The sequence below is a fragment of the Streptomyces sp. NBC_00704 genome (assembly GCF_036226605.1).
Taxonomy (GTDB): Bacteria; Actinomycetota; Actinomycetes; order Streptomycetales; family Streptomycetaceae; genus Streptomyces.
In genome coordinates this window covers 5524619-5581359 of the sequence record NZ_CP109000.1, presented here as the reverse complement: position 1 = coordinate 5581359, position 56741 = coordinate 5524619, and the positions used below count along the sequence as shown (strand labels likewise).

56 protein-coding genes, 1 tRNA gene and 4 pseudogenes (2 of these 61 running past the window's edge) are annotated in these 56741 nt (G+C 69.1%); 13 read left to right on the top strand and 48 right to left on the bottom strand.

Annotation, left to right across the window (positions count from 1 at the left end; translation table 11 throughout):
• A protein-coding gene (locus OG802_RS24465; RefSeq protein WP_329413656.1) for an ATP-binding protein crosses the window boundary here: on the bottom strand, positions 1-951 show its 5' end (the start). The gene continues 1593 nt to the left of window position 1, outside the view; 951 of the gene's 2544 nt are visible here — the first part of the coding sequence; the start codon lies at positions 949-951; its stop codon lies off the left edge, out of view.
• Positions 952-1185: 234 nt separating this feature from the next.
• Positions 1186-1509 carry an STAS domain-containing protein gene (locus OG802_RS24460; RefSeq protein WP_020131168.1) on the bottom strand — a complete coding sequence of 108 codons (324 nt, stop codon included), beginning with the start codon at positions 1507-1509 and terminating at the stop codon, positions 1186-1188.
• A 499-nt stretch (positions 1510-2008) separates the two neighbouring features.
• Between OG802_RS24460 and OG802_RS24455 the strand changes: the two genes are divergently transcribed.
• Positions 2009-2581 (top strand): cob(I)yrinic acid a,c-diamide adenosyltransferase, encoded by a 573-nt coding sequence (locus OG802_RS24455; RefSeq protein WP_329413655.1) that lies wholly within the window; start codon positions 2009-2011, stop codon positions 2579-2581.
• Between the two features lie 12 nt (positions 2582-2593).
• Here OG802_RS24455 and OG802_RS24450 read toward each other — a convergent pair whose 3' ends face one another.
• A complete protein-coding gene (locus OG802_RS24450) occupies positions 2594-3193 on the bottom strand; it encodes a hypothetical protein (protein WP_329413653.1) in 600 nt (199 codons plus the stop codon).
• Positions 3194-3346: 153 nt separating this feature from the next.
• Here OG802_RS24450 and OG802_RS24445 point away from each other — a divergent pair, with 153 nt between their 5' ends.
• From OG802_RS24445 to OG802_RS24435, 3 genes are all read left to right on the top strand, one after another.
• The gene (locus OG802_RS24445; RefSeq protein WP_329413651.1) at positions 3347-4522 is read left to right on the top strand and encodes a sensor histidine kinase; all 1176 of its coding nucleotides are present in this window, start codon (positions 3347-3349) and stop codon (positions 4520-4522) included.
• Positions 4519-5184 carry a response regulator transcription factor gene (locus OG802_RS24440; protein ID WP_329413649.1) on the top strand — a complete coding sequence of 222 codons (666 nt, stop codon included), beginning with the start codon at positions 4519-4521 and terminating at the stop codon, positions 5182-5184. The genes OG802_RS24445 and OG802_RS24440 overlap by 4 nt, the downstream gene beginning before the upstream one ends.
• Before the next feature lie 172 nt (positions 5185-5356).
• Positions 5357-7189, top strand: a complete 1833-nt coding sequence (locus OG802_RS24435) for a glycoside hydrolase family 18 chitinase (protein ID WP_329413648.1) — start codon at positions 5357-5359, stop codon at positions 7187-7189.
• Positions 7190-7262: 73 nt separating this feature from the next.
• Here the strand turns inward: OG802_RS24435 and OG802_RS24430 are convergent, their stop codons facing one another.
• The 26 genes and pseudogenes from OG802_RS24430 to OG802_RS35970 form a co-directional block, all read right to left on the bottom strand.
• Entirely contained in the window at positions 7263-7709 is a 447-nt protein-coding gene (locus OG802_RS24430; RefSeq protein ID WP_329413646.1) for a DUF2550 domain-containing protein, read from the bottom strand.
• A 141-nt stretch (positions 7710-7850) separates the two neighbouring features.
• Entirely contained in the window at positions 7851-8225 is a 375-nt protein-coding gene (locus tag OG802_RS24425) for a F0F1 ATP synthase subunit epsilon (RefSeq protein WP_062642034.1), read from the bottom strand.
• A gap of 133 nt (positions 8226-8358) precedes the next feature.
• A complete protein-coding gene (atpD, locus tag OG802_RS24420; protein WP_329413645.1) occupies positions 8359-9795 on the bottom strand; it encodes a F0F1 ATP synthase subunit beta in 1437 nt (478 codons plus the stop codon).
• Entirely contained in the window at positions 9795-10712 is a 918-nt protein-coding gene (locus OG802_RS24415) for a F0F1 ATP synthase subunit gamma (protein WP_329413644.1), read from the bottom strand. Before OG802_RS24415 ends, atpD begins: the two co-directional genes overlap by 1 nt.
• A 21-nt stretch (positions 10713-10733) precedes the next feature.
• Entirely contained in the window at positions 10734-12323 is a 1590-nt protein-coding gene (gene atpA / locus OG802_RS24410) for a F0F1 ATP synthase subunit alpha (RefSeq protein ID WP_329413643.1), read from the bottom strand.
• 134 nt (positions 12324-12457) lie between these two features.
• Complete coding sequence (locus OG802_RS24405; RefSeq protein ID WP_329413642.1) at positions 12458-13279, bottom strand: F0F1 ATP synthase subunit delta; 822 nt, start codon at positions 13277-13279, stop codon at positions 12458-12460.
• Entirely contained in the window at positions 13276-13821 is a 546-nt protein-coding gene (locus OG802_RS24400; RefSeq protein ID WP_329413641.1) for a F0F1 ATP synthase subunit B, read from the bottom strand. The genes OG802_RS24405 and OG802_RS24400 overlap by 4 nt, the downstream gene beginning before the upstream one ends.
• Positions 13822-13862: 41 nt before the next feature.
• Positions 13863-14093, bottom strand: a complete 231-nt coding sequence (gene atpE / locus OG802_RS24395; protein WP_009321656.1) for an ATP synthase F0 subunit C — start codon at positions 14091-14093, stop codon at positions 13863-13865.
• A gap of 67 nt (positions 14094-14160) precedes the next feature.
• Complete coding sequence (atpB, locus tag OG802_RS24390; protein WP_329413640.1) at positions 14161-14982, bottom strand: F0F1 ATP synthase subunit A; 822 nt, start codon at positions 14980-14982, stop codon at positions 14161-14163.
• Between the two features lie 225 nt (positions 14983-15207).
• Positions 15208-15663, bottom strand: a complete 456-nt coding sequence (locus OG802_RS24385) for a hypothetical protein (protein ID WP_329413639.1) — start codon at positions 15661-15663, stop codon at positions 15208-15210.
• A gap of 502 nt (positions 15664-16165) precedes the next feature.
• Positions 16166-17539 (bottom strand): MraY family glycosyltransferase, encoded by a 1374-nt coding sequence (locus OG802_RS24380; protein ID WP_329413637.1) that lies wholly within the window; start codon positions 17537-17539, stop codon positions 16166-16168.
• Positions 17540-17713: 174 nt separating this feature from the next.
• Positions 17714-18952 carry a serine hydroxymethyltransferase gene (glyA, locus tag OG802_RS24375; protein ID WP_329413635.1) on the bottom strand — a complete coding sequence of 413 codons (1239 nt, stop codon included), beginning with the start codon at positions 18950-18952 and terminating at the stop codon, positions 17714-17716.
• A gap of 161 nt (positions 18953-19113) precedes the next feature.
• A complete protein-coding gene (locus OG802_RS24370; RefSeq protein ID WP_329413633.1) occupies positions 19114-19791 on the bottom strand; it encodes an arsenate reductase/protein-tyrosine-phosphatase family protein in 678 nt (225 codons plus the stop codon).
• Positions 19788-20435, bottom strand: a complete 648-nt coding sequence (locus OG802_RS24365; protein WP_329413632.1) for an L-threonylcarbamoyladenylate synthase — start codon at positions 20433-20435, stop codon at positions 19788-19790. Before OG802_RS24365 ends, OG802_RS24370 begins: the two co-directional genes overlap by 4 nt.
• Before the next feature lie 83 nt (positions 20436-20518).
• Positions 20519-21358 (bottom strand): peptide chain release factor N(5)-glutamine methyltransferase, encoded by an 840-nt coding sequence (gene prmC, locus OG802_RS24360; protein ID WP_329417360.1) that lies wholly within the window; start codon positions 21356-21358, stop codon positions 20519-20521.
• Positions 21359-21443: 85 nt separating this feature from the next.
• Positions 21444-22520 carry a peptide chain release factor 1 gene (prfA, locus tag OG802_RS24355; RefSeq protein WP_329413630.1) on the bottom strand — a complete coding sequence of 359 codons (1077 nt, stop codon included), beginning with the start codon at positions 22518-22520 and terminating at the stop codon, positions 21444-21446.
• A 109-nt stretch (positions 22521-22629) separates the two neighbouring features.
• Positions 22630-22854, bottom strand: a complete 225-nt coding sequence (rpmE, locus tag OG802_RS24350; RefSeq protein WP_329413629.1) for a 50S ribosomal protein L31 — start codon at positions 22852-22854, stop codon at positions 22630-22632.
• Between the two features lie 191 nt (positions 22855-23045).
• Positions 23046-24185: an LCP family protein gene (locus tag OG802_RS24345; protein ID WP_329413627.1), complete on the bottom strand. Its 1140-nt coding sequence runs from the start codon at positions 24183-24185 to the stop codon at positions 23046-23048.
• Between the two features lie 159 nt (positions 24186-24344).
• Positions 24345-26135 (bottom strand): trypsin-like serine protease, encoded by a 1791-nt coding sequence (locus OG802_RS24340; protein WP_329413626.1) that lies wholly within the window; start codon positions 26133-26135, stop codon positions 24345-24347.
• A 165-nt stretch (positions 26136-26300) separates the two neighbouring features.
• Positions 26301-28361 (bottom strand): transcription termination factor Rho, encoded by a 2061-nt coding sequence (gene rho / locus OG802_RS24335; RefSeq protein WP_329413624.1) that lies wholly within the window; start codon positions 28359-28361, stop codon positions 26301-26303.
• A 402-nt stretch (positions 28362-28763) separates the two neighbouring features.
• A complete protein-coding gene (thrB, locus tag OG802_RS24330) occupies positions 28764-29696 on the bottom strand; it encodes a homoserine kinase (RefSeq protein ID WP_329413621.1) in 933 nt (310 codons plus the stop codon).
• 605 nt (positions 29697-30301) lie between these two features.
• Entirely contained in the window at positions 30302-31360 is a 1059-nt protein-coding gene (gene thrC / locus OG802_RS24325) for a threonine synthase (protein ID WP_329413619.1), read from the bottom strand.
• A 6-nt stretch (positions 31361-31366) separates the two neighbouring features.
• Entirely contained in the window at positions 31367-32665 is a 1299-nt protein-coding gene (locus OG802_RS24320) for a homoserine dehydrogenase (protein ID WP_329417357.1), read from the bottom strand.
• Between the two features lie 283 nt (positions 32666-32948).
• Entirely contained in the window at positions 32949-34340 is a 1392-nt protein-coding gene (gene lysA / locus OG802_RS24315) for a diaminopimelate decarboxylase (RefSeq protein WP_329413617.1), read from the bottom strand.
• Between the two features lie 14 nt (positions 34341-34354).
• Complete coding sequence (nrtL, locus tag OG802_RS24310) at positions 34355-35524, bottom strand: ArgS-related anticodon-binding protein NrtL (RefSeq protein ID WP_329413614.1); 1170 nt, start codon at positions 35522-35524, stop codon at positions 34355-34357.
• Positions 35525-35999: 475 nt separating this feature from the next.
• Positions 36000-36374, bottom strand: a pseudogene (locus tag OG802_RS35970) (response regulator); the annotation flags it as partial.
• 165 nt (positions 36375-36539) lie between these two features.
• On the opposite strand from OG802_RS35970, the gene OG802_RS24300 reads away from it, so the two are divergent.
• A tRNA-Arg gene (locus OG802_RS24300) sits at positions 36540-36611 on the top strand.
• Between the two features lie 352 nt (positions 36612-36963).
• Complete coding sequence (locus tag OG802_RS24295) at positions 36964-37347, top strand: hypothetical protein (RefSeq protein WP_329413611.1); 384 nt, start codon at positions 36964-36966, stop codon at positions 37345-37347.
• Positions 37348-37444: 97 nt separating this feature from the next.
• On the opposite strand, the pseudogene OG802_RS24290 reads toward OG802_RS24295, so the two are convergent.
• The 17 genes and pseudogenes from OG802_RS24290 to OG802_RS24210 form a co-directional block, all read right to left on the bottom strand.
• Positions 37445-38826, bottom strand: a pseudogene (locus OG802_RS24290) (tyrosine-type recombinase/integrase).
• Positions 38823-38993 carry a helix-turn-helix transcriptional regulator gene (locus OG802_RS24285; protein ID WP_041669189.1) on the bottom strand — a complete coding sequence of 57 codons (171 nt, stop codon included), beginning with the start codon at positions 38991-38993 and terminating at the stop codon, positions 38823-38825. Before OG802_RS24285 ends, OG802_RS24290 begins: the two are co-directional and overlap by 4 nt.
• Positions 38993-40360, bottom strand: a complete 1368-nt coding sequence (locus OG802_RS24280) for a replication initiator (protein ID WP_329413610.1) — start codon at positions 40358-40360, stop codon at positions 38993-38995. Before OG802_RS24280 ends, OG802_RS24285 begins: the two co-directional genes overlap by 1 nt.
• Positions 40361-40461: 101 nt before the next feature.
• Positions 40462-40776, bottom strand: coding sequence for a SpdD protein (locus OG802_RS24275; RefSeq protein WP_329413608.1), 315 nt, complete (start codon positions 40774-40776; stop codon positions 40462-40464).
• A gap of 19 nt (positions 40777-40795) precedes the next feature.
• Positions 40796-40951 carry a hypothetical protein gene (locus OG802_RS24270; RefSeq protein WP_167467581.1) on the bottom strand — a complete coding sequence of 52 codons (156 nt, stop codon included), beginning with the start codon at positions 40949-40951 and terminating at the stop codon, positions 40796-40798.
• A 15-nt stretch (positions 40952-40966) separates the two neighbouring features.
• Entirely contained in the window at positions 40967-41149 is a 183-nt protein-coding gene (locus OG802_RS24265) for a mobile element transfer protein (RefSeq protein WP_329413606.1), read from the bottom strand.
• The gene (locus OG802_RS24260; protein ID WP_329413604.1) at positions 41146-41331 is read right to left on the bottom strand and encodes a hypothetical protein; all 186 of its coding nucleotides are present in this window, start codon (positions 41329-41331) and stop codon (positions 41146-41148) included. The genes OG802_RS24265 and OG802_RS24260 overlap by 4 nt, the downstream gene beginning before the upstream one ends.
• Before the next feature lie 16 nt (positions 41332-41347).
• On the bottom strand, positions 41348-42061 hold the full coding sequence (locus tag OG802_RS24255) for a DUF2637 domain-containing protein (RefSeq protein ID WP_329413602.1): 714 nt from the start codon (positions 42059-42061) through the stop codon (positions 41348-41350).
• Positions 42062-42148: 87 nt separating this feature from the next.
• Positions 42149-43513, bottom strand: a complete 1365-nt coding sequence (locus OG802_RS24250) for an FtsK/SpoIIIE domain-containing protein (protein ID WP_329413599.1) — start codon at positions 43511-43513, stop codon at positions 42149-42151.
• A gap of 5 nt (positions 43514-43518) precedes the next feature.
• Complete coding sequence (locus OG802_RS24245) at positions 43519-43866, bottom strand: SCO3933 family regulatory protein (protein ID WP_329413597.1); 348 nt, start codon at positions 43864-43866, stop codon at positions 43519-43521.
• Positions 43867-44768: 902 nt separating this feature from the next.
• Complete coding sequence (locus tag OG802_RS24240) at positions 44769-45590, bottom strand: integrase (RefSeq protein ID WP_329413596.1); 822 nt, start codon at positions 45588-45590, stop codon at positions 44769-44771.
• Positions 45587-46438, bottom strand: a complete 852-nt coding sequence (locus OG802_RS24235; RefSeq protein ID WP_329413595.1) for a sigma factor-like helix-turn-helix DNA-binding protein — start codon at positions 46436-46438, stop codon at positions 45587-45589. Before OG802_RS24235 ends, OG802_RS24240 begins: the two co-directional genes overlap by 4 nt.
• Before the next feature lie 175 nt (positions 46439-46613).
• The gene (locus OG802_RS24230; protein ID WP_329413594.1) at positions 46614-47015 is read right to left on the bottom strand and encodes an ATP-binding protein; all 402 of its coding nucleotides are present in this window, start codon (positions 47013-47015) and stop codon (positions 46614-46616) included.
• Between the two features lie 97 nt (positions 47016-47112).
• On the bottom strand, positions 47113-47961 hold the full coding sequence (locus tag OG802_RS24225) for a helix-turn-helix domain-containing protein (protein WP_329413592.1): 849 nt from the start codon (positions 47959-47961) through the stop codon (positions 47113-47115).
• A 264-nt stretch (positions 47962-48225) separates the two neighbouring features.
• Positions 48226-48663 carry a hypothetical protein gene (locus OG802_RS24220; RefSeq protein WP_329413590.1) on the bottom strand — a complete coding sequence of 146 codons (438 nt, stop codon included), beginning with the start codon at positions 48661-48663 and terminating at the stop codon, positions 48226-48228.
• A gap of 56 nt (positions 48664-48719) precedes the next feature.
• Complete coding sequence (locus tag OG802_RS24215; protein ID WP_329413589.1) at positions 48720-49208, bottom strand: hypothetical protein; 489 nt, start codon at positions 49206-49208, stop codon at positions 48720-48722.
• Positions 49205-49477 carry a BrnT family toxin gene (locus tag OG802_RS24210; protein ID WP_329413587.1) on the bottom strand — a complete coding sequence of 91 codons (273 nt, stop codon included), beginning with the start codon at positions 49475-49477 and terminating at the stop codon, positions 49205-49207. The genes OG802_RS24215 and OG802_RS24210 overlap by 4 nt, the downstream gene beginning before the upstream one ends.
• Positions 49478-50139: 662 nt before the next feature.
• On the opposite strand from OG802_RS24210, the pseudogene OG802_RS24205 reads away from it, so the two are divergent.
• The 3 genes and pseudogenes from OG802_RS24205 to OG802_RS24195 form a co-directional block, all read left to right on the top strand.
• Positions 50140-50820, top strand: a pseudogene (locus OG802_RS24205) (transposase); the annotation flags it as partial.
• Positions 50821-50946: 126 nt separating this feature from the next.
• A complete protein-coding gene (locus tag OG802_RS24200) occupies positions 50947-51696 on the top strand; it encodes a transposase family protein (protein WP_329407288.1) in 750 nt (249 codons plus the stop codon).
• 6 nt (positions 51697-51702) lie between these two features.
• A pseudogene (locus OG802_RS24195) lies at positions 51703-52404 on the top strand (transposase); the annotation flags it as partial.
• A gap of 161 nt (positions 52405-52565) precedes the next feature.
• Here the strand turns inward: OG802_RS24195 and OG802_RS24190 are convergent.
• Together OG802_RS24190 and OG802_RS24185 are read right to left on the bottom strand one after the other, a co-directional pair.
• Positions 52566-53195, bottom strand: coding sequence for a DUF4231 domain-containing protein (locus tag OG802_RS24190; protein WP_329413584.1), 630 nt, complete (start codon positions 53193-53195; stop codon positions 52566-52568).
• A 35-nt stretch (positions 53196-53230) separates the two neighbouring features.
• Entirely contained in the window at positions 53231-53434 is a 204-nt protein-coding gene (locus OG802_RS24185) for a hypothetical protein (protein WP_329413582.1), read from the bottom strand.
• A gap of 425 nt (positions 53435-53859) precedes the next feature.
• Here OG802_RS24185 and OG802_RS24180 point away from each other — a divergent pair, with 425 nt between their 5' ends.
• The 4 genes from OG802_RS24180 to OG802_RS24165 all read left to right on the top strand — a co-directional run.
• Entirely contained in the window at positions 53860-54318 is a 459-nt protein-coding gene (locus OG802_RS24180; protein ID WP_329413580.1) for a hypothetical protein, read from the top strand.
• 502 nt (positions 54319-54820) lie between these two features.
• Positions 54821-55081 (top strand): helix-turn-helix domain-containing protein, encoded by a 261-nt coding sequence (locus OG802_RS24175; protein ID WP_329413579.1) that lies wholly within the window; start codon positions 54821-54823, stop codon positions 55079-55081.
• Between the two features lie 52 nt (positions 55082-55133).
• Complete coding sequence (locus OG802_RS24170; RefSeq protein WP_329413577.1) at positions 55134-56378, top strand: HEPN-associated N-terminal domain-containing protein; 1245 nt, start codon at positions 55134-55136, stop codon at positions 56376-56378.
• Positions 56379-56390: 12 nt separating this feature from the next.
• Positions 56391-56741 carry the 5' portion of a hypothetical protein gene (locus OG802_RS24165; RefSeq protein ID WP_329413576.1) on the top strand. The gene runs 195 nt beyond the window's last position, so the window shows 351 of its 546 coding nt (coding positions 1-351); it begins with the start codon at positions 56391-56393; the stop codon falls past the right edge of the window.

The following is a 56741-nucleotide window of genomic DNA, read 5'->3' as shown; positions in this document are numbered from 1 at the left end:
GGCGTCCTCGAAGACGCCGAAGGCGTCGACCGCGTCGGCGTCGGCGCGCAGCCGGTCGCGCTGCCGGAGCAGGGCGCCGGCCTGGACGAACCGCAGCGGCAGGCCCTCGGACTCGAACCAGAGGTCTCCGGCCCAGTTGGCCTCCTCCTCGGTGAGGACCCGGCCGACGGCCTGCTCGATGACCTCGACGCCGCCGGCGCGGTCGAGTCCGGTGAGGGCGACCTCCTCGACGGCGGACTCCGCGGAGGGGGCGGGGGCGTCCGGGGCGGCGCCGAGGAGGAAGGCGCATTCGGGCGTCGCGTCGAGCAGTTCGTCGAGGGCGGCGCCGCCGAGGTCGGTGTCGTCGACGACGACGACCGCGCCGATCCCGCGGACGAGGTCGCGCAGCTCGTCGTCTCCGGGGCGGTGCCGGGGGGCGTCGTGGACGGCGTGGAAGAGCTCGCGCAGCAGGTCGGAGGCGGTGCGGCCGAAGCCGCTGAGGCGGACGACGCCGTCGGGGGCGAGGTCCTCGCAGTCCTCGGCGACGAGGTCGAGGAGACTGGTGCGGCCGGATCCGGGGGCGCCGGTGACACGGACGGAGCGGCCGCGGGCGAGCAGGCGGACCAGTTGTTCGCGTTCGTCCTGGCGGCCCTGGAGCGGCCACGGGGTGCGGGCCGGGCCGGCGGGGGCGGGCGGCCGGGCGGCGCGTTCGGTCTCGGCGCGCTGCTCGGGCGTGCGCTTGCCGGGCGGTCCGCCGTCCTGCTCGCCGGGCGGACGCCGTTCCATCTCGCTGCCGTCCACCGGGTTGACGGTGAGCAGGTGTTCGCCGACGACGATGCGCACGGTACGGGCCCGGGCCGGCTGGTGCTGGCCGAAGTCGGGTGTGAGGGGGTCCCGGGAAGGGCGTGGGCGCGGCGCTGTCCCGTCGCCGTCCTGCCCGTACTCCTCGGGTCCCCGCGGGTTCGGGTCCATAGGTTCGAGCCCCCCAAAAGCGTCGTGTGGCGGTAGCCCCTCCCGGCCTTGCTGCACACTGCGCTGTCGCTTCTGGTCCGGTGCCCGCTCGAGGCTGAGAGCGGCGGGCAGACGAACCGTAAACCTTCGCACAGTATCCACGACAGCCCGGGGTGCCGCCCCGCCCGAAGCGTCACGGTCTTGTGAGGATTGCGCCCGTCACACGATTCCCGTGCAGGCCAAGGCCCCCGTGGGTCACACCCGGGGCAGCGACTCCACGCCGATGCCGCCCTCGATGGCGAGGATGCGGTGCAACCGGGTGGCCACCAGGAGGCGTTGCATCTGCGGGGGTACGCCGCGCAGCACCAGCCGCCGGCCGCAGCGACCCGCCCGTCGGTGGACGCCCATGATGACGCCGAGTCCGGTGGCGTCCCAGGAATCCAGTTCGGACAGGTCGAGCACCAGGTCGCCGACTCCGTCGTCGACGGCCGTGTGCAGGGCCGTACGGGCGTCCGCCGCGCTGCGGACGTCGAGACGGCCCCCGACGACCAGCTCGACGTGGTCGCCCCTGATGTGCATAGCGCTCCCCTAAGCGTGCGTCTCGTGCTCCGCGGTGTGATGTCCGGTGGTGCGTTGCATCCTCTGACTGCGTGAAGCGGCCGGAGGTTGCCGTCTGTGAGCGAACCGATACCGAATTCACCCGCAGGGGTGAGGCCCGTGGGGCCTGTGCGGTGTGCGCCTGTAGAAGCCCTGCCCGCTCACGCGTCCGATGTCACCGGCGTTCAACCATCCGGCGCAGCCGTTCCGGCCGCCCGTCCGGTCGAGTCCCGGCCGAGGGCCCGGCCGACCGTCCGGTTGCCCGTCCCTGTACCTGTCCGTGTGCCTCTGGGCCGGAGATTAGCGGTCGGGGGGCGCTGTGTGACCGGTTAGTAACGCGTTTCACGTCTCAGGGCGTGAGACGCCGGTCACGTCGTCAAATCCTGCCCGATTCCCACCGATTGGCCCTGAAGTGACCCCGTGGCCGGCGCAGTGACGAACGGAACGGAACGCGTCCGCGGGGACGGTCTAGATTGACGGCATGGTCAATTTGACGCGCATCTACACCAGGACCGGCGACCAGGGCACCACGGCCCTCGGCGACATGAGCAGGGTCGCCAAGACCGATCTGCGGATCTCCGCGTACGCGGACGCCAACGAGGCGAACGCGGTGATCGGCACGGCGCTCGCGCTGGGCGGGCTCGACGAGGAACTCGTCGCCGTCCTCACCCGCGTCCAGAACGACCTGTTCGACGTGGGCGCGGACCTGTCGACGCCGGTGACGGAGAACCCCGGGTTCCCGCCGCTGCGCGTGGAGCAGTTCTACGTCGACCGGCTGGAAGCGGACTGCGACCGCTTCAACGAGCGGCTGGAGAAGCTGCGCTCGTTCATCCTTCCCGGCGGCTCGCCGGGCGCGGCCCTGCTGCACCAGGCCTGCACGGTCGTCCGGCGCGCCGAACGCTCCACCTGGGCGGCGCTGGAGGTGCACGGCGAGGCGATGAACCCGCTGACCGCGACCTACCTCAACCGCCTCTCGGACCTCCTGTTCATCCTGGCCCGCACCGCCAACAAGGCCACCGGCGACGTCCTGTGGGTGCCGGGCGGCGAACGCTGACGCCCGCGCCCGTCACGGCCGCGGCGGGCGCGCCGCCGGCCCTCGTCCCAGGTTGGCCGGTTCCCGCTCGGGCTCGCCCCGCGGCCGCTTCTTCGGGAAGAGGGTGTAGCTCGCGGCGATGACGGCATTGACGCCGACGACGAACAGCATCCGCTGCTGCCACGCCCGCAGCGAGCCGGTCCCGCCCTCGCCGCCGACGTACCAGACGGCCGCCTGGAGCAGGGCGGCGGCGGTCAGCGCGGCGACGGTCCAGCGCCCGGCGACCTTCCACTCGTGGACCGCGCGGGCGGTGCCGTACCGGGGCGGGCGCACGGGCGGCGGACCGCCGGCGAAGCGGTGGGCCACCCGGGCGTCGACCCACCGGATCGTGGAGTGGCCGAGGCCCACGGTGAAGCCGATGTAGACGGCGGCGAGGCCGTGCCGCCAGTCCGGCTCGGCCCCGTTCCTGAGGTCGACCACGGTCACGGCGAACAGCACGACCTCCAGCAGCGGCTCGCACAGCAGCAGCGCCAGCCCCAGCCTCGGCATGCGCAACACGTACCGGCAGGCCAGTCCGGCGGCCAGCAGCACCCAGAAGGCCGCCTCGCAGGCGACGATCAGCGCGACGATCACGGTCGGCTCCTCTCCTTCACCCTCCCAGGCTGCCGCCGCCGCGGCCCGCGTTCGTCGTCGCCGATGACGAACCGGCGGTACATCGAAAGATGCAGTCCCGGACCGTCCCCGGGGTGCACGCGCCCGGCGCGGAGGGCGTGTTGGATGGAGGGCATGCCCGCCCGACGCCTCCCCCGTCCGCACCGGTTCGACGTGCTCCTCGCGGCCGGCGGACTGCTCGGCGGGCTGCTCCTGGTGGCCGCCGGACTGGGCACGCGCAGGTCCGACGACCCGATCACCCTCTTCGACGGCCCCTGGCCGGTGCTGGTGCCGCTCACCGTGATGGCCGGCTGCGAACTGCTGCGCCGGACGGCCCCGCGCACGGCTCTGGCCGTCGCCGGCGTCACGATCACCGCGGACCTCGTGACCCAGGGCAACGTGTCCACGATCCTGATGTTCACCGACGTCGTGTACGCGGCCGTCCTGTACGGCCCGCTCGCCTCCGCCCGCCGCATCCAGTGGATCACCGGGCTGCTCACGGTGGCGGGGACCGTGGTGCCGTTCGCGGTGTGGCGGGTGCCGGAGGCGCTGCTGATCGGCGTGATCGTGGGCGTCGTCGCCTACGGGCCGGCCGCCACCGGCTGGATCGTGCGCGATCACCGTGACGCCGCCGAGGCCGCCCGGCTGCGCGCCGAACAGACCGCGCTGCTCGCCGAGGCGGACCGCGCCCAGGCGGTCACGGCCGAGCGGGCGCGGATGGCGCGGGAGTTGCACGACATGGTCGCCAACCACCTCTCCGCGATCGCCATCCACTCCACGGCCGCCCTCTCCCTCGACGATCCGGCGACCTCCCGCCGGTCCCTGGCCGTCATCCGGGAGAACAGCGTCGAGGGGCTGGCGGAGATGCGGCGGCTGATCGGGATCCTGCGCGACGGCAGCGGCGACCGCGAGCCGGCCGCCGCCCCCACCCTCGACGGACTGCGCGCGCTGGTCGACGGCGCCCGCGCCAACGGGCTCGACGTCAGCCTCGACGCCGACCACGGCACGCTCCCCACGCCCGTCGAGTTCGCCGCCTACCGCATCGTCCAGGAGTCGCTCACCAACGCCCTCAAACACGCGCGCCCCGGCCGGGTCACCGTCCGCCTGGTCCAGCGCGACGGCGCGCTCGACCTGCGGGTCCTGAGCCCCTGCGGTCACCGGGACGGGCCCCGCGCCCCCGGATCGGGCGCCGGGCTCGTCGGGATGCGGGAGCGGACGGCGCTGCTGGGCGGCACGTTCGCCGCCGGACCGGAGGGCTCGCGCTGGAGCGTGCACGCCGTTCTTCCCCTCGCCGAAGGAGAGTCCGCATGAGCGCCGCCATCCGGGTCCTGGTCGCCGAGGACCAGTCCGCGGTCCGCGCGGGACTGGTCCTCATCCTGCGCAGCGCACCCGACATCGAGGTGGTCGGCGAGGCCGCGGACGGCGAGCAGGCGGTGCGGCTGGCCCGGGAGCTGCGGCCCGACCTGGTGCTGATGGACGTTCAGATGCCGCGCCTGGACGGGGTGTCCGCGACCCGGACCGTGGTCGGGGAGGGCCTCGCCGACGTGCTGGTGCTGACCACCTTCGACCTCGACGAGTACGTCTTCGGCGCGCTGCGGGCGGGAGCGTCCGGGTTCCTGCTGAAGGACACCGAGGCGAGGGATCTGCTCACCGCGGTCCGCACGGTGGCGGCCGGGGACGGCCTGATCGCCCCGGCCGTGACCCGCCGTCTGATCGCCGAGTTCGCCGCGCGGCCGGCCCGCGCGCCCGCGGCCGATCCCGCCGTGCTCGACGCGCTGACCCGGCGCGAACGCGAGGTCCTGGCCTGTCTGGGCCGGGGGCTGTCCAACGCGGGGATCGCCGCGCGCCTGGACATGGCGGAGGCGACGGTGAAGACCCATGTGAGCCGGCTGCTGGGCAAGCTGGGGCTGCGCAGCCGGGTCCAGGCGGCGGTGCTGGCCCAGGAGCTGGGCGTCGAGCCCGGTCCCGACTGACGTCCGGGGTCCGCGGCCGGGGGGTTTCGGGAGGCGTTTCGGTGGCGGTCCGAGGTTTATCCCGTGCAGTGGTCCAGACCTATTGACCCATGGTCCAGACCTTTCTATTCTCGCGGCACCGTGGGTGTGAAGGCTCAGTCACGCCCCCCGACTCCCCCCGAGGAGGCGCAGGATGCGCTTCAGACACAGAGCCGCGGCAGGGTTCGCGACGCTGTTGCTCCCGCTGGCAGGCCTGGTCGGTCTCACCGGCCCCGCCCAGGCGGCGGCAGACTCATCGGCGGCCTCCGCCACCTACGCCAAGGCCTCCGACTGGGGCACCGGCTTCGAGGGCAGGTGGACGGTGAAGAACACCGGCACCACCGCCATCAGCTCCTGGACGATCGAGTGGGACTTCCCCTCCGGCACGTCCGTCACCTCCGCCTGGGACGCCGACGTCACGTCCTCCGGCCTCCACTGGACCGCCAGGAACAAGTCCTGGAACGGCTCCCTCGCCCCCGGCGCCTCGGTCAGCTTCGGCTTCAACGGCGCGGGCGCCGGCTCCCCGTCCAACTGCAAGCTCAACGGCGGCAGCTGCGACGGCACGAGCGTCCCGGGCGACGCCCCGCCGTCCGCCCCCGGCACCCCGACCGCGTCCTCCGTCACCGACACCACGGTGAAGCTGGCCTGGTCGGCCGCCACCGACGACAAGGGCGTCAAGAACTACGACGTCCTGCGCGACGGCGCCAAGGTCGCCACCGTGACGACGACCTCGTACACCGACACCGGCCTCACCGCCGGCACCGACTACTCCTACACCGTCCGGGCCCGCGACACCGCCGACCAGACCGGCCCGGCCGGCGGCGCGGTCGCCGTCCACACCACCGGCGGCGGCACCACTCCCCCGACCACCGGCGACAAGGTCAAGCTCGGCTACTTCACCGAGTGGGGCATCTACGGCCGCAACTACAACGTCAAGAACCTGGTGACGTCCGGCTCGGCCGCCAAGATCACGCACATCAACTACGCCTTCGGCAACGTCACCAACGGCCAGTGCGCGATCGGCGACTCCTTCGCCGACTACGACAAGGCCTTCACCGCCGACCAGTCCGTCAGCGGCGTCGCCGACACCTGGGACCAGCCGCTGCGCGGCAACTTCAACCAGCTGCGCCAGCTCAAGGCCAAGTACCCGCACATCAAGGTGCTGTGGTCCTTCGGCGGCTGGACCTGGTCCGGCGGCTTCGCCCAGGCCGCGGCCAACCCCGCCGCGTTCGCGCAGTCCTGTTACAACCTGGTCGAGGACCCGCGCTGGGCCGACGTCTTCGACGGCATCGACATCGACTGGGAGTACCCCAACTCCTGCGGCCTGTCCTGCGACACCAGCGGCCCCGCGGCCTACAAGAACCTGATGCAGGCCCTGCGCGCCAAGTTCGGCACGGGCAACCTGGTCACCGCCGCGACCACCGCCGACGGCTCCACCGGAGGCAAGATCGACGCCGCCGACTACGCGGGCGCCGCGCAGTACGTCAACTGGTACAACGTGATGACGTACGACTTCTTCGGCGCCTGGGCCGCCCAGGGCCCGACCGCCCCGCACTCGCCGCTCACCTCGTACAGCGGCATCCCGACCGCCGGGTTCACCACGGCCGACGCGATGGCCAAGTTCAAGGCGAAGGGCGTGCCCGCGAGCAAGCTGCTCATCGGCATCGGCTTCTACGGACGGGGCTGGACCGGCGTCACCCAGGACGCCCCCGGCGGCACGGCCACGGGCCCGGCGGCCGGCACCTACGAGCAGGGCATCGAAGACTACAAGGTCCTCAAGACGTCCTGCCCCGCCACCGGAACCGTCGCCGGCACGGCATACGCCAAGTGCGGCGGCAACTGGTGGTCCTACGACACCCCGGCCACCATCGCCACGAAGATGACCTGGGCCAAGAACCAGGGCCTGGGCGGCGCGTTCTTCTGGGAGTTCAGCGGCGACACCGGCAACGGCGAACTGGTGAACGCCATCAGCAACGGACTGAACTGACCGAGTGCGTATGACCGCATGACCGAACGACTTCGCCCTCTCCCGGACCTGTTCCGGGGGAGGGCGAACGCGGTCAGGCCACGTTCACCCGCTGACCGGGCGGCGCCGCCTCCAGCCAGGCCAGGAAACCGGTCAACGCGTCCTCGCTCATGGCGAGTTCGAGACGGATCCCGCGGTGCACACAGACGAGGACGACGGCGTCGGACAGCAGCGCCAGCTCCTCCTCGCCGTCGGGGAGCCGGCGGCCGGCCACCTCGATCGAGCCGCGCTCCAGGACCCGGCGCGGACGGTAGGCGTAGGAGAAGACCCGGTACCACTCGATGCGGTCGCCGTTGTAGCGGGCGACGCCGTAGCTCCAGCCCTTGCCGCTCGTGTCCGCCTCCTCGGAGACGTCCCAGCGCAGCGAACAGTCGAAGGTGCCGCCGGAGCGCTGGATGAGTCTGCGGCGCAGACCGAAGACGAACAACCCCAGCACCACCAGGGCCACGACGATTCCGCACACAGTCAGAGCGAGGACCATCGACACCGACCTCCTCGTCTCCTAGGTACCGAAACAGGTAACGGAACGGAAAAAACATCCAGATCTGCCTCAGCCGCGGTCGGCGCCGGATTGCTCCGGAACCGACCGCGGCTGAGTGACGTCATGCGGCTGTGCCCTGGGTCAGCGCGAGGCCGCCGCACGCAGTCGTACGTCCGCGCGACGCTCGGCGGCGGCGTCGCCCTCCGCCTTCGCGCGCTCCAGCTCCCGCTCCACGCGCTGGACGTCGATCTCGTCCGACAGCTCGGCGATCTCGGCCAGCAGCGACAGCTTGTCGTCCGCGAACGAGATGAAACCGCCGTGCACCGCGGCGACGACCGTTCCACCATCACTCGTACGGATGGTCACCGGGCCCGACTCCAGCACACCGAGCAGCGGCTGGTGACCGGGCATGACGCCGATGTCGCCGGACGTGGTGCGCGCGACGACCAGGGTGGCCTCGCCGGACCAGACCTCTCGGTCGGCCGCGACCAGCGCGACGTGCAGCTCAGCAGCCAAGGTGGCTCCTCGGGTCACCACCCGGCGGATTCTGCCGGGTGTTGGTTACAAGTCTAAGGGGCGTGCGTGAGGGGGCGGGACGCGCCCGCCCCCTCAGGCGTGAGCCGTGGGGCTCACTGCGAACTCAGGGAGTTCAGGAGACGCCCAGCTCCTTGGCGTTGGCCTTCAGGTCCTCGATGCCACCGCACAGGAAGAACGCCTGCTCCGGGAAGTGGTCGTACTCGCCGTCGATGATCGCGTTGAACGCGGTGATCGACTCGTCCAGCGGGACGTCCGACCCGTCGACGCCGGTGAACTGCTTGGCGACGTGGGTGTTCTGGGACAGGAAGCGCTCGACGCGACGGGCGCGGTGGACGGTGAGCTTGTCCTCCTCGCCCAGCTCGTCGATGCCGAGGATCGCGATGATGTCCTGAAGGTCCTTGTACTTCTGCAGGACCGTCTTGACGCGCATCGCGGTGTTGTAGTGGTCCGCCGCGATGTAGCGGGGGTCCAGGATCCGGGACGTGGAGTCCAGCGGGTCCACGGCCGGGTAGATGCCCTTCTCCGAGATCGGACGGGACAGCACCGTCGTCGCGTCGAGGTGGGCGAAGGTGGTGGCCGGGGCCGGGTCGGTCAGGTCGTCCGCGGGGACGTAGATCGCCTGCATCGAGGTGATCGAGTGACCGCGGGTCGAGGTGATGCGCTCCTGGAGGAGACCCATCTCGTCGGCCAGGTTCGGCTGGTAGCCCACCGCGGAGGGCATACGGCCGAGCAGGGTCGACACCTCGGAACCGGCCTGCGTGAAGCGGAAGATGTTGTCGATGAAGAACAGCACGTCCTGCTTCTGCACATCGCGGAAGTACTCCGCCATGGTCAGACCGGCCAGGGCCACGCGCAGACGGGTGCCCGGGGGCTCGTCCATCTGGCCGAAGACCAGGGCGGTCTTGTCGATGACGCCCGAGTCGGCCATCTCCTCGATGAGGTCGTTGCCCTCACGGGTGCGCTCACCGACGCCGGCGAACACGGAGACACCGTCGTGGTTGTTGGCGACGCGGTAGATCATCTCCTGGATGAGCACCGTCTTGCCGACGCCGGCGCCGCCGAACAGACCGATCTTTCCACCCTTGACGTACGGGGTGAGAAGGTCGATGACCTTGACGCCGGTCTCGAACATCTCGGTCTTCGACTCGAGCTCGTCGAAGTTGGGGGCCTTGCGGTGGATGGACCAGCGCTCGCCCTCGTAGGTCTCGTCGACGTTCAGCACCTCGCCGAGGGTGTTGAACACCTTGCCCTTGGTGAAGTCGCCGACCGGAACGGTGATGCCGTTGCCGGTGTCGGTGACCGGGGCCTGGCGGACCAGACCGTCGGTGGGCTGCATCGAGATCGTGCGGACCAGGCCGTCACCCAGGTGCTGGGCGACCTCCAGGGTCAGCGTCTTCTTCTCGCCGGCGAGGGCCGGGTCGGCCACCTCGACGTGAAGGGCGTTGTAGATCTCCGGCATGGCGTCGACGGGGAATTCCACGTCGACGACCGGGCCGATGACCCGGGCGACGCGGCCCGTGGCAACGGCCGTCTCAACTGTCGTCGTCATTACCTGTCACTCCCCGCGGTCGCGTCGGCCAGGGCTGCGGAGCCACCGACGATCTCGCTGATTTCCTGGGTGATTTCGGCCTGGCGGGCCGCGTTGGCAAGGCGGGAGAGCGTCTCGATGAGCTCTCCTGCGTTGTCGGTGGCCGACTTCATCGCGCGCCGCGTGGCGGCGTGCTTCGAGGCTGCCGACTGGAGAAGCGCGTTGTACACGCGGCTCTCCACATAGCGCGGCAGCAGGGCGTCGAGGACGTCCTCCGCCGAGGGCTCGAAGTCGTACAGCGGAAGGATCTCGCCCTTGGGGGCTGCTTCCTCCGCCACCTCGTCGAGGCTGAGCGGCAGCAGACGGTCGTCGAGCGCCGTCTGCGTCATCATCGAGACGAACTCGGTGAAGACGATGTGGAGTTCGTCCACGCCGCCGTCAGCCGTGTCCTTCTCGATGGCCTCGATCAGCGGACCCGCGACCTTCTTCGCGTCCGCGTAGGTGGGCTCGTCGGTGAAACCCGACCACGACTCCGCGACCTTGCGCTCGCGGAAGTTGTAGTGGGCCAGACCGCGGCGGCCGACGATGTACGTGTCGACCTCCTTGCCCTCCGCCTCGAGGCGCGCCGTCAGCTGCTCGGCGGCCTTGATCGCGTTGGAGTTGAAGGCGCCGGCCAGTCCGCGGTCGCTCGTGAGGAGCAGCACCGCGGCACGGGTCGCCGTCTCCGCCTCCGTGGTCAGCGGGTGCTTGGTGTTCGAACCGGTGCCGACCGCCGAGACCGCGCGGGTGAGCTCGGTCGCGTACGGCGCGGAGGCCGCCACCTTGCGCTGCGCCTTGACGACACGCGAGGCGGCGATCATCTCCATCGCCTTGGTGATCTTCTTGGTCGCGGTGACGGATCGGATGCGACGCTTGTAGACCCGGAGCTGGGCTCCCATGAGTCAGGTCCCTTCCTTACGTCACTTGGCCGCGGCCGGGGCGTCCTCGCCGAGAAGCTTGCCGTCCGAGGTCTCGAACTGCTTCTTGAACTCGGCGATGGCGTCGGCAACAGCGGTGAGGGTGTCGTCCGACATCTTCGCGCCCTCCTTGATGGAGGTCATGAGGCCCTGCTCCTTGCGGTGCAGGTACTCCAGCAGCTCCTTCTCGAAGCGGCGCACGTCGGAGACCGGAACGTCGTCCATCTTGCCGGTGGTGCCGGCCCAGACGGAGACGACCTGGTCCTCGGTCGGCATGGGCTGGTACTGCGGCTGCTTGAGCAGCTCGACCAGGCGCTGTCCACGCTCCAGCTGCGACTTCGACGCGGCGTCCAGGTCGGAACCGAAGGCGGCGAACGCCTCCAGCTCGCGGTACTGGGCGAGGTCGAGGCGGAGCCGGCCGGACACCTGGCGCATGGCCTTGTGCTGGGCGGAGCCACCGACGCGGGAGACCGAGATACCGACGTTCAGGGCCGGGCGCTGACCGGCGTTGAACAGGTCGGACTCCAGGAAGCACTGGCCGTCGGTGATGGAGATGACGTTGGTCGGGATGAACGCCGAGACGTCGTTGGCCTTCGTCTCGACGATCGGCAGACCGGTCATCGAGCCGGCGCCCAGCTCGTCCGAGAGCTTCGCGCAGCGCTCCAGCAGACGGGAGTGCAGGTAGAAGACGTCACCCGGGTAGGCCTCGCGGCCCGGCGGGCGGCGCAGCAGCAGGGACACGGCGCGGTAGGCGTCGGCCTGCTTCGAGAGGTCGTCGAAGATGATGAGGACGTGCTTGCCCTCGTACATCCACTGCTGACCGATGGCCGAACCGGTGTACGGCGCCAGGTACTTGAAGCCGGCCGGGTCGGACGCCGGGGCGGCGACGATGGTCGTGTACTCCAGCGCGCCGGCCTCTTCGAGGGCGCCACGCACGGAGGCGATGGTCGAACCCTTCTGACCGATGGCGACGTAGACGCAGCGGACCTGCTTCTTCGGGTCGCCGGTGCGCCAGTTGTCGCGCTGGTTGATGATCGTGTCGACGGCCAGGGCGGTCTTGCCCGTCTGGCGGTCGCCGATGATCAGCTGACGCTGACCGCGGCCGATCGGGGTCATCGCGTCGACGGCCTTGTAGCCGGTCTCCATCGGCTCGTGCACCGACTTACGGGCCATGACACCGGGAGCCTGAAGCTCCAGGGCACGGCGGCCGGACGTCTCGATCTCGCCGAGGCCGTCGATCGGGTTGCCGAGCGGGTCGACGACACGGCCGAGGTAGCCCTCGCCGACGGCGACGGACAGGACCTCGCCGGTACGGGTGACCGGCTGGCCCTCCTCGACGCCGCTGAACTCGCCGAGGATGACGGTACCGATCTCGCGCTCTTCGAGGTTGAGCGCGAGACCGAGGGTGCCGTCCTCGAACTTCAGCAGTTCGTTGGCCATGGCCGAGGGGAGGCCCTCGACCTTCGCGATGCCGTCGCCGGCAAGGGTGACCGTACCGACCTCCTCGCGCGAGGCCGCGTCCGGCTTGTACGACTGGACAAAGTTCTCCAGCGCGTCCCGGATCTCCTCCGGCCGGATCGTGAGCTCCGCCATCTGGGTTCCCTGCTCTCCTTGTTGGGCCCGAAGTTTCACTTTGGGGGGATGGGGACTCCCCCCTGAAAGAGGTGAATCCTCTGCACGGCCCAACCAGGGCCGCCATCAGTTCGACTTGCGGTCTTGAGTTGCTGCTAGCTCGCCATGCGGCGGGCGGCGTCCTCGAGGCGGTCCGCGAGGGAGCCGTTGATCACCTCGTCGCCGACCTGCACCCGGATCCCGCCGAGGACCGCGGGGTCCACGTCGAGGTTGAGGTGCATCCTGCGGCCGTAGAGCTTCCCGAGGGCCGCGCCGAGGCGCTGCTTCTGCGGGTCGCTCAGCGGCACCGCCGAGGTCACGACGGCGACCATGCGGTCGCGGCGCTCCGCGGCGAGCTTGGACAGGGACTCGAGGCCCGCTTCCAGGCTACGTCCACGCGGCGCGGTCACGAGGCGCGTCACCAGTCGCTCGGTGGCCGCGTCGGCCCGGCCGCCGAGCAGACTGCGCAGCAGCTCGCTCTTGGCCGGGACGGTGGCCTTCCGGTCGGTCAGTGCGGCGCGCAGCTCCGTGTTGGAGGAGACGATCCGCCCGAAGCGGAACAGCTCGTCCTCGACGTCGTCGAGCGTGCCGGCCTTCTGCGCGGCGGTGAGGTCGGCGATGTTCGCCAGCTCCTCCAGCGTGTCCACCAGGTCGCGCGACTGCGACCAGCGCGAACGCACCGTACCGGCCACCAGGTCGGCGGTCGGGCCGCTGATCTGGCTGCCGAGCAGGCGCTGTACCAGCTCGGCCTTGCGGTCGGCGGCCTGCGCCGGGTCGGTGAGGACCCGACGCAGCGAGATCTCGCCGTGGAGCAGCGCCGTGACGGACGCCAGCTCCTCTGCGAGCCGCGCCGCGTCCACGGACGTGGAGTCCGTCAGCGCGTCGAGACGCTCACGGGCTGCTGCGAATGCCTCGCGGCTCGCTCCGTGTGCGGTCATCGAGACGCCTCGGCCTTCTCCTCGAGCTCGTCGAGGAAGCGGTCGATGACGCGGCTCTGCCGGGCGTGGTCCTCGAGGGACTCGCCGACGAGCTTGCCGGCCAGCTCGGTCGCGAGCTTGCCGACGTCCTGACGCAGCGCGGACGCGGCGGCCTTGCGGTCGGCCTCGATCTGGCTGTGTCCGGCCGCGACGATCTCCTCGCGCTGACGCTGGCCTTCCGCGCGCATCTCGGTGATGAGCGTGGCGCCCTGCTCCTGCGCCTCCTGGCGCAGGCGCGCGGCCTCGTGGCGGGCCTCGGCGAGCTGGGCCTTGTACTGCTCCAGGACGCTCTGGGCCTCGGTCTGTGCGGCCTCGGCCTTCTCGATACCGCCCTCGATGGCCTCACGCCGCTGCTCCAGAACCTTGTTGATGTTCGGGAGGAGCTTCTTGGCGAGGAAGCCGAAGACGATGACGAAGGCGAGCAGGCCGATGACGAGCTCAGGGATCGGCGGGACGAGGGGATTTTCCATCTCCTCGGCCGCCACGATGAGCATCTGGCTCATGTGTATGCCTTTCGTCTGGTCGGCTGGTCCGAAATCGGCGATCAGTAGCCGTAGACGAACGGCATGACCAGACCGATCAGGGCCAGCGCCTCACAGAACGCGAAGCCCAGGATCTGGTTGGCGCGGATCAGGCCGGCCGCTTCGGGCTGACGCGCGAGGGCCTGGGTGCCGTTACCGAAGATGATGCCGACGCCGACGCCGGGGCCGATCGCGGCGAGGCCGTAACCGATGGAGCCGAGGGAGCCTTCGACAGCAGCAAGGGTCTGGGACATGCCAGTTCTTCCTTTTCTTTACGGACCGGTGGGGGTTGGCCACCGGACGACTCGGGGAGCGGGGTGCTCAGTGGTGCTCGGCGAGCGCGCCCTGGATGTAGGTGCAGGTCAGCAGGACGAACACGTAAGCCTGCAAGGCCTGGATGAACAGCTCGAAGGCGGTCATCACGACGGTCATCACGAACGAGACACCCGCGTAGGCGATCCCGATGCCGTTCAGCAGGTACCAGCTGGCGATCGTGAAGAGCAGCAGCAGCGTGTGCCCGGCGAACATGTTGGCGAAGAGTCGCACGGCGTGCGTGAACGGCCGGATCAGGATGTTCGAGAAGAACTCGATCAGCATGGCCAGCGGGAGCACCGGGCCGAGCGACTTGTCGTAGCCCGTCACGTTCTTGAAGAAGCCGACGAAGCCGTGCCTCTTGAAGGTCAGCGAGACCCACAGGACATAGACGATCAGGGCCAGTACCAGGGGGTACGAGATGATCGACGTGACCGGGAACTGGGCGATCGGAACGATCGACCAGAGGTTCATCATCCAGACGAAGAAGAAGAGCGAGACGACGAGCGGTACGTACTTCTCGCCTTCCTTCTTGCCGATGGTCTCGTAGACGACTCCGCGCCGGATGAAGTCGTAGCCGGCTTCGGCGACCATCTGCAGCTTGCCCGGGACGACCTGCGGCTTACGGAACGCGGCCCAGAAAAAGCCGACGATGATGATCGAGCCGAGCAGCGCCAGCAGCATCGTCTTGTTGAAGTACACGTTGCTGTCCCCGTCGCCCCAGATGGGCTCGAACAGGAACGAGTGCAGGCCGGGAGAGGGGAAGCCACAGCCGTCGAAGATGTGGCAATCGGTCTCGAAGGCGAGCACCTGCGTCGGGTCAGCACTCACCGCGGGCTCCTTCAGCGTGGCGCATAGGTACGGCAACCTCGTTGTGTCGGCGCGGCGCAGGGCCGCGGTTCGGCACGGGACTGGTGGTTCGGATGTGAGGGCGGCTTGGGGGCATCGTGCCTCGCGATTGAGCAGGCGTCAGCTCGGATGCCCGCGCCCGCGATGCCGCAGTTGGCACCGGACGATAGCAGGATCTCCCGGACGCCTTTATCCCGGCCCTACCCCTCACGACGAGTGACCCGACGTCGCGGGCTTCTGGCCCTTCGAGGTCGTCGTCGAGGAGGACGGTTCGGGTTCGACGTAGAGGATCTTGGACTTCATGTGGGCACGGGTCTGTGCGCCGATCCAGACCAGCGTTCCCGCGAGCAGGGTGGCCGCGAAGGCCCGGGGGTGGAACAGCGTCGTGTGCTTGAACGCGGCCAGGAAGACGAACAGCAACAGGATCTGCGTCGTGTAGAGCAGGAGACCCATGCCCTGGAACAAGTGCGGAAGCGACTTGGCAGTGCGTTGCAGAACGAAGAGACCGAGTCCCATGAAAGCGATGACCACAACCGTCGCGACGACCGCCCCGATGACCCCCTTGCCGCCCGCGACCACACCGCTGACGACCGCGGCGACAGCGCCGACGGCAACGGTGGGCACGGCGGCCTGGACCAGGATCCGGACGTCATTGGAGGGCATGGCGGCAACTCCGCTTTCAAGGGGGGCAGGGTGTCGTCATGGACGAGCGTAGTCCCGGTTCGAGGGGCGGAATGACCTCCGCCGGCCTCGCCCCCGAGGACCGTCGCGCTGAGGTTCTCTGGTGGGGTTCCGGGTTCTCGTGAACCGTATCACAAACTATTTGATGAGGTCTTTACCTACTGGGTGTGCCTGCTGTCACACATGAGAGTGATGGCGCGCGTCTGGGCGGGAACGAGGGGGTCTTGTCTGGTATTGGCATCCTTTGCCCACCCTGGATTGCCCCACGACTTGGCAATGCTCTAGTCAGATTCTTACCTTGTCGGGGTCGCCCTCGGAGCCTCCTCGGCGGGACGAGGGAGGAGGAGGAAGGGAGCCCGGGCGAGGGCCGGACGAGGCTCTTCCGGGGCACAGGGACAGCCCCAGGAGGCCGGTGACGAGGCCGCTGGAGCCGCCCTGGCGGGCGCGCTCCGCCGCCCGCCTCCCGCCCTCTGCCCCGCCCGTCCTACGCGCGCTCGCGCTCCTGGGTCCGCACGCGGCCCGTCCGCTCCGACAGGGCGGTGCTGCCGTTCATCTTGCGGTGGGGGCCCGGCTCGCGGGCCGGGACCCGCTGCGGCGTGCGCTCGGCCGGGGCCGCTCCCCCGGCGACCGGACCGTCGGCGACCGGACCGTCGGCGGCCGGCGCCATCGCCCCGCTGCGCGCCTCCGCCCGCCGCCGCCGGTAACGGGGCGGGAGGAACGCCTCGGCCCAGCGCGGTGCGCGGGGGGTGAAGCGCGGCAGCAGGAGCAGCCCCAGGCCGACCGCGCTGAGCGCCACGACGCCGAGGACGATCCACATGGAGGCCGAGTTGACCGAGTAGGCCAGCGCGCCGAACGCGATCAGCGCCGACCAGAAGTACATGATCAGCACCGCGCGGCTGTGCGAGTGGCCGATCTCCAGCAGCCGGTGGTGCAGGTGGCCGCGGTCCGCCGCGAACGGCGACTGGCCGCGCCAGGTGCGGCGCACGATCGCCAGGACGAGGTCGGCGGCCGGGATCGCGATGATCGTCAGCGGCATCACCAGCGGGATGTAGACCGGCACCATCTGGTGGACGGCGTTGCGCTCGGACCCGGAGAACAGCTTCATGACGTCGGGGTCGACCTGGCCCGTGATGGAGATCGCGCCCGCCGCCAGCACCAGCCCGATCAGCATCGAGCCCGAGTCGCCCATGAAGATCCGCGCGGGATGCATGTTGTGCGGCAGGAAGCCCAGGCACATGCCCATCAGGATCGCCGCGAACAGCGTCGCCGGGGCCGCGGCCTCGATGCCGTACGAGTACCAGATGCGGTAGGCGTACATGAAGAACGCGGCCGCCGCGATGCACACCATGCCGGCGGCGAGCCCGTCGAGGCCGTCCACGAAGTTCACCGCGTTGATGGTGATGACGACCAGTGCCACCGTCAGCAGCGTGCCCTGCCACTGGGTCAGCGCGACCGTGCCGACGAGCGGGATGGGCAGCCACAGGATCGTCAGACCCTGCATGACCATGACGCCGGCGGCGATCATCTGGCCGCCCAGCTTGATCAGCGCGTCGATCTCGAACTTGTCGTCCAGGACGCCGATCAGCCAGATCAGCGCCGCGCCGGAGAGCAGGGCGCGCGGCTCGTTCGACTTCTCGAAGACCTCGTTCAGGTTGGTCAGGTGGTCGGCGACCAGCAGGCCGGCGCACAGACCGAAGAACATGGCGATACCGCCGAGCCGCGGAGTGGGTTCCCGGTGCACGTCACGGGCCCTGATCTCCGGCATCGCTCCGGCCACGATCGCGAACTTCCGTACCGGCCCGGTCAGCAGATACGTCACCGCGGCCGTGATGCAGAGCGTCAGCAGGTATTCACGCACGGGCTTCCCCACAGGTCTCGCCGGCCATCTCAGTCCCACACCCTAGCGATCGTCCGCCGCACGGCGCATATGTGTGAGGACTGCCGGGTAGTGACGATGGTTTCACGTGAGGCTGTGCACGGGGGCGCACGGGGTGTTCGCGACAGGGCGCGCACACGCCACGCCCACTCCGGTTCAGCCCGGGTACGGCGGAAACGCCAGGGCCAGCCCGCGCACCTCCTCGCGGGCCTTCCTGCTCTCGGTCTCCCTCCTCAGCACCGCCCCCAGCAGCGCTCCGATCCCCGCCATCTCCCGTTCCCCCATGCCCTGGGTGGTCAGCGCGGCGGTGCCCAGGCGCAGTCCGCGGTCGTGCGCGTGCGGCAGGGCGCAGCAGTCCAGGACCATCCCGGCGGCGGCGAGCAGCCCGCGCGCCGTGCGGCCGTCCACGCCGAGGGGGGCCGGGTCGGCGGTGATGAGGTGGGTGTCGGTCCCGCCGGTCGTGACGGCCAGCCCTTCACTCTCCAGAGCGGCGGCGAGAACCCGCGCGTTGGCGACCACCTGATGGGCGTACACGCCGAACGCCGGTGTCGCCGCCTCGCCGAACGCGACCGCCTTCGCGGCGACGGTGTGCATCTGCGCACCGCCCTGCGTGAACGGGAACACCGCCCGGTCGACCCGCTCGGCCAGGTCGCCGCCGCACAGGATCATCCCGCCGCGGGGACCGCGCAGCACCTTGTGCGTCGTGGCGCACACGACGTCGGCGTACGGCACCGGGCTGGGCGCCGCTCCCCCGGCGACCAGGCCGATGGGGTGCGCGGCGTCGGCGATGAGGTGGGCGCCGACCTCGTCGGCCACCTCGCGGAAGAAGGCGTAGTCGATGTGGCGGGGGTAGGCGATGGACCCGCACACGATCGCCTTGGGCCGGTGTCCCCGGGCCAGCGCCCGGACCTGCTCGTGGTCGATGAGGCCGGTCTCGGCGTCCACCCCGTAGGGGACGAAGTCGAACCAGCGGCCGGAGAAGTTGACGGGCGAGCCGTGGGTGAGGTGTCCGCCGTGGGGCAGCCCGAGCGCGAGGACGGTGTCGCCGGGCCGCAGCAGCGCCGCGTAGGCGGCCAGCACGGCCGAGGAGCCGGAGTGGGCCTGGACGTTGGCGTGCTCGGCCCCGAAGAGGGCCTTGGCGCGGTCGACGGCGATGCGTTCGGCGACGTCGACGATCTCGCAGCCGCCGTGGTGACGGGCGCCCGGATAGCCCTCCGCGTACTTGTTGGCGAGCTGCGAGCCGAGTGCGGCCAGCACGGCGGGGGAGGTGAAGTTCTCGGCGGCGACCAGCTGGAGCGTCGACGCCTGCCGCTCGCGCTCCCCGAGCAGGACGTCGGCCATCTCGGGGTCCTGCCGGCGTACGACGTCGACCTCGGGGACATGGGTGACCGACATGGTGCGCTCCGGGGCGTCGACGGTGACGTACGTCCAATGTAGGCCCGGCGCGGAGACCGCGCGCGCTCTTCGCCGCCACCCGGGCGCCGGCCGCTCGCCGGCCCGCCGGACCCGTGCGGACGGTCGCGTCGCGGGTGTCGCCGGGGGCGGGCGCCGTCGGGTCAGGTGCGGGCGGGGACGCCTGTCAGAGCGGTGACGACCGGGTCCAGCGCCTGGTGTATCTCGTCGCCGATCGAGCGGAAGAACGGCAGGGGCGCCCCGTAGGGGTCGTAGACCTCGTCGGCCTCCAGGGTCGGGGCGAGGAGCCACCCGCGTAGAGCCGCCGCCGCGCGGACCAGGGCCCGTGCGCGCATCACCACGCCCTCGTCCAGGGACGGCAGGGTGGCCGGGTCGATCGCGTTCACCAGCCGGGTGAACTCCTTCAGCGTGAAGGTGCGCAGGCCCGCCGAGTGCCCCATGGAGATGACCTGGGCGCGGTGGTCACGGGTCGCCGTCAGGACCAGGTCGGCCATGATGACGTGCTCGTCGAGCAGCTCGCGCCCGGTGAAGCCGGAGGCGTCCGCGCCGAAGTCGGCCAGCACGGTCTCCGCGTTGGCCTCCATCGGCGCGCCCTCGTGGCCCCAGGTGCCCGCGCTCTCCACGATCAGCCCGCCGCCCAGCACCCCGAGCCGCTGCGACACGAAATGCCGGGTCAGCCGCTCGGTGATGGGCGAGCGGCAGACGTTGCCGGTGCTGACGTGGAGGATGCGGAAGGTGTCGCGCGGAAACCCGAACGTCGTCGTCTGTTCCGCGGCACGTTCCCCGATGCCTATGCCACGCCCCGCGTCAGGGGCTGTCAATTCGCCACCTCGAGGTCGGGTACGACCTTGCGCAGCTCGTCCGCGGAGATCGCGCCCGCCCGCAGCAGCAGCGGCACCTCCCGGCTGACGTCGACGATCGAGGAGGGCACGTTGCCGGGGGTCGGGCCGCCGTCGAGGTAGACGGAGACGGAGTCGCCGAGCATGTCCTGGGCGTGGTCGCAGTTCTCCGGGGCCGGGTGGCCCGTCAGGTTGGCCGAGGAGACCGCCATCGGGCCGACCTCGGTGAGCAGCTCGATGGCGACCGGGTGCAGCGGCATGCGGACGGCGACGGTGCCGCGGGTGTCGCCCAGGTCCCACTGAAGGGACGGCTGGTGCCTGGCCACGAGCGTCAGCGCGCCCGGCCAGAACGCGTCGACCAGTTCCCAGGCCAGCTCGGAGAAGTCGGTGACCAGGCCGTGCAGCGTGTTCGGGGAGCCGATGAGGACGGGGGTGGGCATGTCGCGGCCCCGGCCCTTGGCCGTCAGCAGGTCGGTGACGGCCTCCGAGGAGAACGCGTCGGCGCCGATGCCGTACACCGTGTCCGTCGGGAGGACCACGAGTTCGCCACGGCGGACGGCGGACGCGGCCTCGCGCAGACCGGTCACACGGTCGGTGGCGTCGTTGGTGTCGTATCGCCGTGCCATCTAGCGGGCCTCCTCGTACACGAAGTACCTCTGCGCGTATGGGTGCGCGTCCTGCTGCGGGTCGAAAGTACCGGGGACGACGCTCACGGCGTCGCCCTGCGGGCCGTGGCGAAGCGCGGCCGGTTGTTGAGGTCGGGGTGGTCGGCGGCGTCGGCCCAGCCCCGCTCCTCGGTGAAGATCCACGGCACCTGGCCGCCCTGGGTGTCGGCGTGCTCGATGACGACGACGCCGCCGGGGCGCAGCAGCCGGTGCGCGGTGCGCTCGATGCCGCGGATCAGGTCGAGGCCGTCCTCGCCGGAGAACAGGGCGAGTTCGGGGTCGTAGTCGCGGGCCTCGGGGGCGACGTACTCCCACTCGGTGAGCGGGATGTACGGCGGGTTGGAGACGACCAGGTCGACCTGGCCGTCGAGGTCGCGGAAGGCGTCCAGGGCGTCCCCCTGGCGCAGGTCGACCCTGGACCCCTCCATGTTCTTGCGCGTCCACCGCAGGGCGTCCTCGGACAGCTCCACGGCGTGCACGCGCGAGCGCGGCACCTCCTGGGCGAGGGCGAGCGCGATGGCGCCGCTGCCGGTGCACAGGTCGACGATGCGGGGCTCCACGACGTCCATGGCGCGCACGGCGTCTATGGCCCAGCCGACGACCGACTCGGTCTCGGGACGCGGCACGAACACCCCGGGGCCCACCTGGAGCTCCAGGTACCGGAAGAAGGCCCGGCCGGTGATGTGCTGGAGCGGCTCGCGCTGCTCGCGCCGGGCGATGACCTCCCAGTAGCGGGCGTCGAAGTCGGAGTCGGGCACGGAGTGGAGCTGACCGCGCTTCACCCCGTGCACGAAGGCGGCGAGCTCCTCCGCGTCGTTGCGCGGCGAGGGCACGCCGGCGTCGGCCAGCCGCTGGGTGGCCTGAGCTACCTCAGCGAGCAGCAGACTGCGAGGGCTTGGGGGGCGTCCCCCAAATGATTGCTGCACGCGTCCTCCGTGTCGTACTCGTCGTGGTGACGTCCTGCATCGCCTACGCGGCGGCGAGCTTGGCGGCCGAGTCCGCGTCGACGCACGCCTGGATGACCGCGTCGAGGTCGCCGTCCAGGACCTGGTCCAGGTTGTACGACTTGAAGCCGACCCGGTGGTCCGAGATGCGGTTCTCCGGGTAGTTGTACGTGCGGATCTTCTCGGAGCGGTCGACGGTGCGGACCTGGCTGCGGCGGGCGTCGGCGGCCTCCCGCTCGGCTTCCTCCTGCGCCGCGGCGAGCAGCCTGGAGCGCAGGATACGCATCGCCTGCTCCTTGTTCTGCAGCTGGCTCTTCTCGTTCTGGCAGGAGGCGACGACCCCGGTGGGAAGGTGCGTGATGCGCACGGCGGAGTCGGTGGTGTTGACGGACTGACCGCCGGGGCCGGAGGAGCGGTAGACGTCGATGCGCAGGTCGCCCGCGTTGATCTCGACGTCGACCTCCTCGGCCTCGGGCGTCACGAGGACGCCGGCGGCGGAGGTGTGGATCCGGCCCTGGGACTCGGTCGCGGGCACGCGCTGCACCCGGTGCACGCCGCCCTCGTACTTCAGGCGCGCCCACACGCCCTGGCCGGGCTCGGTGGCGCCCTGGCCGCCCTTGGTCTTCACGGCGACCTGGACGTCCTTGTAGCCGCCCAGCTCGGACTCGGTGGCGTCGATGATCTCGGTCTTCCAGCCGACGCGCTCGGCGTAGCGCAGGTACATGCGCAGCAGGTCGCCGGCGAACAGGGCCGACTCGTCGCCGCCCGCGCCGGCCTTGATCTCCAGGATGACGTCCTTGTCGTCGGACGGGTCCCGGGGCACGAGCAGCAGGCGCAGCTTCTCGGTCAGCTCCTCGCGCTGCTTCTCCAGCTCCTTGACCTCGGCCGCGAAGTCGGGGTCGTCGGCGCCGAGTTCGCGCGCGGTCTCGACGTCCTCGCCGGTCTGCTTCCACGAGCGGTACGTGCCGACGATGGGGGTGAGCTCGGCGTAGCGCTTGTTCAGCTTGCGCGCGTTGGCCTGGTCGGAGTGGACCGACGGGTCGGCGAGCTTCTTCTCCAGGTCGGCGTGCTCTCCGAGCAACTCCTCGACGGCCTCGAACATGGTGGGCTCCTGAATGACGAACGTGGGGGAAGGGCGGGCGACCAAAAACGCCGGTCCCGGCGTGCCCCCTGGCGGGGGACACTGCCGTGGACCGGCGAAGAGGGGCTCGCTACTTCGTGGAGCCGGCGGCGGCCTTGCCGAAGCGGGCCTCGAAGCGGGCCACACGGCCACCGGTGTCGAGGATCTTCTGCTTGCCCGTGTAGAACGGGTGGCACTCGGAGCAGACGTCGGCGCGGATGTTGCCGCTCTCGATCGTGCTGCGGGTGGTGAACGACGCGCCACAGGTGCAGCTGACCTGCGTCTCGACGTACTCGGGGTGAATGTCGCGCTTCAAGGTGTCTCCTAGTTTCGGGAGGGCGCCGGGTCGCTGTCGCGGGATACGACGAGCGTGAACCGGGGCCGACGTACCAGTCTGCCAGGACTGGCCGCATCCCCCAAAACCGGGGGGTGGGCCGATCTATTCCCGGCGGCCCGCCGGACGTGCCGGACGTGCCGGATCCGGGGTCCCCGGCCGGGCGCGCGGCCTCACGACGAGGACACGACCCCGGCGGCCTCGCCCGTGGCGTTGCCGGTGACGGCCGACTTCGGGATGGGCCGGTCGTTCTTCAGGGCCGTCCAGACCTGCTCGGCCTTCGCCTTCGAGACGACGACCCGGTTGGGGTCGGACGGGTCGTACAGGACCGGCATCGTGACCATGTTCATGTTCTTCGCGCTGATGCCCTTGAGGCCGTTGGTGAAGGACATCAGGGAGTTCAGCGAGCCGAGGTGGGAGTCGGTCGTGACGGCCTTGGTGGCGGTGTCGGCGAGGTGGTACAGCTTCGTGCCGCCGGTGAAGAGGCCGACGTGCCCGACCTGGTCGACCAGGGCCTTGATGAACGCCTGCTGGAGCTGGATGCGTCCGAGGTCGGAGCCGTCGCCGACGCCGTGCCGGGTGCGGACCAGGCCGAGGGCCTGTTCGCCGTCGAGGGTGTGCGTGCCGGCCTTGAGGTCCAGGTGGCTGTCGGGGTCCTTGATGGGCTTGGTGGTGGTGACGGGGACGCCGCCGAGCTCGTCGATGAGCTTCTCGAAGCCGGAGAAGTCGACCTCGAGGTAGTGGTCCATGCGGACGCCGCTGATCGACTCGACCGTCTTCACGGCGCAGGCGGCGCCGCCCGTGGAGTACGCCGAGTTGAACATCACGCCGTGCGCGGCATCGTGCTCGACGCCCTTGGCGTCCGTGCAGGCGGGGCGGTCGATGAGGGTGTCGCGCGGAACGGAGACGACACTCGCCCTCTTGTGCCCCTGGTACACATGGATGATCATCGCCGTGTCGGAACGGGCGCTGCCGTCGTCGGCGCCGCCGCCCAGCTTCTTGTTGGCGCCGGAGCGGGTGTCCGAGCCGAGGACGAGGATGTTCTCGGAGCCGTTGTCGGCCTTGGTGGGCCGGTCGGTGCCCAGTGCCTGGTCGATGTCGACGCTCTTGATGTTGCCGTTGAGCTTGAAGTAGAGGTAGCCCAGTCCGGTGCCGCCCAGCACCACGATGCCCGCGGCGGTCCAGGCGCCGATCAGCAGTGCCTTGCGCCTGCCCCGCTGCTTGCGGTGGCGCGGGCCCTTGCTGCCGTCGGCCCCGCTCGTCGTGCCGGCCTCACCCGGTATGCCGGGCTCCGGCGTGCTCTCGGCGGACATGCGCTCCTCGGTTCTCGTGCGACCTCACCATCGTCACTCCGCCAGGACAGACGGGGAAACTCGGGACAGGGTTGCACGAACGCTCCGTGCCCGGTCGGTGAGCGACCGGACACGGAGCGTTCTGCCGGTGAGGACGGAAGGCCGCTCTCACCTGCGGTTTCAGCCGAAGAGGTCGTACTGCTTGAAGCTCGTGCCCAGCGAGATCCCTGCGGAAAAGATCACACTGCCCGTGCTTCCGTTGCCGCGGTACAGGTAGAGCGTGCCGGCGGGGGTGCGGGCCAGCAGGTCCGCCTTGCCGTCGCCGTTGACGTCGCCGACGGTGGCGAACGCGTTGTACGTGGTGTTGCTCCAGGTGGCGACCTTGAGTCCGGGCGCGAAGGCGCTCGTCCCGCTCACGCCGCGGCCGCGGAACAGGTACACGGCGCCGCTGGTCTTGTTGCGGGCGATCAGGTCGGCCCGGCCGTCGCCGTTGAAGTCGCCGTGACCGCGCACGACGTTGTAGTTGTTCCAGCCCGTGGCGGCCTTGACCGAGGCGCCGATGCCGCCGTTGCCCCTGCCCGGGTTGATCCACAGGTTGCCCGCGGAGTCCACGGACACGAGGTCGGGCAGGAAGTCGCCGGTGACGTCGCCGGGGGCGACGATCGACAGGCGGCTCTTCCAGTTGTCGCCGATGAGCTGGGTGGCCCACGTCCCGGAGGCGGGCACGAAGTGCTCCCAGAACACGTCCCCGTCGGAGGAGCGGCGCAGGATCAGGTCCTGGAAGCCGTCGCGGTCCAGGTCGGCCTGGAGGATGAGGTTGTAGCCGCTCCAGGTGCCCCAGGAGGACCGGGGGGCCAGCGAGGTGCCCTTGGAATCGAACTCGTAGGCCGTCTGGGTGCTGGAGTTGCGCGCGAAGAGATCGGCGTTGTGGTCCAGGCTGAGGTTGGTGTCGTCGACCCGCGGGTAGACGGCGCCGAAGTACGTCGTGACCTTGCTGAAGACGCTGTACGCGCCGCTCTTGACGCAGTCGGTCACACCCCAGGAGACGACGCCCACGAGCCGTCCGCCGACGACCAGCGGGCCGCCGGAGTCGCCGTTGCAGGCGGACGTGGTGCCGGTGTCGCTGCCGGTGGCGGGGTTGCCCGCGCACACCATGTGGCTCTTGACGAAGTCGGCGCCGTAGTAGCCCGCGCAGGTGGCGTCCGACTGGACCGGCAGCGTGGCCGTCTTCAGGTCGTCGGAGATCTCGTCGTTGGCGGAGGTGGTGCGCCCCCAGCCGAAGACCGTCGCGGCGGTGCCGGCCGTGTACGACCCGGTGTTGCCGGCCGGGATCATCGGGAGCGGCTTCGCGGAGACCGGCTCGTCCAGGGTCAGCACGGCGATGTCGTTGTCGATCGTCGACGCGTTGTACGACCAGTGGTTCCACTGCCGCCGGACGCTGCTCCTGGTGCCGCCGTGCAGGTCGGTGTCCGTCGCGAGCTGCGAGGTGCCGGTGATGATGGTGCCGTGGTTGAACCAGTCGTAGCCCTTGACGCAGTGCGCCGCGGTGACGATCTTCGTCGGGGACACGACCGTGCCGCCGCAGAAGAAGCCGATGTCGTCGCTGGTGTTCGTCGTGCCCCGGTCGTCGCCGTACCACAGCTGCGCCATCCAGGGCGCCTTGGTGATCGTGGTGGTCGTACCGCCGATGATCTTCGGGTCGACCGTGGCGCGACGGCCGGAGGTGAGCGACTTCTTGGACGTCTGCCCGGCGACGTCGTCGCCCGCGAGGGCGATCTCGAGCCGCTTCTGCAGCTCCTGCGCCGACGGCGCGGTGACCTTGGGCTTCGGCGGCGTCTCGGCCGCCTGCGCCGACGAGGTCAGCAACGCGCCGGCCACGGTGGCGGCCACCGCGGCCGCGGCGATCGGCAGGCCGATGCGCAGCCGCCGTCTGTGACGCTTGCGGTCGCCCCCGGACGTGGGTGTACCCACTCAAGTCCCCCCTGGGATATGAAGTTTCAAGTTCGTCAGGTTCATGCTCGAAAACATGACCGAAGGCGAGATCGTACCCCGGTCGCGGACAACGGGAAGGGCCGCCCCCCTGAACGGGGAGCGGCCCTCGAGTGCCGGTCGAGCAGCGGCCTGCGGCGACGGTCGTCAGTCGTTGTTGTTGCCCGGCGACGGCGTCGTCTTCTGGATCTGGAGCAGGAACTCGCCGTTCGACTTCGTCTGCTTCATCTTGTCGAGCAGCAGCTCGATCGCCTGCTGCTGGTCGAGCGCGTGCAGCACCCGGCGCAGCTTCCAGACGACGGCCAGCTCGTCGCTGCCGAGCAGGATCTCTTCCTTGCGGGTACCGGACGCGTCGACGTCCACCGCCGGGAAGATGCGCTTGTCGGCGAGCTTGCGGTCGAGCTTGAGCTCCATGTTGCCGGTGCCCTTGAACTCCTCGAAGATCACCTCGTCCATGCGGGACCCGGTGTCCACCAGGGCGGTGGCGAGGATGGTCAGCGAGCCGCCGTCCTCGATGTTGCGGGCCGCACCGAAGAAGCGCTTCGGCGGGTACAGGGCGGTCGAGTCGACACCACCGGACAGGATGCGGCCGGAGGCGGGCGCGGCGAGGTTGTACGCACGGCCCAGACGCGTGATCGAGTCGAGCAGCACGACGACGTCGTGGCCCAGCTCCACCAGGCGCTTGGCGCGCTCGATGGCCAGCTCGGCGACCGTGGTGTGGTCCTCGGCCGGGCGGTCGAAGGTCGAGGAGATGACCTCGCCCTTGACCGACCGCTGCATGTCGGTGACCTCTTCCGGACGCTCGTCGACCAGGACGACCATCAGGTGGCACTCGGGGTTGTTGTGCGTGATCGCGTTGGCGATCGCCTGCATGATCATGGTCTTGCCGGTCTTCGGCGGGGCCACGATCAGACCGCGCTGGCCCTTGCCGATCGGCGACACGAGGTCGATGATCCGGGTCGTCAGCACGCCCGGGTCCGTCTCCAGGCGGAGGCGGTCCTGCGGGTACAGGGGGGTCAGCTTGTTGAACTCCGGGCGGCCGCGGCCGTGTTCGGGCGCCATGCCGTTGACGGAGTCCAGACGGACCAGCGCGTTGAACTTCTCGCGCCGCTCGCCTTCCTTGGGCTGACGGACCGCGCCGGTGACGTGGTCGCCCTTGCGCAGGCCGTTCTTGCGGACCTGGGCGAGGGAGACGTAGACGTCGTTCGGACCCGGCAGGTAGCCCGAGGTCCGGATGAAGGCGTAGTTGTCGAGGATGTCCAGGATGCCCGCGACGGGGATCAGGACGTCGTCGTCGGCGAGCTGCGGCTCGGCGGCGCCGATCTCGTCGCGCCCGCGACGGCCCCGGCGGTCGCGGTAGCGGCCGCGACGGCCACGCCGGCCGCCCTCGAAGTCGTCGTCCTCGTCGGCGCGCGGACCGTTGTCGCGCTGCTGGCGGTCCTGACGGCCGCCGCTCTGCTGCTGGCCCTGCTGGCCGCCGCGCTGCTGCTGGCCGCCCTGCTGGTCGTCGCCCTTGCGACGGTCACCGCGCTCGCCGCGGTCGGCACGGTCACCGCGCTCGCCCCGGTCACCGCGCTCGCGGCCGCGCTCACGGCGGTCGCGGCGGCGGCCCTCGGCGCCGTCGGCGTCACCGCGCGCGTCGCCCTGCGGCTGGCCCTGGCCCTCGGCCTGCGCCGGGGCGGACGTCTCGGTCTTCGCGGCGCTCTTGGCCTCGGCGACGACCGTCTCCGGGCTGCCCGCGTCGGCGGTGGCACGACGGCGACGGCGCTCGGCGGGGGCCTCCCCGCCGGCCGGCTGACCGGGGATCTCGATCTGCTGCTGGGCCACGGCCTTGTCGGCGGCGGCCTCGGCGGGGGCGGCGTCCGCCTTCTTCTCTGCGGAGTCGCCCGTGCGCGCCTTGGAGGTGGCGCGACGCTTGGGCTTGGTCTCGGCGGCGTCCGCCGCGGGCGTCGCCTTCGCGGGGGCGGCGCCTCCCCCGGCCTGCGCCTCCTTGATGACCTCGATCAGCTGGCTCTTGCGCATCCGCGCGGTGCCCCTGATACCGAGTCCGGATGCGACCTGCTGCAGCTCGGCCAGCACCATGCCGTCGAGGCCGGTACCGCGGCGCCGCCGGGAGCCCGCACCGGTGGCAGGCGCGGAGGCGTCCGTGGCGGGCGCGGCAGCGGTCTCCTCGACACGTGCGCCCATCAGATCGGTGGTGTCGCTCACGAAGGGTCCTTCCCTGGAGCGGACGTCGGCCTGTCTGGCTCGGCGACCGTTTGTGCTGTCCGACTTCGGTCCTTGCAGTGGCGAAGCCGGGGCGGTTGTCCGCCAATGCGGCGGAGGAGATTTCTGGTGATGGCGCTTCCTGAGCGAACCGTGACACCTGGTGTCACGTCGCGAGGTCGCACCGATTCCGGAGCGTGTCCCGAACACCGCTCAGCGTCGCTGCACGGCGTACTGCCCAGGTACGACGTACGGAACGCAGTGCGGCTTGGGAAGCTCCCGGAAGAATGTCTGTCCCGAAGCGGGACACGAAGCACCTCGCCGTGGTGCGGTCGGGTGCAGACTTGAGGTTAACACTACCGGATCCAACAAACATTCCCCCTCTCGAAATCCGGCAACCGTGCGCTATTGGATGTCGCCGGAGGGCGCCAGGGGCAGCACGCTCGCCCCTCGCAGGTCCAGCTCGAGGCGGTTCGCGGCCCAGTCCGCGCCGGCGGAGGCCTCGATCTTGTCGGCCGTCCCCGCGTCGGCCAGCGCCATCACGGTGGGCCCGGCGCCGGAGATCACCGCGGGGATCCCGTCCGCGCGCAGCCGCTCCACCAGTGCGGCGCTGTCCGGCATGGCCGGCGCGCGGTACTCCTGGTGCAGACGGTCCTCGGTGGCCGTCAGCAGCAGGTCCGGACGGCGCGTCAGGGCCTCGACGAGCAGTGCGGCGCGGCCGGCGTTGGCGGCTGCGTCGACGTGCGGCACGGAGCGCGGGAGCAGTCCGCGCGCGGTCTCGGTCAGCACCGGCTTCCCGGGCACGAAAACCACCGGAACGACGGAACCGGCCGGCTCCATCCTGATCGCCCGCGCGGCGCCCGCCTCCAGCCAGGACAGGGTGAACCCGCCCAGCAGACAGGCCGCGACGTTGTCGGGGTGCCCCTCGATCTCGGTCGCCAGCTCCAGCAGCGCCGCGTCGTCGAGCCTGCTCTCGCCGCCTATCGTCACCGCGCGCGCGGCGACGATGCCCGCGCAGATCGCGGCCGACGACGAGCCGAGGCCCCGGCCGTGCGGAATGCGGTTCGCGCAGACGATCTCGAGGCCGCGCGGCTGACCGCCCAGGACGTCGAACGCGGTGCGCAGGGAACGGACGAGGAGATGCTTCTCGTCGCGCGGCAGCGTCTCGCTGCCCTCCCCCGCGATGTCGATGTGCAGCCCTGAGTCGGCCACCCGGACGACGACGTCGTCGTAGAGTCCCAGCGCGAGCCCGAAGGCGTCGAAACCCGGGCCGAGGTTGGCGCTGGTGGCGGGGACGCGCACCCGGACGGGGGCGGCACGGAAGGCGGGACCGGCCATCTCGCGATGACTCTCCTTGAGCTGCGGGGCTGTCGAATGAGCTGCGATGCGTGAGTGAGGACCCGGGACCGCGACGGCGACGCGTCACTGCGGCATATGCGGCGGGCGGGTTAGGTACAGCCTATCGAAGGAAGGTTCTGCGGCGACATAGGGCGCACAGGAGGCGCACGATGCGTGTCGTAAGCCCCTCGTGCACCCCTGTCAGGGACATCCACCGGCCGACCGCGATGCCGGACTTCCGGGAGGGACTTCCGTCGGTTCGCCCGCAGGTCGCCCCCAGGACGGCACCGGATCCCGGGCGCCCGGCTGGACGCCTGGTACGGCGCCTGGTGGGACGCCGGTCGACGGGCCCGAAGCCCCCTAGGGACCTGGACCGGGCTCGAGACCGGGCCCGGCGTGGGCCGTGTCGGGCCGCTTCGGGCCCCGGTGGGAGGCCCGCTCGGCCGACCGGAGGGCCGAGGCGACGACCCCCAGGCGACCGGGACGAGCCGGGCCACCGAGACGACCGGGACGACCCGGAAGACCGAGGGCCCCCGAGGGGCCCCGAGGGGCCACCCGGACGTCCCCGGGACGTCACCCGGAAGGACGCGGCCCTTCCGGTGTCGCTACGCGAGCCCGAGGCGCTCCGCGGCCGTCGCCGCGTCGACCGGGACGGTGACCGGCTGCGGTGCGCCCGCGACGGCCCAGTCGGGGTCCTTCAGACCGTTGCCGGTGACGGTGCACACGATCTTCTGCCCCGGGTCGACCTTGCCCTGCTCGGCCGCCTTCAGCAGACCGGCCACGGACGCGGCGGACGCGGGCTCCACGAAGACGCCCTCCTGCGCGGCCAACAGCCGGTAGGCGCGCAGGATCTCACGGTCCGTCACCTCGTCGATGAAGCCGCCGGACTCCTCCCGCGCGGCCAGCGCGAACTGCCAGGAGGCCGGGTTTCCGATGCGGATCGCGGTGGCGATCGTCGACGGGTCCTTGACGACCTCGCCGCGCACGATCGGGGCGCTGCCGGACGCCTGGAAGCCCCACATGCGGGGCGTGCGCGTGGCGACCTTGTCGGCGGCGTACTCCCGGTACCCCTTCCAGTACGCGGTGATGTTGCCCGCGTTGCCGACCGGCAGGACGTGGATGTCGGGAGCGTCGCCGAGCATGTCGACGATCTCGAAGGCGGCCGTCTTCTGCCCCTCGATACGCACCGGGTTCACCGAATTGACCAGCGCCACCGGGTAGTTGTCGCTCAGCGCACGCGCCAGCGTGAGGCAGTCGTCGAAGTTGCCGTCGACCTGGAGGATCTTCGCGCCGTGGATGAGCGCCTGGCCCATCTTGCCGAGCGCGATCTTGCCCTGCGGGACGAGGACGGCCGAGACCATGCCCGCGCGCACGGCGTACGCGGCGGCGGAGGCGGAGGTGTTGCCGGTGGAGGCGCAGATGACGGCCTGCGCGCCCTCCTCCTTGGCCCGCGTGATGGCCATGGTCATGCCCCGGTCCTTGAAGGAGCCGGTGGGGTTCGCGCCCTCCACCTTGAGGTGGACCTCGCAGCCCGTGCGCTCGGAGAGCACCTGCGCGGGCACGAGGGGCGTGCCGCCCTCACGGAGCGTCACTACGGGCGTGCTGTCGGAAACCGGCAGCCGGTCCCGGTACTCCTCGATGATTCCGCGCCACTGGTGGGTCATTGCTGGTTACTCTCCTTCAACCCGCATGATGCTGGCGACACCCCGCACGGTGTCGAGCTTGCGCAGCGCCTCGACGGTCCCGGTGAGGGAGGCGTCGGACGCGCGATGGGTGACGACGACGAGGGAGGCCTCGCCGCTTCCGTCCAGTCGGCCCTGCTGCCGCACGGTGTCGATGGAGACTCCGTGCTCGGCGAAGACGGTGGCGACCTGGGCGAGAACGCCAGGCTTGTCCGCGACGTCGAGACTGATGTGATACCGGGTGACGACGTCGCCCATGGGCGACACCGGCAGCGCGGCGTAGGCCGACTCGCCGGGCCCCGTCGCCCCGCTGAGCCGGTTGCGGCAGACGGCGACCAGGTCGCCGAGTACGGCGGAGGCGGTGGGAGCACCGCCGGCGCCGGGACCGTAGAACATGAGCTGCCCGGCCGCGTCCGACTCGACGAACACGGCGTTGTAGGCGCCGCGCACCGAGGCGAGCGGGTGGCTCAGCGGAATCATGGCGGGGTGCACCCGCGCGGTGACCGACGCTCCGTCGGCGGCCCGCTCGCAGATGGCGAGCAGCTTGATGGTGCAGCCCATCTCCCGGGCGGAGGCGAAGTCGGCCGACGTCACCTCGGTCATGCCCTCGCGGTAGACGTCGTCGAGGCGCACACGCGTGTGGAACGCGATGCCCGCGAGGATGGCGGCCTTGGCGGCGGCGTCGAACGCCTCCACGTCGGCCGTCGGATCGGCCTCCGCGTACCCCAGGGCGGTGGCCTCGTCGAGGGCCTCCTGGTATCCGGCGCCCGTGGAGTCCATCTTGTCGAGGATGAAGTTGGTGGTGCCGTTGACGATGCCCAGCACCCGGTTCACCTTGTCCCCGGCGAGAGACTCGCGCAGCGGCCGGATCAGCGGGATCGCGCCGGCGACGGCGGCCTCGTAGTAGAGGTCCCTGCCGTGTTCGTCGGCGGCGGCGTGCAGCGCGGCACCGTCCTGCGCGAGCAGCGCCTTGTTGGCGGAGACGACGGAGGCGCCGTGCTCGAAGGCGGTGGTGATGAGCGTACGGGCGGGCTCGATGCCGCCGATGACCTCGACGACGACGTCGAGGTCCCCGCGTTTGACGAGCGCGGTGGCGTCGGTGGTGACCAGGGCCGGGTCGATGCCCTCGCGCACCCGGGACGGCCGCCGCACGGCGACGCCGGCGAGCTCCACGGGAGCACCGATCCGCGCGGCGAGGTCGTCGGCATGCGTCGTCATGATGCGCGCCACCTCTGAGCCGACCACTCCACAGCCCAGCAGCGCCACCTTCAGCGGACGCGTACGCATCATCCGACCTCGTTTCCTCATACCGTCTACGGATGTTTCCGGTTGACCCAGTCTCACTCACCGGACCGGACTTTCTGCCCATAGTCCGGATCGTGAGACATCTATTTCATTTCCAGCGCCCGGCAGACAGGAGATCTTCCACCGCCCACGGGACCGCCCCGACGTCTGTCCGACGACGGTCCCGACGACCGTTCCGGCGACCGTTCCGGCAGGGGTACGGAACCCCTGCGAGGTGGCCGTCCCGCCGGTGGCTGCCGGAGGGTCGGGCGTCGGGGCGTCGGTCTCAGCCGACGTCGAGCCGCAGCAGATCCTCCTCCGTCTCCCGCCGCACGACCACCCGCGACTCGCCCTCGTGCACGACGACGACCGGCGGCCGCAGCACGTGGTTGTAGTTGCTGGCCATGGACCGGCAGTACGCGCCGGTGGCCGGGACGGCGATGAGGTCGCCCGGCGCCAGGTCGGCCGGCAGGAACGCGTCCTTGACCACGATGTCCCCGCTCTCGCAGTGCTTGCCCACGACCCGCGCCGGCATGGGCGCGGCGTCCGAGACGCGGGAGACGAGCGCGACGCTGTACTCGGCGTCGTACAGCGCGGTACGGATGTTGTCCGACATGCCGCCGTCGACGGAGACGTACGTCCGCAGCCCGTCGAGCGGCTTGACGGTGCCCACCTCGTACAGGGTGAAGGCCGTGGGCCCGACGATGGCGCGCCCCGGCTCCACCGAGATGCGGGGCGTCCGCAGCCGGGCCGACTCGCACTCACGGGTGACGATCTCCGTCAGCGCCTTGGCGATCTCGTGCGGCTCACGCGGATCGTCGTCGCTGGTGTAGGCGATGCCCAGCCCGCCGCCGAGGTCGATCTCCGGCAGCTCGACCCCGTGCTCGTCACGGATGTCCTTGAGCAGCCCGACGACCCGGTGGGCGGCGACCTCGAAGCCGGACATGTCGAAGATCTGCGACCCGATGTGCGAGTGGATCCCGATCAGCTCCAGCCCGTCGAGCTGGAGCGCCCGCCGCACGGCCTCGGCGGCCTGCCCGCCGGCGAGCGGGATCCCGAACTTCTGGTCCTCGTGGGCGGTGGCGATGAACTCGTGCGTGTGCGCCTCGACGCCGACGGTGACCCGGATCTGCACCCGCTGCCGCATGCCCCGCGACTGCGCGATGTGCGCGACCCGCACGATCTCCTGGAACGAGTCGAGCACGATCCGTCCGACGCCGGCGTCGACGGCCCGCTCGATCTCGTCCGTCGACTTGTTGTTGCCGTGGAAGGCGATCCGGTCGGCGGGCATCCCGGCGGACAGCGCGGTGGCGAGTTCGCCCCCGGAGCAGACGTCGAGGTTCAGCCCCTCCTCGTGCAGCCACCGCACGACGGCCCGGGACAGGAAGGCCTTGCCCGCGTAGAAGACGTCGGCGTCGGCCCCGAACGCGGTGCGCCAGGCGCGGGCCCGGTCGCGGAAGTCGGCCTCGTCGAGGATGTAGGCGGGTGTGCCGTGCCGCTCGGCGAGGGTGACGACGTCGACGCCGCCGACGGTCACGACACCGTCGTCGTCACGCGCGACGGTCCGCGCCCACACCTTGGGGTCGAGGGCGTTGAGGTCGGCGGGCGGAGCGGAGTAGTGGCCCTCGGGAAGGACGTCGGCGTGACGGGGCCCGGCGGGGTGGGCGGATCGGCTCATCTGGGCGTGCTCTCTCAGAGGTGGTCGGGTGCGTCGATGCCGAGCAGGGACAGGCCGCCGGCCAGCACCGCCCCGGCCGCTTCGGCGAGCGCGAGCCGGGCACGATGGGCGGCCGAGGGTTTCTCCGCACCGCGCGGCAGCACGGAGGGCAGCAGGACGAGCGTGGCGTCGGCCACCCCGACCAGATGCCGGGCCAGCCGCGACGGCACGGAGAAATCAGGAACGGCCCGCGGCTCGGACGACGTCCTGGAGGGCCTGGACGGCGGCCGGTTCGACGGAGCAGGGGCGACGGCGAGGGCAGTGGCCGCGACAGTGGCGGTGGCCGTGGCGGTGGCCGTGGCGAGAACGCGGGGATAGTCCGCGAGAAGGCCGACGAGGTCGGCGGCGTCCAGAGGACCGGCCTCGGCGGCGAAGCCCAGGTCGGCGGCGTTGCGGCCCACGGCCCGGGTACGGGCATGGGCGTAGCGGACGCGGAAGAGGGGATTGCCCTCACGCTGGACCAGATGGTCGGCGGTGATGCGGGGCCGGTCGTGCGGGGCGGGATGGACCAGGGCCCAGCGAGCGGCGTCGAGACCGAGCGGAGCGGGATCCTCCGGAGCGGGAACCGGCCGCAACACGCTGCCGCCCCCCACATCACGGTCAACATGCCCACCGTCAAGACGGACGCCGCGGGGGCGACCACCGCCGCGAGGACGGAGGTCATGACGCATGTCCCGCAGGTCATGACGGACGTCGACGAGGCCGCCCTGTGCTCCGATGATCCGCGCGAGCACGTCGGCGAGCACCTCGGCCCGCACCTCGTACGGCACCCGCACCTCGAACACCTGCCCGGCGAGGTCGTCACTGTGCCCGTACCGCGAGCCGTCCACCCTGATCCGCCGGACCAGATCGACGACGGCGGAACCGTCGAGGCTGAGGTTGAGGAACCCGGGCCCGGTGATCTCCACCCCGCAGACGCCCTCGGCCCCCATCAGATACGGCCGCAGAACCTCGGCCACCCGAAGAGGCGTCTGCCCGGCGGGCCGGGCGAGCTGCAAGGCGATGTTGGTGGCGTAGTCCCCCCGCCCTCCGGGCCCCGGCGGCGTGACGACAGCCCGCTCGGGAACGGCCACGCTCAGCTCCCCGTCGTCGACAGCACGACGCACCGCGCACAGCACGGCACGAGACAGCTCGACGGGAGTCACGGCACAAGCGTAGGGGAGGAGGGGGGTGGGTAGGCGAGCCGGTTCGACGGGGTCCCGAGATGTGGACGCCGAACAGGACGAGAGACCGGCCGACGGCGAAGGCAACAACGACAGGAACCCCTGACCGGGGAGCGGCAGGAGCGCGGGACGGAGAGAGAAGAAGGGAAGCACGGAGCTGAGGGAGAAGGGAAAGAGAAGGGGAAGGGGAAGGGGAGGACGTGGCAGGAAGAGAGGGCTCGACCTCGAGCGCGGAACCTCACTCCCCGTCCGCAGCTCCCCCGCCGGGCGAACGGCTCTTCCCGACCCCGATGGCGGCGGCCCCCGCCCCCAGCTCCCCCTCCAACCCGGCCGTCATCCCCGACGCCGACCCCGACCCGGACCGCACCCCATCCCCACCCTCTCCCCCATGGTCGTCCTCGCCGCCACCGCCCCTCTCCCGCTCCGCGTCCGTCTCCGCCTCCCTCCCCCGCTCCCGCTCCCGCTCCACCAACGTCCGTACGACGGAGACGAGTTCGGCGGGATCAAAAGGCTTGGGGAGAAACGCGTCGACGCCGACATCAAGGCCGGACTCGACCTCGTACTGCGTACAGGCGCTGATGATGACCAGCGGAAGGTCCCGAGTCCGAGGATCGGCCCGCAACCGAGCGGCGGTGCCCAACCCGTCCAACCGGGGCATGACGACATCGAGGGTCACAAGATCGGGCCGGACCTGATGAACGACATCCAGACACTCGGCACCGTCGGACGCGGTCACGACCTCGATGCCCTCCAGCTCGAGATTGACCCTGATCAGCTGCCGGATGACCTTGTTGTCGTCCACCACAAGCACCCGGCCCGACGTGCCTGACACAACTCGAGAGTAGGTCGGGACCGGCCACCGCGTCCGGGTTTTCCCCACTTCCACCCCGTGCGAGCGACCCGCCCTCCCGCAAGCCCCGCAAACCCGTTCCTGATCACCCCGAGCGAGCTGGTAGTGTTCTACCCGTCGCCGCGAGCAACACCTCCCGACCGACACGCCCCCGTAGCTCAGGGGATAGAGCAACGGCCTCCGGAGCCGTGTGCGCAGGTTCGAATCCTGCCGGGGGCACCTTGCACGAGGTGCCCAAAGACCCCGCCACCAGCACTTTCGCTGAGGACGGGGTCTTGGCGTATGTGCAGCCGTATGCCGCTCGAAGCGGCCGTATGTCGCGTGCTGTGGACTATGCGTGGACTGGCCGCAGGGAAGAAATCCGCAGGTCGGGCCCTCGTTGCGCACGCGGGAGTCTGACGCTCAAGAGTGCACGACGCAGACCCACCGCTGGCGTGGGGTGGGCCCTGGGAACGGGGATATCCAGGACGACTCCGACCCCATGATCCCACCAGCCGTCCAGCGATCATTTCGCTTGCTGGCTCCCCTTGTTCTGGCCGATCCTGTCCGCTCGGCGAGCGAGGAGGACAGCGTGGGTTTGACCTTGTTCCCAGGAGATGGGAACACCAGGAGCCCAGACGTCGCCTGGTCCTACACCGGCTTCAACGCTTTCCGGGAACGGCTGGCACGGGCCGAGGGATTCGTGCTCTCCGCGATGTGGGGCTTCGGCGGAGACCGTCCCTGGAGCGACCTCTCCACCTGCCTGGAGCCGCTCCTCGATCACCCGGACGACGGCGGCGACCCCCTTTCGGCAGCAGAGTGCGCCGGCATCCTTCCCCGATTGGAAGCAGTCATCGACGAATGGCTACTGGAGCCCGCCGAACCACTTCTCCAGCAGCACATCGAGGACGCTCGGCAGCTGACAGTGGTCCTGCGACTGTGCATAGACAAAGGCGTCGAGCTCTGTTTCCTCTGAACATCTGGGTGCGGAAGGCCCGATGATGCATACAGAGGAGCGCAGACTACTCACGTGAGTAGTCTGCGCTCGATGTAGACCGGGCTGTGCCGTCTCCTCATTCCGGAGGGACATCGTCCAACAGCTCAGCAATCCGGCGATTGGCGACGTCCTGCCGACCGTCGAGGCATTTGGCGTATCGGCTCAGCAGCACTTCGACGCTGTTGCCCGCGCGCTCCGCAACCTCGGTCGGGTCCAAGCCGGCGTTGAGCCACGAGGAGAGCGCCGCGTGCCGCAGGTCGTACGGTCGAGCCGCCAGCGGCGAGGCCACCTGTTCCGGCGTGAGCGCCAGGTGCCGCGCCTCGTCCCAGACACGCCAGTACGTCGTCGAGGCGACCACTCCCCCACGTTCGTTGGCGAACAGCCGACCGTCCTTGGCCGTGCCGAACTCCTCGATGTGAGCCCGGAGCATGCGCACCAGGCGGGGCGGAACGGGAACGATGCGGGTCTCGTTGGCGGGTCGATTCTTGAGGCCGCGGTTGTCGTGCACCTCCCCCGTTCCGGTCCAGCGCTTCCCGACGGTCGGCCGGCTCTTCTCCAGGATCAACGAGCCCCACCCTTTGTCCGGCAGCGTGCAGTCCGGACGGCGCAGAGCCACGGCTTCCGCCGGCCGTAGCCCACCGAAGTACATGCAGGCGAAGAGTGCGACGAGTCGGCGCCCACGGGCCCGGCGGTACCCACCGACGTACGAGACTGCGCCCAAAAGCTCAGCCGCCTGCCGGGGGTTCACCACGACTCGGCGGTCTACTTCCTTGGTGACTTTGGGCAGCTTCCACTTCACGAGCGTGACCGGATTCTCCGGGAGCTCCCCCAGCTCGACCGCGTAGGCCAGGGCGTTGAATAGGACAGCCCGCTTGCGCCGCACCGTCTCGGCGGCGGCCGGAGCACCAGCAAGGGTGAGCTTGAGTGAGTCGAGGACACTGCGGATGTCTGCCGGGTTCTTGAGCGTCGTCAGCGGCAGCGAGGCTTTGGCGACCCATCGGAGGGCGTTGGCGATGTCCACCGGCGGGGCCTCCTCGTCCGGGGCCTGGACGACGAAGGCCCAGCCGCGCAGGGCCCGCCGCAACACCTCATCTGCCGGACGGCCGGCGCGGTCGCCCAGGAGGTGAGTCGTGACGAGCGTCATCGTCTCGTTCAGGCTGTCGCGGGAGTTCGGAGCGGCATGCGGCCATTTCATGGCGACGTACGCCCGCGCGAACTCGTACCAGGTGAGGGACTCTTTGATCGGCGCCATAGAGTCCGGCAGGCCCGTTTCCGTGTTGAATGCCTCGCCCTTTTGCGCAGCCCGGAGCAGCTTCGCGCGAAAGTTTCTGCGAGAGCCTTGGTCCGGAAGGTCTCGGAGAACGGCGGGGCGTCGCCGACCTTCCACCGCACGTCATACGAAGGTGTCTTGTACGGCCGCTTGCGAATGCTCCACACCTTCACGTCATGGGACTTCACGCCGCCTCCCCGAGCCCGTGAAGCCAAGAGGTGAAGTCACTGCGCCAGAAGCGGAGTTCACCGTTCGGGAGCTTGATCGCTTCCGGAGCCTGTCCCAGCTCGCGCCAGCGATAGAAGGTGCGCCGGGAGACTCCGCCCAGCTCGGCGAGGATCTGCGGGACGGTCATCAGTTCGTCTCGTCGGCGGTCCACGACGAGTCTCCTTCCATGTCTGGGGTGTCGGATCGGCGCGAGGCGGCGAGCCAGGATTCGGCGGCCGTGAGCCCGGTACCGGCGAAGCGCCAGTGGGAGAGGACGAGGACGGTGTCCGGGTCCGGGAGGGGGTGGCCGACCAGGGCCGCGCGTTCGCGGGTGAGTGCTTCGTTGTGGTCGGCGCGTTCCTGGCGGAGGGCGCCGAGGGTGACGGAGTACGCGCGGGACTTGGTCGAGAAGTGGCCGCGGAAGCCGAGCATGTGAGCCCACTTGCGCAACCGGAGTTCTTCGAGTTCGGGCAGTCCTCCGAGATGCCAGCAGGTGAGGATCATCCGGCGGGCGTGGTCGGTGACGTCGGTGCCGATCAGGTCGGTGATGGGGTTGCGGATCGGTCGGTCGATGGTGCCGGTCGCGCTCTCCGCTCCCTTGGTGGCGTACTTGGCGATGTAGGCGGCGACGGCCCGGCTGCTCAGGTCGGTGGTTCCGGCGAAGTCAGCCGAGCGGATCGGGCGGATGTCGAGCTGTTCGCCGAAGCGGAACGTGTGGGCGCGCCCGTCGAGGGTCGGGCCGGGGGTCTCGGCGAGCCGGACGGCCGAGCGGATCGCGTCGCTGAGAAGTTCCGTCGTGGCCCAGACCGGAGGGGAGTCCTCGGCACCCTCGGGACCGTCGAGGCGGATCACGGCATGGAAGTGCACGGCCCCGCGCCGCTGGTACTCGGCGACCTTGGCGTACGAGAGCTTGAGGCAGTGGCGCAGTTCGGAGCGGGTGATGTCCGCGCGGGAGGCGAGCTGTTGGCGTAGGTAGGTGGTGAAGCGGGCCCACAGGGCACCGGCGTGTGCGTTCCAGAGGACGGCGTCGCGGTAGTCGTAGCGCTCCGGGTTCAGCGGGGTGCCGAGGGCGGGGTCGTCGTCCGGGTGGAGGCGTCCGCAGCGGCAGCGACCACCACCAGGCCGGTTGTGGACGGGCCCGAAGGACGGAGCGGTGAAGGTGGCGAAGACGCGGGGGTGTTGGGCGACGGCCGGGCCGATTCCCTTGCCGCCGCTCAGGCCGGCCGTGACGAGGTGGTACGTGTCCTTGCGGTAGACCTCGGCGCAGGCGGCGCAGCGTGTCGCGCGGCGGTTGTTGCAGCGGATGAGGAGCTGTCCGGCGGGAAGGTCGCGGTCGAAGATCTCGCGGACGATTTCGCCGGTCGCGGCGTGGACGTCGAGGCGGTGGCCCTCCATCCGTACGGGCCGCTCGCAACCGCCGAGCCGCTGAACCTGGTGTGCATAAGTGCTGAGGTCGCCGTACTGGGCGAGGGCTGCCAGTTGGCGAATGGCTCCGGTGGGAGCCTCGGGGCGCATGTGCGGGTGCCTCCTTGGAGGGGCGAAAGTTCGGGACGGGCACCCCGGCCTGCGTAGGGGGCTAGACAGTGTGGGCAGGCCGGGATGCGGCGCAGATGAGGTCAGCGGCGGTCGTTCTTGAGGATCGAGCGGATGACGACCGCGCAGACGGCCACGGAAGCGGCAGTGATGGCGACCGCGAGGAGCATGGAGACCAGGACCGCGCCGACGACCAGGACCAGGGCTCCCCCACCGGCGGCGAGGGTGAGCACGCTGCCCGGGGTGAGCCGGACCGCCGGCCGGTTGGTGGCGGGGGCCGCCGGAACCGGGGCCGGGGCATAGGCGGTGGGGTGGTAGACCGACGGGCTGTAGGTGGCCGGGGGCATGGGAGCGGGTATCGGGGCGGTGTCCGGGCGGGGGTACTTGGGGGTGAACACGGGGCGGTCCCTTCTGTAGTCAGTCGAGGAGGGTGGCGACGGCGGGGGCGAGGACGCTGTTGGCGACGAGGTAGCCGCCGAGGAGGAGCAGGGCGACCAGCCACCACGGCGGTCGGGCGAGCTGGATGCCGAGGACGGCGACGACGAGGACGGCGAACCAGAGCGGGACGGTCACGGCAGCGGTCTCCTGTCAGGCCTTGCAGCGGTGGGTGCGGGCGGCGAGTTCGGCGGCGGCGCGGCTGTCGTACTCGGTGGAGAAGTCGCAGCGGGGTGCGGTGCAGGCGGCGAGATGCCGGTCGCGGCCGCGGGCGATGTAGGAGGCGACCTGCACGGGACCGATGCGGCGGACGTTGCGGAACCTGGGGCCTGTCATCGCGGGATGTCCTCTCCGGTGAAGTCGTGGGCGTGGTCGGCGAGCCACTGGCGGATCTCGGGCTGTTCGTCGTCGGTGGCCTGATTGATCGCGGCCTCACCGAGGGCGAGGGCATCGACGAGCCGGTTACGGCGGGTCAGCTCTGCGGCGTGCTCCAGCGCTGAGCGGATGGCGGGGCGCATGGTGTGTGGCCCTTTCTCAGAGGTAGGCGGCTACGGATTGCGTCATGGATGGCGGCAGGCCGAGCCGGGCGCGTACGGCGTCGGGGTCGGCAGGCCTGCCGGTGGTGGCGTGGTGTTCCTGGGCCAAGACCTGGACTCGGTCGACGAGAGCGGGCGGGAGGGTGACCGCCGGGGCAGGTGTCGGGGCGGGGACAGCAGCGACCGGTTCGGGGGTTGCGGCCAGCTCCGAATCGGCGTCCGGGCCGGTGGCCAGAGCCGGAAGCGCGTCACGTTCGGGCGCATCGACCGCAGCCGGAACGTGGGCCGTTTCGGTGTCCGTCTCGGGCGTCGCGATGGCTGTCGGCGCGTCCGGGGTGCGTGGTGTGTGGGCGAGCAGGGTTCCGCCGAAGAAGGCGACGGCGGGCCAGCCGGCCACCACGACGCGGAGCGACGCCGGAACGTCGTCCAGGTCGAGGAGCCCGGCGGTGGCGATGTTGGCCCCGAGGGATGCGGCCAGGGCGATGAGGAACCACAGTCGCGGCCCCCCGGCCGGCTGCCCGGCGCGCTGCTGTTCGCGCATCCGGCGCCAGGCGGCGACGAGCAGCAGGTCGACAGAGACGGGGTAGGCCCAGGCCTTCCAGCCGCCCTGTCCGGCCGCGTCGGCGAGGTCGTGAAGGTGCGAGAAGGACAGGGCGCCCGCGATGACGGCTTGGACGATCACGGCGTCCACACGGGCCAGCTGGGCGCGCATCGGCTCGGGTTCCTTCCGGTTCGAGGCATGGGAGGGGTAGGGACGCGGCGCGAGGCGGTCACGCCAGCCGTGGGGAGGGTGGTGCGGCTACTCGGTCACCGGGCGGGCGGTGGGCACAGCGGCCGGGGCGAACGCCTTGGAGGACTCGACGGCGACGGCGGGCCGGAAGGAGTCGAGGCGGGGCAGTTCCGGCACCAGGGCGGCCGTGTCGCGGCAGATGGCCGCTGCCTCGTCGAGGGTCAGGTGCGGTGAGCGGGCGCGGGACCAGCCGCCGGAGGAGTCGCCGACGATCGCGACGCCGGGGCGTTCGGCCGGGATGGAGGTGGCGGCAAGCGCCGCTTCCGGAGAGATATCGGCCAGCGCCATGTTCGCCGAGGACTCGTCATTGACCCGGTGGCAGATGCGGCCGGTGAGCTGGGCGCGGAGCATGGTCGCGCCCTTGCCGAGTTCGGAGCCGAAGCACTGCCCGCAGACTTCGAGGTAGATGCCGGCCGCACGGCCGAGCTGGGCGATGCGGATCAACTTGGTGACCATCGCGTCGCGTCGCTTCTCGTCGTCGCGGCTCGCGGCGAGGAAGAGTTCCGCGACCTCGTCGACGACGACCACGACCGGCACCGGCCGCACCGCGTCCGGCAGCCCCCAAACGTCCGAGGTGAGCACGGCGTTCGGGCCCGCGGCGGACGACAGACCGATCAGACGGAACCGTGCCTCCATCTCTTCCACCAGGACGTCAAGGAGTTCGTTCGCCCGGTCCGGAGTGTCGGCGAGAGCGGACAACCGGGGTGCGAACGGCGCGAGTTCGACGCCCCATTTGCAGTCGACCCCGACGAGCACGACCCGTTGCCGGGCCAGGCCGCACACCAGGTTCCGCAGGTAGACGGACTTGCCGGACTGCGTCGCTCCGAGGATGAGTTCATGCGGCACGGCGCGGAAGTCGCGTACGTGCCAACGTCCGTCGTCCCGAAGCGCCAGCGGAAGGGTGAGCGGCCCGCGCTGCTTCCACCGCCGTACGGGCTGCACGTCGGAGAGAACGTCCCAGCCGATCAGCCGCAATTCGAGCCAGCCAGGCTTAGTCGGGCGGATGTGTACGGCGTGCGCGGCCCAGGCATGGCGCAACCGGTCGGCCGAGGCCATGAAGTCCTCAGGAGCCTGCCCGGTCGCCATGCGCAGCCGCATCACAAGCCCGGACTCGGTCGGCCACGGCAGCGACCGCCGAGGCGGGACGGGGGCGGCTTCCCGCCCGATCATCCGGGCCGTGGCCCGACGGACGGCCGAGGCCGGGACCGTCAGGCCGCACGCGTCCATCGTGGTCCGATAGGTGGTGAGCACGCGCAGCGCAACGAGCGGGTAGCCGACCAGCCACCAGAACGCGACCGGTGCGCGGCGGCGCAGGACCAACAGGGCGGCGAGTGCCAGCAGGCACAGCGTCAGCGTCCAGACGGTGTCGGTCATGGCGTTCAGCCCTGCACCGAAGCCGGGGCGTTGACCATGACCGCGTCCGCCCGGTAGGCGATGCCGTGACGCATCCGCCCGCCGAACTCGCTCTCCCACGGCCGGGCGATGAGGCCGGGCAGGATGACCGGAGCTCCCATCACCAGGCCCTCACCGATGCCCTTCTCGGGAACGGTGACCTTGATCATGTCCGAACCGCCCGCCGCGATGAACACCAGCTCCAGCACCATCAGCCGGTCGCTGGTGACCGGATCGATGGCGATCTCACCGGTCTGACGGTCCTTCACCTTGACCTCGGGGAGCTTGGTGACGAGGAGCGTCGCGGCCGAAACGTCTACGGGGATGACACGCATTTCCTGAACCTCACTTGGTTGGTGATGCGACCAAGCCGCACCGCTCGGGCCTGAATATCCCCCTAGACAGCAGAGGGGTGACCCGCCCTAACTGTCTAGGGGGGTTGACGACCACAGTAGACCGACGGACCGTCAACTGTCTAGGGGGGTATACGAGGTGGTTGGGTCATGGCGGATCGCGACGGCCGGCGAGGAGAATGCCGTCATGGCGTCCACCTCTCCCGCATCGCGGCTCGTGGCTGCGGCCGCTAAGGCTCGGCTCCGACCCGTTGGGCTTCGCCAGCATGGCCGCTCTCGCCTGTGGCTAGACGATCATGGCTGGTGGCTCGGGCTCGTCGAGTACCCCTCGTCTCAATGGAGTCAGGGCAGCGGACTGCACGTCGGGGCCATGTGGCTATGGCAAGACTCGGACCACTTCACGTTCAACGTCAGTGAGCGGGTGGGAGCGACCGAGCACTACCGCAACGATGAGCAGTTCTCGCGAGAAGCAGAGCACCTTGCCTCACGCGCTGGGGCACAAGTGCAGGAGCTCCGCAGTAGGTTCGCCGACTTGCAGGCCGTAGCGAATCACTTGATCGCCCAGCCGGTCAGGCTCGGATGGTTCTGGGAGTCATGGCATGCCGGAGTCGCTGCGGCACTCGTGGGCGATGCCCCCGTGGCGCGAAATCGGTTCGCGGCAGCGCTCAAGGAGGAGCCTGTCGCCCCCTGGATGGACGACGCTCAACGATCGGTGCGGGAGCTCCTGCAGATCGTTCAGGACAGGAGCGCAGTCCAGTCCTGGGCTCTGGAACGGATCGCCGCATGTCGGCGAAGCCTGAGGCTGCCACCGTTCCAACCACTCGACGGAGTGCTGATCAGCGAGTTGGGGGAACGCGCCCAGCCCAAGCAGTAGCAGCCGAGCGCTACGACAACGTCCAGTGCAGCACCGTGGCGTCATCCTGTGTTTTGCCGCGGGGCCAGCGCCGGCCATCGGGGTCGTCGAGCTCTGCCGCCCGGACGCGGCGGATGAGTTCAGCCGGCCCGGATGAACCGAGAACAGTCAGCGTCTCTTCCCAGGTGTCCAGGTCGAAGGAGTCGACGAGCCGTGTCGCACCGTCGCTGAGCAGCGTGGCAGACGCCAGCGACGCCACTGGAACCGTCCCTGTGAGGACGTGATCGGCCGCTCGCGGATCAGGTCCAGCGATCCAGAAGCCGCCGGGCCGATTACGGAGCCCCGTCAGAGCGTCGCGGTAATCGGCCAAGGCGGCGGCATGCTCGGGTGAGCCGGTAGGCAGTTCGTCGACCGGGCCGCGAAGTCGTTTCCCGACCTCGTCCAGGCGCTGGTCGGTAATCGCGGTTGTCTTCCCGTCCTGGTTGGCGAGGAGAAGCGTCGAATCGCCGAGCACTAGGTATTCCAGAGCTTCCGCGCCGGCCCGGACGGCGACCACCGTGCTGGTTGGACTCGCGCGATAGGACAGATCGCAGCTGTCCTCGTGCAAGGACCGAACAGCCCGGATTGAGTCGGCCAGGCAGTCGGCGAGCGGCCGGGCAGGGTGTGCGGTGATGGTGCTCAGCAGCAGGCCCCCCAGCGTTGAGGAGAACCAGGCGATGCCGTGCGTGCACCCGGTATCTGCCCCAGCGACGCCGGCCCCGTCCAGCAGTACAGCCGCCCCGGCAGCGGCGGCCGCGAAGTCCTCGTTCGCCTGGCCGGGTTCGGCGGGCAGTGAGGCGATGGCGACGTTCACGCCGTCGTCTCCTCGTCGTGTCGGTAGAGGGGGGTGAGCAGTTCGACGGATTGTGGTTCGTCCGTCTCGGGGTCGTACTCGACGCTTACGAGCGTGGAGAAGTGATGCTCTCCCACCTGGCCCCATAGCGTGTTCAGGTCGGAGGCGAGCAGCTGGACGACGCCGAGGGAGCCTGCGGTGTGGATACCGGCGATCGCGAGTACCGAGCCGTTGCCGTCCGGGCGGGGCAGCCTGCCGAGGTATCCGACGTCGTGCGGGCGCTGCTGCTCGGTGTCCGCTCCTGCTCGGTATGCCGTGCCGGTACGTCGGTCCAGTAGGGCCCACGGCTCGCCTTTGGGGTGTTCCCAGCTAAGTACGGGATCCTGCGCGTAGAGGTCACTCATGGTCTGGGACATGCCCGGTCCGCAGACGACGACCAGGCCGTCACGGTTGAGGTCGACTTCACCGCTCACCAGGACGTGACCAGAGCTGACGTCGAGCCCGTACGACTTGGCCAGCTCTTCGAGCCGCCTGCCGGAGTTCACGTCCGCCATGGCGACGACCGGGCGCTTCTTCTCGTCGTCCCACCGCAGCGGAGTCACGACCGTGACGGCGCCCGCGCCGAGGAACGCACCCTCGGGCGCCGGGCCCGTGTGACGGATCTGGTGAATCCGCCCGCGGCTCAGGCCGGCCTTCTCGGCGATCTGCGCGTACGACAACCCCTGCGAATGGAGGTCTTGAACGACACGACGGCGGAGCCGGGCGAGTTCGGTCACCTCCTGCTGCGCGTCGGCCAACCGTGTCGTGACCTCACGCAGAAGCAGGTACGGATCATCGATCGCCATGATCCGCTGCAACTCGTCCGACATGACCACACCTCCTAGAAGTAACCAGGAGTCTAGGGCCCTAGACGGAATGGGCGGGAGTCGCCTGCCCGAATGAACTCCGATCACGTAGAAGCCGGCCCGACGCCCAGGCACTCCCCGGGGACTCACACTCCACTGCCCGCGAGGCCACCACACATCACCGCCGGAAAGCCGCCCATCACGAGCCGGTCCGCACCAGCTCGGCCCAGACGCAGCGGGCACCCGAAGGCCGGTCCTTCACACCCCAGTTCTTGGCGCAGGCCGCAATCGGCATCAGCCCGCGGCCGTCCTCTTCCACGTGCCTGGTGACGCTCCGAACCATAGGTTCCTCGTCGCCGCCCTGGTCGACGACCTCGATACGAACCAGGTCATCCGCGAAGTGGACGAGCACGAGGAACCATCCTCGGTACCAGCCGCTCCGCGTGTGCTTGACGGCGTTGGCCGCCAGCTCGCCGACGACCATGACGGCGTCGTCGACCAGCTCTGCGGTCTCGTCCTCCAGCAACGCGGCGACGAAGTGACGGGCCTGGGCAACCTGCCAGGTCAGGCCGGGGAACATCCGGCACCAGCTTTTGGGCATGAGAAACACTCCTCCTCGTCTAGGGGGCTAGACGGCTCAGCGAGCAGAGTATTCCCACGTGTGACCACCAGGCCAGGCATCTTGAGGAATTATTCCTCTAACGGGTGGCGGAGTCCTCCAACTCCTGGAACTCCCGCATCACACGAACCAGGAGCTCGCGCGCCTCGCGGCCGAAGACGGCCGCCTCCTCGAAGCGCCGGAAGATCTCCTCATACGCGGCAACCTCGTCGGAGTCCTCGACGACTCGCTCACCGCGGAAGGCTTCGACAACGACCGCCCGCCGGTCGCACAAGGTGAACCCGTGCCGGGGCATGACCGGCACCGCACGACGCCACGGGATCACCCCCAGGCGCACAGTGCTCAGACTCTCGACAGCCAGCAGCCGGTCAAACTGGGCGAGCATGAGCGAAGGATCCCCCGGCCAGGTACGCAACACCCCTTCGGTCAGCACGAACACCGACTCCCGACCCGGCTCGTACAAGAGGCTCTGCCGCTCGACACGAGCAGCGACAGCGCGACCGACGGATTCCGGCGTCGAGTACGGCGCACTCGCGAAGACGTGCCTGGCGTACTCGGCGCTCTGAAGCATGGCCGGCAGAACGACACACTGAAACGACCGGACCAGCCGAGCAGACCGCACCGCGTCATCGAGGACCGTCCCGGGTGGAGCCACCTCGTCGGCCTCGACTGCGTCAGGCGCAGCTTCCACGGCTACCAAGAGCTCCCGCACTTCGCGAGACGTCGACCCGTCGAGATCGAGAGCGAGCAACAGACGCCCCAGCACATCGAGGCTGGGGACCATGCGTCCGTTCTCCACCTTGGACACGGTCGGTTGCCCCACGCCGGCACGCTGCGCCAGAACAGCACCAGTCAGGCCGGCCTCTGTGCGAAGCCCTCGAAGGCGTGCACCAAGCGCCTTCATCAGCTCCCGTCGCTCACTCCCCATACCGAGGGTTCTACACCACATGACAACGAGAGCCTGCCCCGCAAGCGATGGCGGTCACGACCGAGCACCCAGGCCATGATTCAAAATTTCTCTACTGGTTCAAGGCGGCTCGCTCCGCTCCCCGCGCGCGGCCCGGCCCCCGGCCGGGCCTGCGCTCCTGCCTCCGTCCCGCTCCAGCCCGGCCGGCGGCCAGGCCGCGCATACAGCGATCAGGTGCTTGAGGCCCGGTAGGGAGTACATCGGTGCCGGGGCGACTGATCCGTGTCAGTCCGCCCCCAACTTACCGAAGGACCAACCCGCGATGTCGACTAGCCGCCCCCGCCAACGCATCCCATTAGCAGGCATCGGTTTCTGGCCCGGACTGAAGACTTTCGCTTCTCTGAGATGGATGAATGCCGTGTCCTGCACATCTAGAATCGCCTGCTGGTACCTCACCCCCAGGGATTCGGCGGCCACCTCAGCTTTTCGCTGTTCCTCGAACTGCTCTTTAATGGAATCCTTGATGGAAGAAAAGTAGACCGTCCAAGCATTGTCTTCATCCTGAGCGGAAATCTCGCTCTCATACGACTCAAACCATAGCCAGTTCGGAATTAGCTGGCCACTGACAACCAGCCCTCCGGTGGTCAATACTAGCCAGGGACCTCCGGGGTCCTCATTGGCGCTGTTGATCACGTTAACTAGTGCCACCAGGGAGTGGTCCACGTCATCCAAGGCAGACATTGCCGTCCATTTCTATTCGCGGGCCTAGTCGCGGAATTCTACTTGCCGTCCGCGTGCCGATGCATGAGCGTGTTGAGTGCGTCCCGCGTACGCGTTCCCGAAGTCAGTGCAGTGCGGACCGCACCCAATTCGTACCGACCTCGAACGGTTCTGGTGAACAACCTAACTTGCTCTGGTGAAACTTGGGTCGACTCTTCAGCGGCAGAAGTAATAACCACCGACGCAGCCCAGTGGGCAGGATGCACGTTCGATGCCGATTCCTCGGCTTGGGCCTGCTCGAGTCCTTGCTGTACCCATTGACGCATCAACTGCGTGACCGGAATTCCACGGCGCGCGGCAACCTTGCGAATTTCAGACATGACCGACTGCTCCATGCGAATGGAGCGGGATACCATCGGCATCCGTGAAGATTCAATCGGAACCTCTTCGCTCTCCATGTCAACGATGCTTGTCGACTGGTAGCGCAGCGCCAATTCGTTGAGTTCCTGAGGGCTTTCCGCCTGTGGGCGAAGCTCTTCTCCGGTCATTTCCCTGCCTTCCTGTAGGTTGCGCGCTCCCTTACGTCCATATCGCGAGCCGTCACCACATAGTAGGAATTCCTTCCCCGAGAGGACAGGATTACCGTCAGATACCGGCCGCTATCAGTTGTTCCAAAGACTGCATATTTATCGTCGCGCGTGCGCCGGGCTTGAATCGGTTTCGTCTGGCAGGCCTCCTCAACCTCGTCGGGCGTCACATTGTGTTCCGCAATGTGTTGCTCGTTCCAGTCGTCCCAGATGAGCTCATCGACCCGCACGACGGGGACCGTACCACGTTCGTACCACGCCCCCTACTGGATCAAACCATGACAGATAGGCGTGTTTGGGCTGGCAGGCCAGTTCGGGACAGCATCAGTCAGCGACGCGGGCGGCCGGTCCATCGAGCGCGACGATTGGCCACGGTATCCCCGACCCTGTTGGGGAGCATCGCGTCAAGCGATACCGGCGGCTGCAAGCCGCGCCTACGCCCAACGGCGAACAAGTTCCTAAGCTGAGAGCTTCGAGGGTGGCATCCCTCCGGGCCTCCTTCTCGGTCCTGCCGTCGAAGCTTGCCCCGATCGATGGCACCGATAGCGTGGCTGGGGCCGGTGGCGGTGCAGCGAGGCACACGCGCGCCCGCTCGGTCGACTGACGCACCCTCGTGGCGGACTTTCGTGGGCTGAGGCTGAGACGGACCGCAACGGTGCCGGCCGTCAGTCGAACGAAGCCCCTCAGTAGCTCAGGAGGAGGCGCGAAAAATGCACCGTGGAGCCTCCCCCTTTGGAGCCGATTGATCACAAACATCGAACAGGCCCTAGCCTCGCGCTTTCACGAGGTGGGCTGTCCGAAGCTTGATCAAATAAGCGGAGAGTGCTCCTGACCTGCAACGATGGGACTTGTCTAGGGTCCTGTTGGCTGCATGGGAAGAAGCACTCTTCAGGTGAAGAAGCGTATCGGGTTCTACCCGCGTGTCCGCATCGAGGGCGGCGGCCGGGCGGTGGTCTCGCAGGCCGGGAGCGTGCTGCTGGTCGAGACCGTCCGCAAGGCCGGTCTCGACACCGCGATATCAGTGGCGCTGGCACCGTGGCGGAAGGCTCGGGCGGTGCACGATCCGGGCAAGGTCCTGCTGGATGTGGCCCTGGCGGTCGCGTTGGGCGGGGACTGCCTCGCGGATGTCGGCATGCTGCGGGCGGAGCCGGCCGTGTTCGGGCCGGTGGCCTCCGACCCGACGGTCTCCCGCCTCGTCGACGCCCTCGCCGCCTCCGGCGAGGAAGCTCTGGCGACGATTCGTTCCGCGCGGGCCGAAGTCCGCGAACTGGTCTGGCGGTTGGCCGGCGAGGAAGCGCCCGAGGCGGGTGGAACGGTGACCGTCGACCTCGACGGGGTGCTGGTGATCGCGCACTCCGACAAGGAGGATGCAGCCCCGACCTGGAAGCGGACCTACGGGCATCACCCTCTGATGGGGTACGTCGACCACGGGCCGGGCGGCACCGGTGAGCCGGTCGCGGCCCTGCTCAGGCCGGGGAACGCGGGATCGAACACTGCCGCCGACCACATCACCGCCACCCGTCTGGCGCTGGCCCAGTTGCCGAAGAAGTACCGGCGCGGGCGCCAGACCTTGAGCGTTTTCAGTGTGGCCACCGATCGGGTGACGGAGCGGTGTGAAGGTCGGGGTGCGCAACGGACAGGGCTCCCGTGCCGTTGAGAGAGGTGTTCAACGTCTCAACTCAGCAGCACAGGAGCCCTGTTGGTTCCGTATCCTGCCGCACTCGACCTGCCTCACGCCCTGGTCGAGTGGGTCACGATGCTCATCGTCACCCGCGAGGGTGACCGGCGGTGCAAACTCCCGCCGCACCGCCGTGCGCTCGTCGCACTCGTGTACCTGCGCCGGCATGACACCCTCGCCCGCATCGCCGCGGCCTTCGGGATATCCGTCGGCACCGCCCACGCCTACATCACCTCCGTCACCGGCTTGCTCGCCGAGCAGGCACCGGGCCTGCTGAAGACGCTGCGCGAGCACGACCCGGACTTCGCCCTCCTGGACGGCACGCTCGCCGAGTGCGACCGCGTCGGCGACGGCCGGGCCGACTACTCGGCGAAACACAAACGGCACGGGGTGAACGTGCAGGTCGTCACCGATCCGGCCGGCGAGATCCTGTGGCTGTCCCCAGCGCTGCCGGGCCGGACCCACGACCTGACCGCCGCCCGCACCCACAAGATCCTCCGGATCTGCGAGCGGCAGGGCGTCCCGGTCCTCGCCGACATGGCCTACATCGGCGCCGGTGACTGGGTCACCACCGCCAAGCGCCGCCCGCCCCACGGTGAACTCACCTTCACCGACCGGACCAGGAACCGGGCCCTCTCCGCCGCCAGGGCACCCGTCGAACGCGGCATGGCCCGGCTCAAGTCCTGGCAGATCTTCCGCAGATCCCGCATCAGCCCCAACCGCATGACCGTCATCGCCAAAGCCGTCCTCACCCTGGAGAGGCAACGCTGAAAAGGTTCCTTGATCCGCACGGACTCCGCGGGCGGCACCCACGACTTCGTGTCCTGGCTCGCCCGGCGGGGGCGGTGGCTGTCCTACTCGGTCGGGATGGTGATCACCGACGCGATCCACCAGCACGTGCTCAAGGTCCCCGCGTCGGCCTGGACGCCGGCCGTCGAGCCCGGCGGCGAGATCAGGGACGGGGCCTGGGTCGCCGAACTGGCCGGCGATGTCCTGGACGGCTGGCCGAAGGGGATACGGCTGATCGTCCGGAAGGAACGACCCCATCCCGGGGCTCAGTTGCGGCTCACGGACGCGGACGGCATGCGGCTGACGTGTTTCGCCACCAACACGCCGGGCCGTCCGATCGCCGAGCTCGAGCTCCGTCACCGGCTGCGGGCGAGGGCCGAGGACCGCATCCGGGCCGCCCGCTCGACCGGACTGCGGAACCTTCCCCTGCACGACACCGCGCAGAACCGCATCTGGCTGGAGATCGTGCAGATCGCCCTGGACCTGCTGGCCTGGATGCCGATGCTCGCGCTGACCGGCAAGGCCCGCCTCTGGGAACCCCGCCGTTTGCGGCTCCGCCTCTTCACCACGGCCGGACAGCTCGTGACCACCGGTCGTCGGCGTTTCCTCCGCCTTGCCGGGCACTGGCCCTGGTCCAGCCACATCACCGCTGCCCTCGAACGGCTCGCACTCCTGCCGAACCCCGGCTGACCAGCAGATCCACCCGTCCCTGTGAGAGAACCCCCAGACCGGAGCAGTGGAACCCGGCGTCCACCCGAGACGACACTCGGGCCCTCAGCCTGCCCAGCCTCCGCCACCGGCAACAAGAAGAGCCGCCGACTCCGTCGGCGGCCCATCAAGAAAGATCGAGGCTAGATCACTTGTTGCTGACCCTGCTGCGGCTGGTCAAGCTGCTGCTCCCGCATGCGCTGCTCAGCACGCAAGCCCTCAACAGTGGTAGCGAATAGTTCAAGATTCCGCGATTGATCACTTTCGCTATATGGAGCAATGCCCAATTTTAGGGCAGTTGAATGCTGTTCGATACTGTCGGCTGTCTGCTGGAGATTAAACACTCTCTCGCGGGGCTTGAAGTACCCAGCCGCAGCGGTGATAACCGTAACGGTGAAGCCCAAACAAATAAGGATCCCCTTAGCCGGCTGGGGCGGATCATACCAAGCAGTTACTGCGGAAATCGCTGCCGAGGTGACAAATAGCATCCACTGCATCAGCAAGTGCATGCGTCTGTAATGTCGCGATTCCTTACGCAACCGGCTCATCTCCGCCGGCAGTCTTTCTCTATAAGACGCTTGTCGATCCATAGGCGGAGGAGTGTGCCGGAGGGCATCAAGGATATGCTTCTCCGTAGCCCGAGAAAGTTCGAGCTTGAGCTTCCTGACTGGAGTTCGCGCGTCTGTCCAAAAATTGTTGAACTCCGCCGCCAGCTGGGCGACGACAGCAACACCCGAGACGAACGCAAAGAAGGAACAGACGTTGTCAATCACGCTAGGAGTGTTCGAGTGCAGCCAAAAGGAAATCTTCAGAACTCCCACAACAGAAGTGCGGCAATGACGACAATCGGCGTCCCGTGTAGCCCGATAGCCTGCAGGCGGCGATTCTTGATGCGTTCTTCGAGATCCGCAATCTTACGACGATGCTCGATCAATACGTCCGTCGTCGTCGCACCGTTAGATTGGCTCAATGGTTGCGTCATCTCACGCCCCGTCGCTATGAGCCAGCCCATTTGCAAAGAACAGGCAATTCCGAGCCCCCTGCCTCTCGTGGCCTATCAGTCGAGTCAGACCATCAGACATAGAGTGGATCTTACGGACACCGCGAGTAGTTGGGGACGGGTTCGGCCCAACTGTCCAGTGCAGCCAGCTGTGGGGCCTGCCGCTTGCACGCTCTGCTGCTCGACAGCTTGACCAATGCCGGGCTACACATGCCCGAGGGGTCCGTCGTGAGGCCTTCGGAGCGTGTAAGACACACCGTCCAGCCGGTCTGCTTCGCCGCACCTCCGACACAGTGAGTGCCGCCGTCGCTGCCTCACCTACTCGTCGCAGGTCAAGGAGGTCTGGGTCTGATCGACGCGAACACTCCGGATCTGTTGCAGTACAGCAGCGGAGTACAGCAACCACCGCGACCGCAGCCGACCGTCAGAAGCTGTCGATGACCACCGACCAACACACCGGCACCTCGGTGACCGTCCAGCCGAGAGTTCGGGACGAAGAGGTCACGTGTCACAGTCCGGGTTTCGCCGGCCGGCGACAACGCTTCGTTGTCCTACAGCCCTGGACGCCGCATCCTCGGCGTACGCCGATTTCTCCCGACGCCCGTGACCTCTGCCGGTCCGTCTTCGAGCCGGGCCAGGTCGAGCTGGCCGTCATGGCTCTGGAGACCTACGCCGGGCCAGATGAGGCGTGGGTCCACCAGGCCGCCATCAGGCTGAGCGGAGGGCAGCTTCACCGTCTGGCCCACTGGCTGAACTCGGCCGAACGAGAGCTGGGCACCTTCCGCTGGTACGCCGGCGAACCCGCAGATGTATCACCCGAATCGCACCGGTTCGCAGTCGAGTTCATCAACGGGCTGATCGACAAGGATGTCCCTAGGCCACCAAAGCCACGGTGAGCCGCGTGCCATACGCGTGCCATATCGTGCGGGGAACCACGGGGAACAGTGGAGACTGGCAGCGCAGGTGTCCCAGTCTTCGAAACCGCTGCGCCGCAGGTCAGCGCAGCAATTGTTGGCAAAGAACCCGAGCTTCCCAGGCTCAGGTCCCTACCGAGGCAACTCAGCCTCAACGCTGCGCTATCGGGCCTACGATGCGGACGTGGGTATTGGACGCAGAGAGGACGAGTCTGTTGCGGTAGAGGCGTACAGGTCAGGTCAATGCACACAGCATGAAGCCCCGAATCCGCCGTCCGAATTCGGGGCTTCCTCTGATGCTCTGGGTGCCGACGTCAGTGCCGCCTCCACCGCCGTTCATGTATCCGCGCATAGCTGTGTCACCTCCTCCACCAACCGAGGTGCTGCACGGCCAGCCCATAGGACACATAGTCATGGGACATATATAGTCGGGATACATCGTCTCTGGATGTTGAGGCATGGGACGTATGAGCTAGGGCACGACATGCCAAAGCAGCCCATCTCAGACGCAGCAGCAACCTTCGGCGCCCGGGTCCGGAGCCGGCGCAACGAGCTCGGCAAGAGCCAAGAGGGACTAGCCGACGACAGCGGGATGCACTGGACGTTCATCGGTCAGGTGGAGCGCGGACAACGCAACGTCTCGCTACACAACATCCTCAAGATCGCCGACGCCTTGCAGCTCGACCCGGCCGAGCTCATACGCGGGCTCTCCGCCCCAGAGGCCGAAGCCACCACCGCGAAGTAGCGCACGACATTGCAGGCCATCGGGGGAACATATGGGGCTCGCGAAGCGGTACATGGAAGAAGTGGAAGCCCAGGGCTGGTACCCCACGGGGAACCAATGGGTGTGTGAGCAGTGCGTTGACGAGCCCTTCCTTGCAAGCAAGGTTCGCGAGGCATCATCACCCGAGCACACCTGTATCTTCTGTGATGAAAGTCCGGCCGCCGAACTAGACGTCTTCATGGAAGCGTTCATGAATGGCGTCACGCGCCGCTACGAAGATGCAGACAATGAGCATCGCTGCGACTCCGAGACTGGCGAGTATCTAGGCAACATCTTCGACACTGACGAACTGGTCTGGGAATACGAGCACGTCTTTGCCAATCACGACTTGCTAGAAGCCGTACGTGCCTCGATCGTTGACAAGACATGGACCGATAACGACTTCTGGTACTACACGCCAAGCGAAGCGCTCAGTAGTGGTTGGGAACGATTTCGCCACGCAGTGATGTTTGAGTCCCGGTATGTCTTCTGGCTGCGCGAGGACTGGCAAGGCCAGGACTATGACGCGGACGGCATTCACCCGGCTAAAGTCATGCAGGCGCTAAGCGACTACGTCGAAAAGCATGACCTGTACCGCACGATTGAGCCGGGGAAAAGCTTCTGGCGAGCCCGTACCCATACGGAGGCTGAAGTTTCCTGGGGAGCAAAGGAACTGGGGACGGCTGGACGCGAGCACGCGAAGCAAGCGAACCGCATGAGTCCTGCCGGTATCCCCATGTTCTACGGTGCCGAGGACGCGGACACGGCCGTGAGGGAAAGTCTCGTGCGGACTTCCGACACACACGTTACCGTTGCCTCCTTCCAGGCAACGCAACCGTTCACCGTTGTTGACCTGACTGGCAGCAAGATCCCTCTGGAGCCCTCCGAGTTCGATATTGAACGGTTTGCTGAGCGACATCGAATCCTGTTCCTCAGAGACTTCGTCAAAGAGCTGACTCAGCCAATCCGGGAAAGTTACGAGCAGATCGACTATGTCCCAACACAGATTTTGACGGAGTACCTCCTCAAGGTGCACCACCCTAAAAGTGGACATCGCATCGACGGTCTGATGTACACCTCGGCAGTCACGGGGAAAACGTGCGCCGTACTGGATGTATCTAACAAGCGGTGCATCGACCGGGACGAAGAGATCGAACGCTTCGCAGACGACAAGCTCCACTTGAAGATGGATGCTTCGTCACCACGTACGTTCAAGATTAGGCGAGACTACGAGCCACTGCCGCCGACCAATGCCGATCCGTTCGCGCGGCGGGTATAACTTAGGGGGACCGTGAGTCCGTCTGCAAGCGCTTTAGTCATCGCGCTGGTGGGTATCGCGGGCACGCTCGCATCGGCACTCCTCACCCAACGCAGTGCGAACCACAATAAGCTACGAGAACTTGAGCGAGCCGATCAGCAGCGCTTAGAAGATCGTGCCTACCAAGCGCAGCAAGCAGTGCTAGAAGCGCGACGCTCCTGCTATGTTGCGCTCAACATCGCCGCCCGCCTGTATCAGACAGAACTGACTAACTACCTCGCCACGATTATTGCTGGCAACGTAACCGATGAGCTACGGACCAGTGTCGACGAAATGCGACGAGAGCACCGGTCACGTCACGCTGAGGCTCAGATGGTGGTACCC

Bases quoted from the DNA above. Each gene is read 5' to 3' on its own strand.
- OG802_RS24460 (WP_020131168.1), bottom strand. From the start codon at position 1,509: ATGCACATCAGGGGCGACCACGTCGAGCTGGTCGTCGGGGGCCGTCTC.
- OG802_RS24455 (WP_329413655.1), top strand. From the start codon at position 2,009: ATGGTCAATTTGACGCGCATCTACACCAGGACCGGCGACCAGGGCACC.
- OG802_RS24445 (WP_329413651.1), top strand. From the start codon at position 3,347: ATGCCCGCCCGACGCCTCCCCCGTCCGCACCGGTTCGACGTGCTCCTC.
- OG802_RS24440 (WP_329413649.1), top strand. From the start codon at position 4,519: ATGAGCGCCGCCATCCGGGTCCTGGTCGCCGAGGACCAGTCCGCGGTC.
- OG802_RS24435 (WP_329413648.1), top strand. From the start codon at position 5,357: ATGCGCTTCAGACACAGAGCCGCGGCAGGGTTCGCGACGCTGTTGCTC.
- OG802_RS24430 (WP_329413646.1), bottom strand. From the start codon at position 7,709: ATGGTCCTCGCTCTGACTGTGTGCGGAATCGTCGTGGCCCTGGTGGTG.
- atpD (WP_329413645.1), bottom strand. From the start codon at position 9,795: ATGACGACGACAGTTGAGACGGCCGTTGCCACGGGCCGCGTCGCCCGG.
- OG802_RS24415 (WP_329413644.1), bottom strand. From the start codon at position 10,712: ATGGGAGCCCAGCTCCGGGTCTACAAGCGTCGCATCCGATCCGTCACC.
- atpA (WP_329413643.1), bottom strand. From the start codon at position 12,323: ATGGCGGAGCTCACGATCCGGCCGGAGGAGATCCGGGACGCGCTGGAG.
- OG802_RS24405 (WP_329413642.1), bottom strand. From the start codon at position 13,279: ATGACCGCACACGGAGCGAGCCGCGAGGCATTCGCAGCAGCCCGTGAG.
- OG802_RS24400 (WP_329413641.1), bottom strand. From the start codon at position 13,821: ATGAGCCAGATGCTCATCGTGGCGGCCGAGGAGATGGAAAATCCCCTC.
- atpE (WP_009321656.1), bottom strand. From the start codon at position 14,093: ATGTCCCAGACCCTTGCTGCTGTCGAAGGCTCCCTCGGCTCCATCGGT.
- OG802_RS24385 (WP_329413639.1), bottom strand. From the start codon at position 15,663: ATGCCCTCCAATGACGTCCGGATCCTGGTCCAGGCCGCCGTGCCCACC.
- glyA (WP_329413635.1), bottom strand. From the start codon at position 18,952: ATGTCGGTCACCCATGTCCCCGAGGTCGACGTCGTACGCCGGCAGGAC.
- OG802_RS24365 (WP_329413632.1), bottom strand. From the start codon at position 20,435: ATGGCACGGCGATACGACACCAACGACGCCACCGACCGTGTGACCGGT.
- prfA (WP_329413630.1), bottom strand. From the start codon at position 22,520: ATGTTCGAGGCCGTCGAGGAGTTGCTCGGAGAGCACGCCGACCTGGAG.
- OG802_RS24345 (WP_329413627.1), bottom strand. From the start codon at position 24,185: ATGTCCGCCGAGAGCACGCCGGAGCCCGGCATACCGGGTGAGGCCGGC.
- thrB (WP_329413621.1), bottom strand. From the start codon at position 29,696: ATGGCCGGTCCCGCCTTCCGTGCCGCCCCCGTCCGGGTGCGCGTCCCC.
- thrC (WP_329413619.1), bottom strand. From the start codon at position 31,360: ATGACCCACCAGTGGCGCGGAATCATCGAGGAGTACCGGGACCGGCTG.
- OG802_RS24320 (WP_329417357.1), bottom strand. From the start codon at position 32,665: ATGCGTACGCGTCCGCTGAAGGTGGCGCTGCTGGGCTGTGGAGTGGTC.
- lysA (WP_329413617.1), bottom strand. From the start codon at position 34,340: ATGAGCCGATCCGCCCACCCCGCCGGGCCCCGTCACGCCGACGTCCTT.
- OG802_RS24285 (WP_041669189.1), bottom strand. From the start codon at position 38,993: ATGACCGTCCCGCAGATCCTCGCCGAGCTGGGCGGAGTCTCCCGGCGC.
- OG802_RS24280 (WP_329413610.1), bottom strand. From the start codon at position 40,360: ATGCGCCCCGAGGCTCCCACCGGAGCCATTCGCCAACTGGCAGCCCTC.
- OG802_RS24265 (WP_329413606.1), bottom strand. From the start codon at position 41,149: ATGACAGGCCCCAGGTTCCGCAACGTCCGCCGCATCGGTCCCGTGCAG.
- OG802_RS24260 (WP_329413604.1), bottom strand. From the start codon at position 41,331: ATGCGCCCCGCCATCCGCTCAGCGCTGGAGCACGCCGCAGAGCTGACC.
- OG802_RS24255 (WP_329413602.1), bottom strand. From the start codon at position 42,061: ATGCGCGCCCAGCTGGCCCGTGTGGACGCCGTGATCGTCCAAGCCGTC.
- OG802_RS24250 (WP_329413599.1), bottom strand. From the start codon at position 43,513: ATGACCGACACCGTCTGGACGCTGACGCTGTGCCTGCTGGCACTCGCC.
- OG802_RS24245 (WP_329413597.1), bottom strand. From the start codon at position 43,866: ATGCGTGTCATCCCCGTAGACGTTTCGGCCGCGACGCTCCTCGTCACC.
- OG802_RS24235 (WP_329413595.1), bottom strand. From the start codon at position 46,438: ATGTCGGACGAGTTGCAGCGGATCATGGCGATCGATGATCCGTACCTG.
- OG802_RS24230 (WP_329413594.1), bottom strand. From the start codon at position 47,015: ATGCCCAAAAGCTGGTGCCGGATGTTCCCCGGCCTGACCTGGCAGGTT.
- OG802_RS24225 (WP_329413592.1), bottom strand. From the start codon at position 47,961: ATGGGGAGTGAGCGACGGGAGCTGATGAAGGCGCTTGGTGCACGCCTT.
- OG802_RS24215 (WP_329413589.1), bottom strand. From the start codon at position 49,208: ATGACCGGAGAAGAGCTTCGCCCACAGGCGGAAAGCCCTCAGGAACTC.
- OG802_RS24185 (WP_329413582.1), bottom strand. From the start codon at position 53,434: ATGGGCTGGCTCATAGCGACGGGGCGTGAGATGACGCAACCATTGAGC.
- OG802_RS24180 (WP_329413580.1), top strand. From the start codon at position 53,860: ATGACCACCGACCAACACACCGGCACCTCGGTGACCGTCCAGCCGAGA.
- OG802_RS24175 (WP_329413579.1), top strand. From the start codon at position 54,821: ATGCCAAAGCAGCCCATCTCAGACGCAGCAGCAACCTTCGGCGCCCGG.
- OG802_RS24170 (WP_329413577.1), top strand. From the start codon at position 55,134: ATGGAAGAAGTGGAAGCCCAGGGCTGGTACCCCACGGGGAACCAATGG.